54 protein-coding genes, 1 tRNA gene and 1 pseudogene (1 of these 56 running past the window's edge) are annotated in these 56360 nt (G+C 52.9%); 36 read left to right on the plus strand and 20 right to left on the minus strand.

Going from position 1 to position 56360, the window contains the following annotated elements; translation table 11 throughout:
- Positions 1-104: 104 nt before the first annotated feature.
- On the minus strand, positions 105-989 hold the full coding sequence (locus ACMGGR_RS08985) for a LysR substrate-binding domain-containing protein (RefSeq protein ID WP_414148679.1): 885 nt from the start codon (positions 987-989) through the stop codon (positions 105-107).
- Positions 990-1144: 155 nt separating this feature from the next.
- Here ACMGGR_RS08985 and ACMGGR_RS08990 point away from each other — a divergent pair, with 155 nt between their 5' ends.
- Positions 1145-1870, plus strand: coding sequence for an SDR family oxidoreductase (locus ACMGGR_RS08990; protein ID WP_414148680.1), 726 nt, complete (start codon positions 1145-1147; stop codon positions 1868-1870).
- 103 nt (positions 1871-1973) lie between these two features.
- Here ACMGGR_RS08990 and ACMGGR_RS08995 read toward each other — a convergent pair whose 3' ends face one another.
- Positions 1974-3908 (minus strand): exoribonuclease II, encoded by a 1935-nt coding sequence (locus ACMGGR_RS08995; protein WP_414148681.1) that lies wholly within the window; start codon positions 3906-3908, stop codon positions 1974-1976.
- 382 nt (positions 3909-4290) lie between these two features.
- Here ACMGGR_RS08995 and ACMGGR_RS09000 point away from each other — a divergent pair, with 382 nt between their 5' ends.
- Both ACMGGR_RS09000 and ACMGGR_RS09005 read left to right on the plus strand, forming a co-directional pair.
- Positions 4291-4506, plus strand: coding sequence for a hypothetical protein (locus ACMGGR_RS09000; RefSeq protein ID WP_246759653.1), 216 nt, complete (start codon positions 4291-4293; stop codon positions 4504-4506).
- Between the two features lie 3 nt (positions 4507-4509).
- Complete coding sequence (locus tag ACMGGR_RS09005) at positions 4510-5349, plus strand: hypothetical protein (RefSeq protein ID WP_414148682.1); 840 nt, start codon at positions 4510-4512, stop codon at positions 5347-5349.
- A 68-nt stretch (positions 5350-5417) separates the two neighbouring features.
- Here ACMGGR_RS09005 and ACMGGR_RS09010 read toward each other — a convergent pair whose 3' ends face one another.
- Complete coding sequence (locus ACMGGR_RS09010; RefSeq protein ID WP_414148683.1) at positions 5418-7724, minus strand: FdhF/YdeP family oxidoreductase; 2307 nt, start codon at positions 7722-7724, stop codon at positions 5418-5420.
- Positions 7725-7951: 227 nt separating this feature from the next.
- On the opposite strand from ACMGGR_RS09010, the gene ACMGGR_RS09015 reads away from it, so the two are divergent.
- The 6 genes from ACMGGR_RS09015 (at position 7952) to ACMGGR_RS09040 (ending at position 14228) form a co-directional block, all read left to right on the plus strand.
- Entirely contained in the window at positions 7952-9553 is a 1602-nt protein-coding gene (locus ACMGGR_RS09015; RefSeq protein ID WP_414148684.1) for a PTS transporter subunit EIIC, read from the plus strand.
- Between the two features lie 324 nt (positions 9554-9877).
- The gene (locus tag ACMGGR_RS09020) at positions 9878-10045 is read left to right on the plus strand and encodes a general stress protein (protein ID WP_246759649.1); all 168 of its coding nucleotides are present in this window, start codon (positions 9878-9880) and stop codon (positions 10043-10045) included.
- A gap of 140 nt (positions 10046-10185) precedes the next feature.
- Complete coding sequence (locus ACMGGR_RS09025; protein ID WP_414148685.1) at positions 10186-10431, plus strand: hypothetical protein; 246 nt, start codon at positions 10186-10188, stop codon at positions 10429-10431.
- Positions 10432-10447: 16 nt separating this feature from the next.
- Positions 10448-11134, plus strand: coding sequence for a DJ-1/PfpI family protein (locus ACMGGR_RS09030; RefSeq protein ID WP_414148686.1), 687 nt, complete (start codon positions 10448-10450; stop codon positions 11132-11134).
- 238 nt (positions 11135-11372) lie between these two features.
- The gene (locus ACMGGR_RS09035; RefSeq protein ID WP_414148687.1) at positions 11373-13016 is read left to right on the plus strand and encodes a methyl-accepting chemotaxis protein; all 1644 of its coding nucleotides are present in this window, start codon (positions 11373-11375) and stop codon (positions 13014-13016) included.
- Between the two features lie 312 nt (positions 13017-13328).
- Complete coding sequence (locus tag ACMGGR_RS09040; RefSeq protein WP_246759645.1) at positions 13329-14228, plus strand: LysR family transcriptional regulator; 900 nt, start codon at positions 13329-13331, stop codon at positions 14226-14228.
- A gap of 73 nt (positions 14229-14301) precedes the next feature.
- Here ACMGGR_RS09040 and ACMGGR_RS09045 read toward each other — a convergent pair whose 3' ends face one another.
- The 4 genes from ACMGGR_RS09045 to sapC form a co-directional block, all read right to left on the minus strand.
- A complete protein-coding gene (locus ACMGGR_RS09045; RefSeq protein WP_414148688.1) occupies positions 14302-15441 on the minus strand; it encodes a CMD domain-containing protein in 1140 nt (379 codons plus the stop codon).
- Positions 15442-15609: 168 nt separating this feature from the next.
- Positions 15610-16413 carry a putrescine export ABC transporter ATP-binding protein SapF gene (gene sapF / locus ACMGGR_RS09050; protein WP_414148936.1) on the minus strand — a complete coding sequence of 268 codons (804 nt, stop codon included), beginning with the start codon at positions 16411-16413 and terminating at the stop codon, positions 15610-15612.
- Between the two features lie 2 nt (positions 16414-16415).
- On the minus strand, positions 16416-17408 hold the full coding sequence (sapD, locus tag ACMGGR_RS09055; RefSeq protein ID WP_246759643.1) for a putrescine export ABC transporter ATP-binding protein SapD: 993 nt from the start codon (positions 17406-17408) through the stop codon (positions 16416-16418).
- Entirely contained in the window at positions 17409-18299 is an 891-nt protein-coding gene (gene sapC, locus ACMGGR_RS09060; protein WP_246759642.1) for a putrescine export ABC transporter permease SapC, read from the minus strand.
- Between the two features lie 602 nt (positions 18300-18901).
- Between sapC and ACMGGR_RS09065 the strand changes: the two genes are divergently transcribed.
- Both ACMGGR_RS09065 and ACMGGR_RS09070 read left to right on the plus strand, forming a co-directional pair.
- Complete coding sequence (locus ACMGGR_RS09065) at positions 18902-19582, plus strand: type 1 glutamine amidotransferase domain-containing protein (RefSeq protein WP_246759641.1); 681 nt, start codon at positions 18902-18904, stop codon at positions 19580-19582.
- 221 nt (positions 19583-19803) lie between these two features.
- Complete coding sequence (locus tag ACMGGR_RS09070) at positions 19804-20409, plus strand: TetR/AcrR family transcriptional regulator (RefSeq protein WP_246759640.1); 606 nt, start codon at positions 19804-19806, stop codon at positions 20407-20409.
- A 204-nt stretch (positions 20410-20613) separates the two neighbouring features.
- Here ACMGGR_RS09070 and sapB read toward each other — a convergent pair whose 3' ends face one another.
- The gene (gene sapB, locus ACMGGR_RS09075; RefSeq protein ID WP_246759634.1) at positions 20614-21579 is read right to left on the minus strand and encodes a putrescine export ABC transporter permease SapB; all 966 of its coding nucleotides are present in this window, start codon (positions 21577-21579) and stop codon (positions 20614-20616) included.
- 2 nt (positions 21580-21581) lie between these two features.
- Entirely contained in the window at positions 21582-23201 is a 1620-nt protein-coding gene (sapA, locus tag ACMGGR_RS09080; RefSeq protein WP_246759632.1) for an ABC transporter substrate-binding protein SapA, read from the minus strand.
- 455 nt (positions 23202-23656) lie between these two features.
- Between sapA and ACMGGR_RS09085 the strand changes: the two genes are divergently transcribed.
- Positions 23657-24175 (plus strand): O-acetyl-ADP-ribose deacetylase, encoded by a 519-nt coding sequence (locus ACMGGR_RS09085; RefSeq protein ID WP_414148689.1) that lies wholly within the window; start codon positions 23657-23659, stop codon positions 24173-24175.
- Positions 24176-24226: 51 nt separating this feature from the next.
- Here ACMGGR_RS09085 and pspF read toward each other — a convergent pair whose 3' ends face one another.
- Entirely contained in the window at positions 24227-25210 is a 984-nt protein-coding gene (gene pspF / locus ACMGGR_RS09090) for a phage shock protein operon transcriptional activator (RefSeq protein WP_414148690.1), read from the minus strand.
- Positions 25211-25368: 158 nt separating this feature from the next.
- Between pspF and pspA the strand changes: the two genes are divergently transcribed.
- From pspA to ACMGGR_RS09130, 8 genes are all read left to right on the plus strand, one after another.
- Positions 25369-26034, plus strand: a complete 666-nt coding sequence (gene pspA, locus ACMGGR_RS09095) for a phage shock protein PspA (protein ID WP_414148691.1) — start codon at positions 25369-25371, stop codon at positions 26032-26034.
- Positions 26035-26090: 56 nt separating this feature from the next.
- Positions 26091-26318: an envelope stress response membrane protein PspB gene (pspB, locus tag ACMGGR_RS09100; RefSeq protein ID WP_246759626.1), complete on the plus strand. Its 228-nt coding sequence runs from the start codon at positions 26091-26093 to the stop codon at positions 26316-26318.
- Positions 26315-26671: an envelope stress response membrane protein PspC gene (gene pspC / locus ACMGGR_RS09105; RefSeq protein ID WP_414148692.1), complete on the plus strand. Its 357-nt coding sequence runs from the start codon at positions 26315-26317 to the stop codon at positions 26669-26671. The genes pspB and pspC overlap by 4 nt, the downstream gene beginning before the upstream one ends.
- 26 nt (positions 26672-26697) lie before the next feature.
- Entirely contained in the window at positions 26698-26922 is a 225-nt protein-coding gene (gene pspD, locus ACMGGR_RS09110) for a phage shock protein PspD (RefSeq protein WP_246759624.1), read from the plus strand.
- Positions 26923-26980: 58 nt separating this feature from the next.
- Complete coding sequence (locus ACMGGR_RS09115) at positions 26981-28378, plus strand: YcjX family protein (RefSeq protein ID WP_414148693.1); 1398 nt, start codon at positions 26981-26983, stop codon at positions 28376-28378.
- A complete protein-coding gene (locus ACMGGR_RS09120) occupies positions 28375-29412 on the plus strand; it encodes a TIGR01620 family protein (protein ID WP_414148694.1) in 1038 nt (345 codons plus the stop codon). Before ACMGGR_RS09115 ends, ACMGGR_RS09120 begins: the two co-directional genes overlap by 4 nt.
- Positions 29413-29503: 91 nt before the next feature.
- Complete coding sequence (gene tyrR / locus ACMGGR_RS09125; RefSeq protein WP_246759620.1) at positions 29504-31060, plus strand: transcriptional regulator TyrR; 1557 nt, start codon at positions 29504-29506, stop codon at positions 31058-31060.
- A 61-nt stretch (positions 31061-31121) separates the two neighbouring features.
- Positions 31122-31823: a LuxR family transcriptional regulator gene (locus ACMGGR_RS09130; RefSeq protein ID WP_246759618.1), complete on the plus strand. Its 702-nt coding sequence runs from the start codon at positions 31122-31124 to the stop codon at positions 31821-31823.
- A gap of 39 nt (positions 31824-31862) precedes the next feature.
- Here ACMGGR_RS09130 and tpx read toward each other — a convergent pair whose 3' ends face one another.
- Positions 31863-32366: a thiol peroxidase gene (tpx, locus tag ACMGGR_RS09135; protein WP_246759617.1), complete on the minus strand. Its 504-nt coding sequence runs from the start codon at positions 32364-32366 to the stop codon at positions 31863-31865.
- 157 nt (positions 32367-32523) lie between these two features.
- Between tpx and ycjG the strand changes: the two genes are divergently transcribed.
- Positions 32524-33504: an L-Ala-D/L-Glu epimerase gene (gene ycjG, locus ACMGGR_RS09140; protein WP_414148695.1), complete on the plus strand. Its 981-nt coding sequence runs from the start codon at positions 32524-32526 to the stop codon at positions 33502-33504.
- Here the strand turns inward: ycjG and mpaA are convergent.
- The gene (gene mpaA / locus ACMGGR_RS09145; RefSeq protein WP_414148696.1) at positions 33487-34194 is read right to left on the minus strand and encodes a murein tripeptide amidase MpaA; all 708 of its coding nucleotides are present in this window, start codon (positions 34192-34194) and stop codon (positions 33487-33489) included. The two genes, ycjG and mpaA, sit on opposite strands and share 18 nt — an antisense overlap.
- Positions 34195-34361: 167 nt before the next feature.
- Here mpaA and ACMGGR_RS09150 point away from each other — a divergent pair, with 167 nt between their 5' ends.
- From ACMGGR_RS09150 to licT, 3 genes are all read left to right on the plus strand, one after another.
- Positions 34362-35981 (plus strand): peptide ABC transporter substrate-binding protein, encoded by a 1620-nt coding sequence (locus ACMGGR_RS09150; protein WP_414148697.1) that lies wholly within the window; start codon positions 34362-34364, stop codon positions 35979-35981.
- 145 nt (positions 35982-36126) lie between these two features.
- The gene (locus ACMGGR_RS09155) at positions 36127-36456 is read left to right on the plus strand and encodes a hypothetical protein (RefSeq protein WP_246759613.1); all 330 of its coding nucleotides are present in this window, start codon (positions 36127-36129) and stop codon (positions 36454-36456) included.
- A gap of 162 nt (positions 36457-36618) precedes the next feature.
- On the plus strand, positions 36619-37482 hold the full coding sequence (gene licT, locus ACMGGR_RS09160) for a BglG family transcription antiterminator LicT (protein WP_414148698.1): 864 nt from the start codon (positions 36619-36621) through the stop codon (positions 37480-37482).
- 360 nt (positions 37483-37842) lie between these two features.
- Here licT and ACMGGR_RS09165 read toward each other — a convergent pair.
- Positions 37843-39246 (minus strand): annotated as a pseudogene (locus tag ACMGGR_RS09165) (glycoside hydrolase family 1 protein).
- Positions 39247-39265: 19 nt separating this feature from the next.
- On the minus strand, positions 39266-41143 hold the full coding sequence (bglF, locus tag ACMGGR_RS09170) for a PTS beta-glucoside transporter subunit IIABC (protein ID WP_414148699.1): 1878 nt from the start codon (positions 41141-41143) through the stop codon (positions 39266-39268).
- Between the two features lie 314 nt (positions 41144-41457).
- On the opposite strand from bglF, the gene zntB reads away from it, so the two are divergent.
- The 4 genes from zntB (at position 41458) to dbpA (ending at position 45431) form a co-directional block, all read left to right on the plus strand.
- Positions 41458-42441 carry a zinc transporter ZntB gene (gene zntB / locus ACMGGR_RS09175; RefSeq protein WP_246759608.1) on the plus strand — a complete coding sequence of 328 codons (984 nt, stop codon included), beginning with the start codon at positions 41458-41460 and terminating at the stop codon, positions 42439-42441.
- A 236-nt stretch (positions 42442-42677) separates the two neighbouring features.
- Complete coding sequence (locus ACMGGR_RS09180) at positions 42678-42890, plus strand: hypothetical protein (protein WP_246759606.1); 213 nt, start codon at positions 42678-42680, stop codon at positions 42888-42890.
- Between the two features lie 143 nt (positions 42891-43033).
- On the plus strand, positions 43034-43927 hold the full coding sequence (gene ttcA, locus ACMGGR_RS09185; RefSeq protein WP_246759605.1) for a tRNA 2-thiocytidine(32) synthetase TtcA: 894 nt from the start codon (positions 43034-43036) through the stop codon (positions 43925-43927).
- A 124-nt stretch (positions 43928-44051) separates the two neighbouring features.
- The gene (gene dbpA, locus ACMGGR_RS09190) at positions 44052-45431 is read left to right on the plus strand and encodes an ATP-dependent RNA helicase DbpA (protein WP_414148700.1); all 1380 of its coding nucleotides are present in this window, start codon (positions 44052-44054) and stop codon (positions 45429-45431) included.
- Between the two features lie 51 nt (positions 45432-45482).
- Here the strand turns inward: dbpA and ACMGGR_RS09195 are convergent, their stop codons facing one another.
- Entirely contained in the window at positions 45483-45767 is a 285-nt protein-coding gene (locus ACMGGR_RS09195) for a putative quinol monooxygenase (RefSeq protein WP_414148701.1), read from the minus strand.
- 316 nt (positions 45768-46083) lie between these two features.
- Here ACMGGR_RS09195 and ACMGGR_RS09200 point away from each other — a divergent pair, with 316 nt between their 5' ends.
- Positions 46084-46353, plus strand: coding sequence for a DUF333 domain-containing protein (locus ACMGGR_RS09200; RefSeq protein ID WP_246759602.1), 270 nt, complete (start codon positions 46084-46086; stop codon positions 46351-46353).
- Positions 46354-46505: 152 nt separating this feature from the next.
- Here ACMGGR_RS09200 and ACMGGR_RS09205 read toward each other — a convergent pair whose 3' ends face one another.
- Positions 46506-47498 (minus strand): 2-hydroxyacid dehydrogenase, encoded by a 993-nt coding sequence (locus ACMGGR_RS09205; RefSeq protein ID WP_414148702.1) that lies wholly within the window; start codon positions 47496-47498, stop codon positions 46506-46508.
- A gap of 181 nt (positions 47499-47679) precedes the next feature.
- Between ACMGGR_RS09205 and ACMGGR_RS09210 the strand changes: the two genes are divergently transcribed.
- Together ACMGGR_RS09210 and ACMGGR_RS09215 are read left to right on the plus strand one after the other, a co-directional pair.
- Positions 47680-50295, plus strand: a complete 2616-nt coding sequence (locus tag ACMGGR_RS09210; protein ID WP_414148703.1) for a YdbH family protein — start codon at positions 47680-47682, stop codon at positions 50293-50295.
- On the plus strand, positions 50292-50483 hold the full coding sequence (locus ACMGGR_RS09215; protein WP_246759599.1) for a YnbE family lipoprotein: 192 nt from the start codon (positions 50292-50294) through the stop codon (positions 50481-50483). Before ACMGGR_RS09210 ends, ACMGGR_RS09215 begins: the two co-directional genes overlap by 4 nt.
- Positions 50484-50568: 85 nt before the next feature.
- Here the strand turns inward: ACMGGR_RS09215 and ACMGGR_RS09220 are convergent, their stop codons facing one another.
- The gene (locus ACMGGR_RS09220) at positions 50569-51174 is read right to left on the minus strand and encodes an FMN-dependent NADH-azoreductase (protein WP_414148704.1); all 606 of its coding nucleotides are present in this window, start codon (positions 51172-51174) and stop codon (positions 50569-50571) included.
- Positions 51175-51470: 296 nt separating this feature from the next.
- Between ACMGGR_RS09220 and ACMGGR_RS09225 the strand changes: the two genes are divergently transcribed.
- From ACMGGR_RS09225 to ACMGGR_RS09245, 5 genes are all read left to right on the plus strand, one after another.
- On the plus strand, positions 51471-51650 hold the full coding sequence (locus ACMGGR_RS09225) for a DUF1133 family protein (RefSeq protein ID WP_414148937.1): 180 nt from the start codon (positions 51471-51473) through the stop codon (positions 51648-51650).
- Positions 51640-51972: a DUF1133 family protein gene (locus ACMGGR_RS09230; RefSeq protein ID WP_414148705.1), complete on the plus strand. Its 333-nt coding sequence runs from the start codon at positions 51640-51642 to the stop codon at positions 51970-51972. Before ACMGGR_RS09225 ends, ACMGGR_RS09230 begins: the two co-directional genes overlap by 11 nt.
- A 71-nt stretch (positions 51973-52043) precedes the next feature.
- On the plus strand, positions 52044-52709 hold the full coding sequence (locus ACMGGR_RS09235; protein WP_414148706.1) for a hypothetical protein: 666 nt from the start codon (positions 52044-52046) through the stop codon (positions 52707-52709).
- Positions 52696-53817: a helix-turn-helix domain-containing protein gene (locus tag ACMGGR_RS09240; RefSeq protein WP_414148707.1), complete on the plus strand. Its 1122-nt coding sequence runs from the start codon at positions 52696-52698 to the stop codon at positions 53815-53817. The genes ACMGGR_RS09235 and ACMGGR_RS09240 overlap by 14 nt, the downstream gene beginning before the upstream one ends.
- Positions 53818-54490: 673 nt before the next feature.
- Positions 54491-54566: transfer RNA gene (locus tag ACMGGR_RS09245), tRNA-Thr, on the plus strand.
- A gap of 131 nt (positions 54567-54697) precedes the next feature.
- Here ACMGGR_RS09245 and ACMGGR_RS09250 read toward each other — a convergent pair.
- The 3 genes from ACMGGR_RS09250 to ACMGGR_RS09260 all read right to left on the minus strand — a co-directional run.
- The gene (locus ACMGGR_RS09250; RefSeq protein WP_414148708.1) at positions 54698-55126 is read right to left on the minus strand and encodes a DUF6367 family protein; all 429 of its coding nucleotides are present in this window, start codon (positions 55124-55126) and stop codon (positions 54698-54700) included.
- Positions 55127-55607: 481 nt separating this feature from the next.
- On the minus strand, positions 55608-55949 hold the full coding sequence (locus ACMGGR_RS09255; protein ID WP_414148709.1) for a hypothetical protein: 342 nt from the start codon (positions 55947-55949) through the stop codon (positions 55608-55610).
- Positions 55946-56360 carry the 3' portion of a glycoside hydrolase family 19 protein gene (locus tag ACMGGR_RS09260; RefSeq protein ID WP_414148710.1) on the minus strand. The gene runs 170 nt beyond the window's last position, so only the last 415 of its 585 coding nucleotides appear in the window; its start codon lies off the right edge, out of view; the stop codon is at positions 55946-55948. The genes ACMGGR_RS09255 and ACMGGR_RS09260 overlap by 4 nt, the downstream gene beginning before the upstream one ends.

The raw sequence follows: 56360 nt of genomic DNA on the forward strand, positions 1-56360 counted from the left end.
AGTAATGTTGATAGTTTGTTAGTGAAAGCGGGGCGAGAGAGAAGTGTGAGGCAGACGGTTTTTTCGCGGTTGCGCGGCCTCAGCCAGAGAGGTTGTGCCGAAAATCATCGACGTGTTTCAGCAAGAAAATCTACGAAAGCGCGCAGCGGTGCAGACATAAAGCGACTGGAAAAATAGAGCCACGGGCCTTCAAATTCGGTCCACCATTCGGGCAGCACCGCTATCAGATCGCCGCTTTGCAAGTGCGGCTGCAACCAGTTTTCAAAGGTGGCGATTACGCCATTGCCGCTGCGCGCCAGGTCAATAGCGGCGGCGGCCCCGTTGACCCCAATCGTTAAGCGGGCAGAAGGATTGATGCTGACCGTTTTACCGTTTCGCTTAAAATCCCAGGCGACCAGCGCGCCGCTGGAAAACCTCAGGCGTATACAGTCGTGCTCAAGCAGATCCGTAGGATGCAAAGGCAAGCCGCGTACGGTCAGATAAGCGGGGGAAGCGGCCAGCGCCAGGAGCTGCGTTCTGGGGCCGACGGGAACGGCGATAGTATCCTTGGCCAGATGTTCGCCATAGCGAATGCCCGCGTCACAGCCTGCGGAAGTCACATCAACCAGCCGGTCATCGACCATAATTTCTACCTGTAGCTGCGGATGGCTTGCAAGAAAGCGTTCCAGCAGCGGCGGCAGAATGTCAACCATCACCGCGCCCGTCACGTTTAGCTTCAGCACGCCACGCACGCTCTGCTGTGAACTGGCTACATCCTGTAGCGCCACGCGCATTTCGGACAGTAGGGGAGAAACGCGATCTGCCAGCGCGCGTCCTGCGTCCGTTGGCATTACGCTACGGGTAGTACGGATCAGCAACGGCACGCCAAGACTCTTTTCCAGTGCGGTAATCCTTTCGCTAACGGTCGACGGAGAAAGGTTCAGCTGTCTGGCCGCCGCCCGAAAACTCTTCTGTTCGAAAACCGCGAGAAATACCGTTAAATCCTGCATGCCAGCTCAATCCTTATTGTTCGCCACAGCGATCAGGCTATTCGCTTTTGCCCCCGTTATCAAACAGTGCCGCGCAGGCTATAACGTTAAGACCAGGGGACAGCACAGCGGGCAGAGGGTGCAAAGCGCCTCATAACATCATCGTGGAGACTGAAATGAGCAAAAAAAATGTTGTCATCACCGGCGCAAACAAAAGCATCGGCTTTGAAACGGCCCGGCAGCTGGGGCAGCTGGGCTACCATATCTGGCTGGGAAGCCGCGATGAAGGCCGTGGCCGCGCTGCGGTAGCCAGCCTGACGGCGGAAAATATCGATGCCCGGCTGGTGGTGGTGGATGTTACGCAGGATAACAGCGTGAGGGCAGCGGCTGAGCGTATCCTGAACGAAGATGGCCGGCTGGACGTTTTGATTAACAACGCCGGTATTTCGGGCGCACAGCCCGTATTGCCCAGCAGGCAAAGCATTGCGGATATTCAAAGCGTTTACGAGACGAACGTCTTCGGCGCAATACGCATGACCCAAACCTTTTTGCCGCTGCTTAAAGCGGCTGGCGATGCCCATGTCGTCATGGTCAGCAGCGGCTTAGGTTCGCTAAGCTGGGTTACCGATCTGACGCATCCTTATGCCAAAGTTGAGGCAATGGGCTACACCAGTTCGAAAACGGCCCTGAACGCGGTTACCGTCGCCTTTGCTAAAGAGCTGGCACCGTTTGGCATCAGCGTTAACGCTGTCGATCCCGGCTATACCGCAACCGATTTTAACGGGCACACAGGCTACAGAACCGTTGCCCAGGCCGCTGCGGGTATCGTCTGGCTGCTGGATCCTGAACATGCTGCGGGCACTGCCGGGTTTTATTTTGACGGCGAGCGTGCGCCCTGGTGACAATTTACTGTCGGGACGAAGGTAAAAGGGGAAAGCGAAGGGGGATTAAGAACGTGACGAGGGAAGAGAACAGGCGGGAAAGTGCTCCCGCCTGTTTAAGCTATCAGGCTACCGGACGCGCCACGATGCTGCGGGTTTCCATACGAACTTCCGCAATAGTGACTTCGATCTGGTCGGTGACGCGGTACACCACTTCACCTTTGATCTGCACGGTGCCGTTTTCCTGACTACACACCAGCTCATCACGCACCGCGTGAATGAATGGCGCAGGGATAAAGGCGACGGCGCCATTATCGGTCAGGCGAACACGCATACCGCCGCGAGAGACGTCAATGACTTCTGCCGCAAAACGCTGGTCGGTGCCGGCCGCTTTCTCCAGAAAACGGGAGTAGAGCCAGTCGCCCACGTCACGCTCTGCCATACGGTTCAGACGACGACGCTCGCTCATCTTCACGGTAATCTCGTCATGCGGACGCGTGGCCGCTTCGCCTTTGATCATCGCTTTCAGCAGGCGATGGTTAATCATATCGCCATACTTACGGATCGGTGAGGTCCAGGTCGCATAGGCTTCCAGTCCCAGACCAAAGTGCGGGCCTGGCTCAATGCCGATTTCGGCAAAGGACTGGAAACGACGAATGCGGCTGTCGAGGAACTGGGTCGGCTGCGCGTCCAGCTCGCGACGCAGCACGCGGAAGCCTTCCAGCGTTGCGATGGCCTGCGGGTCGACCTTCACGCCGTGGTTTTCCAGCACGCTGGCGGCCTGTTCAGCATTCACCAGGTCAAAACCGTGATGAATGTTGTAGATACCAAAGCCCAGCTTGTCACGCAGCACGGTGGCGGCGCAGATATTGGCGGTGATCATCGCTTCTTCAACGATGCGGTTAGCGATGCGGCGATGCTCGGCAATAATATCCAGCACTTCGCCTTTCTCGCCCAGCAGGAAGCGGAAGTCCGGACGATCCTTAAAGACCAGCGCATGGGTTTTACGCCATTCGCTGCGCGCCAGGCACAGCTGGTGCAGCAGGCGGATCTGCTCAGCAATCGCTTCGCTTTCCGGCTGCCACTCGCCGCTGTTTTCCAGCCAGTCAGAAACGTTGTCGTAGGCCAGTTTGGCTTTAGACTCGATCCAGGCCGCAAAAAACTGGGTATCTTCGCCCAGCGTGCCGTCGGCTGCCACGGTTACGCGGCAGGCCAGCACCGGACGACGCTCGTTTGGTCGCAGCGAGCAAACATTGTCAGACAGCTCGCGGGGCAGCATCGGGATATTAAAGCCCGGCAGATAATTGGTAAACGAACGCTCGGCGGCGATAGCATCCAGCTCGCTGTCGGCAGCGACAAAGGCGGTAGGATCGGCGATAGCAATGGTCAAACGCAGCTGGCCTTCCGGCAGCGCTTCAACGTAGAGCGCATCGTCCATATCTTCAGTGCTGGCGCTGTCGATAGTGACAAAATCCAGCCCGGTCAGATCTTCCCGTTCCAGCTGCTCATCCAGCATTTCGCCGGTAGCCGCCTGCGGCGCTTCACGTTCCAGGTTATGACGAGAAAGCGTGACCCACCACGGCGCCAGATGGTCGTCAGCGTTGGTGATAAACGTGGTCAGCTCGGCATAGAAAGTGCGGTCGCCTTTCAGCGGATGGCGTTTCATCTCCGCTACGGCCCAGTCGCCAGCCTGAAAATCATGCTTGCAGTTACGATCGGGACGGCACTGGATAGCGTCTTTCAGCAGCGGATGATCGGGAACGATGGAAAGACGGTCGTCTTTCTTGTGCACGCGGCCCACAAAACGCGTCAGAAAAGGCTCAACGAGTTTTTCCGGATCGGCGACTTCACGATCCTTATCGGTTTGCAGCACCGCAATAATACGGTCGCCGTGCATGACTTTTTTCATAAACGGCGGCGGAATAAAATAGCTTTTCTGTGCATCGACTTCCAGAAAGCCGAAGCCTTTTTCGGTGCCTTTTACCACACCTTCAACACGCGGCGTCTGGGAGTGGAGTTTCTCTTTGAGCTGCGCGAGCAGCGGGTTATCCTGGAACATAATCTCAACGTTTTCGTGGCCTAAGAGCGGCAGACAGTTTTACGCGATTAACCGTCTCGCGGCAAGTAAAAAGCCGGATTGGGAAATCGGGATAAACAGCGTCAAAAGCTTTTGGCGCTCTGTGATAAGGGTTACAATTTATCAGGATAAAAAGCCGGAAGCGTGAAGGCAGCAAAAGCAAAACGTGCCTCCGGCAGGGCGGCTTTGGCAAAAAGGGTTGCCTGAGCTGCTGCTTTATTATACACAATGGGGCAGCAGGCCAGCCTGTAGCCGGTTGTGATGTTCTATACTTTAGAAAAAACGGTCCGGCTCTCTTTTTCCGGGACTGATTTAAAAGGATTTTTTAAATCTTGTACTACGTTATAAAAGCAGGGAGGTTTTTATGTCCGTGGCGCATAAATTATATGGTACAACAGCAATGTTTAGCTCAAAAGAAAGATTAACCAAGGCTTTGAAAGATAACCGTAACAACTACACCATCAGCCGGGATGGTTACGTTTCTCTTAATATGAATAACGCCGACGTTGTCAAAGCGCTTGAAGAGCAGATCAAAAAAATGGCTAACATACAGGAAGAGCCGCAGCGACAACGGAACTAGCTGATGAACACTATCATCGTGGCGATTGTGCTGATTAGCGGCTACCTGTTTGTGACGCAGTCCGTTCCCTCCAGATATATCTTTAAGCGTTCCGCAGGCTGGGACGCTTATTTTTATGTGGCGGCCTGGGGCGTGCTTTTTACTATTTCCGCCTGGCTGATTTGCTCGGCGCTGAGCATTGTGGGTGCCTTCCGCTGGAGCTATAGCTTTCTTCTGTCCCACGGTATTATTGATAAAACGATACTGAACCGCGTTTTTCCTCTCTCTCCGGCGCTGGAATTTAAGTTTGCTGATTTAAAGTTCGCCTTCTTTGGTATTATCTCGATGCTGCTGGCGTGGTGTGTGGGTAGGCTGAAGCAGTGGTGGGTATACAGAAAAGAAGATCGCTGGATTGATGCGCTAGTAAAAGCCGTCCATCACGATCCGCTTGAAAGCCTGCTGATTGAAGCCGCCGTACGAAACTTTCCCGTTATTATCACTCTTAAATCCCGTAAATTTTATGTCGGCATCGTTGAATGTCCCCGCTTTGAACACGGCAAGGCCGATTTTTTGCAGTTGCTGCCTCTGTTAAGCGGCTATCGCAAAGAAGATACGCTGACTATTCACGTCACGACTAACTATAAGCGGCACTATATTGATAACGGCATTATCGGTGGCGTTAGCGGTTCTGCCGTTACGCTGGATGATTTCAGAACGCTTATTCCTAAAGAGGAAGTAGAAGGGATATCGTTATTTGATACGGATACCTATACAAAATTCAAAGAAAAAGAAAAGGAAGATAGCGCCCGCAGCGATACGTTAACTCCTTCTCCCACCGACGCGGAACCCGCCGATAAAAATTGAAGATGAGTTTGTTAAAAGCGAAAAGCCGGGATTGCTCCCGGCTTAGTTTACTCTGACCGCGTTGTTAATCAGGCAATGCGCAGGCCTGCTTTCGCCTCGGACAAGGTGATTTTTACCGGTACGGATTTTGACGTTGGCGTACCGCTGCCGTCACCAAAGCTGGAAAGGGGAACCAGCGGGTTCGTTTCCGGATAGTAAGCCGCCAGGTTGCCTTGTGGAATGTTGTAAGGCACCAGCTTAAAGTCGGTAACTTTACGTGTGATCCCATCGTTCCACAGCGTTTCAATATCCACGTTGTCGCCCGCAGAAAGGCCCAGCTTCGCCATGTCATCCGGATGGATAAACAGCACTTCGCGCTGGCCGTACACGCCACGGTAACGGTCATCGAGGCCGTAAATCGTGGTGTTGTACTGGTCGTGTGAACGCAGCGTTTGCAGCGTAAACGGCACTTCCACATCCAGCTGCGGGAACAGCGAATCCGGCAGGCTGGCGGCGCTGAACTGCGCTTTGTTGTTTAACGTATTGAAACGGAACTCCGCCGCCGCGTTGCCCAGATAGAAACCACCTTTGATTTCACACTTCGCATTAAAATCGGCAAAGCCCGGAATGGTTGCGGCGATATGGTCACGGATCAGATTGTAATCCGCAGCCAGGCCCAGCCAGTCCACTTTCTCTGAACCCAGTACGGCGTGCGCGATACCGGCAACGATAGCCGTTTCAGAACGCTGAGTATCAGCAATAGGTTTACCCACGCCTTCAGAGGCGTGAACCATGCTGAACGAGTCTTCTACGGTAATAAACTGCGGACCGCTGGCCTGAATATCCTGTTCGGTACGACCCAGCGTTGGCAGGATCAGCGCATCTTTCGCGCCGGGGCACAGGTGGCTACGGTTCAGCTTGGTGCTGATCTGCACGGTCAGGCCACAGCGCCTTAACGCTTCTTCGGTACGTGGGCTATCAGGCGCAGCAGCGGCAAGGTTACCACCCAGCGCAATCAGCACCTTGATTTCATCGCGCAGCATCGCTTCCAGCGCTTCTACGGTGTTATGACCGATTTCGCGCGGCGGCTCAAAGCCAAAGTGGCTGCCCAGGCTGTCGAGAAAAGCTTTAGATGGCTTTTCATCGATACCCATGGTGCGGTTACCCTGAACGTTACTGTGTCCGCGCACCGGGCAAAGGCCTGCGCCTTTTTTACCCAGCTGGCCAAACAGCAGCTGCAGGTTAACGATTTCACGCACGGTATCCACAGAGTGTTTATGCTGCGTAACGCCCATTGCCCAGGTACAGATTACGCGTTCTGCGCTCTGGTAGATGGCGGCGGCTTCGCGGATCTGCTGCTCGGTCAGGCCAGACTGCTGCACAATGTGCGACCATTCCGTAGCGGCAACGGCGGCAAGGTATGCCTCCATCCCCTCGGTTTTTGCATTAATAAAGACTTCGTCAAACAGGCCCGGCTCACCGGCGGCAATGCGCGCAAAGTGGGTTTCCGCCAGCGCTTTTACCATACCGCGCACCGCTGCCATATCACCGCCTAAATTTGGCTGATAATAGGTAGAGCTGATGGTGCCCGCTTTGCTGGTCACCACTTCCAGCGGTTTTTGAGGATCGGCAAAGCGTTCCAGACCGCGTTCGCGCAGGGTATTAAAGGTAACAATTTTTGCGCCGTGATCGGCAGCATGACGCAGGCTGTGCAGCATGCGTGGGTGGTTAGTACCCGGGTTCTGTCCGAAAACGAAAATGGCATCTGCATGATCAAAGTCATCCAGACGGATGGTGCCTTTACCTACGCCAATGCTGCGCTTCAAGCCGGTACCGCTGGCTTCGTGGCACATATTAGAGCAGTCAGGGAAGTTGTTGCTGCCGTTCATGCGGCCAAACAGCTGGTAAAGCCAGGAGGCTTCGTTACTGGCGCGACCAGAAGTGTAAAGCTCCATCTGGTCAGGGTTGTCCATCGCTTTGATATGGCTGGCGATCAGGGCAAACGCATCGTCCCAGCTAATCGGCTCATAATGGTCGGTTTCGCGGTTGTAGCGCAGCGGCTCGGTCAGGCGACCCTGGTATTCCAGGAAGTAATCGCTCTGCTTATAAAGTGCAGAAACGCTATGTTGTGCAAAAAAGCCGGCATCAATAAAACGGCGCGTCGCTTCCCAGGTCACGGCCTTGGCGCCGTTCTCACAGAAGCTAAACGTACTTTTATTATCATCGCCCCAGGCGCAGCCGGGACAGTCAAAGCCTTTTGCCTTGTTCATACGCATCAGGTTGCGCATATTTTTCAGAACTTGCTTGCTGTCAAAAACGAAGCGGGTCGTTGCTTCCAGGGATCCCCAGCCGCCCGCCGCCGCCTGGTAGGGTTTGATTGCAGTTTTAAATTTCATATTGCTTCGCAGGTGATGTGAATGTTTTTGTCTTGTTAAGAAGTTATTGCTTCTTTTATCGGCACAGTCTGTGACTTCTTAAAAAAATTGTCTAATTGATTACTTTAATCATGCGATAGCTCTGGTTTATCGCTAAAGCGTGAGCTAAATCAAAGAACAGAATGGAACAGGGCAGTCATGCCTCACGGGCCTGCCGTGATGGCTAATAATGAGGTTTTCCGTCCACGATGGAGCCGCCCGTGAAAGAGTTCGTCAGCCTTATCCACGCCTTCGGCAAAGCTCTGATGATGCCCATCTCCGTCATTGCCGCTGCCGGTATTTTTCTTGGCGTGGCGGCGGCCATGCAAAACCCGGCTATCACCGGCGAAGCTTTTGCCAGCCTTCACGTACCACAGCTGATTATCGGTTTTATTCGCAAGGTCGCTGGCGCGCTGTTTGCCAACCTGCCGCTCTTTTTTGCCGTTGCCAGCGCAACGGGACTGGCGAAAGCAGAGAAGCCGACCGCCGCCTTTGCCGCCGTGATTGGTTTTATCGCTATGCACGTTGGCGTCAGCGCCACGCTTGCGGCTCAGGGATTGACGGCGATGACCACCACCCCAGAAGCCTTGCAGGCCAAAGGCATGGCGCAAACGGCCGCCATGATGACTTCGGCGGAATATATCCAGATGCTGGGCATTTTTACCTATAACATGAGCGTGCTGGGGGGCGTCATTGCAGGTCTGGTTACCGTGGCAATCCATAATCGCTGCTATACCACCCAGTTGCCCACGGCTATCAGCTTCTTTGGTGGACGACGTTTTGTACCCATAGTCACCGTACTAGTGTTGCCGCTGGTGGGTGTACTCCTGGCGGCAATCTGGCCAACCGTGGGAGCAGGTATCGCCTGGGTTGGCGAGTTGATCGGCAAAAGCGGTCAGTATGGCGCTTTTCTATATGGTGCCAGCGAAAGACTGCTTATCCCCACGGGCTTGCATCATATCCTCAACGAAACGGTGCGCTTTACGCCGATCGGCGGGATCGCCACGGTCGATAACCAGACCATTGTTGGCGCACTCAATATTTTTAATACCGCGCTCACGCATCCTGGTTCAGTACCGGATGCCATTATTCGCAACGCCACGCAGTTTCTGGCTCAGGGCAAGATTCCGGTAATGATGTTTGGCCTGCCTGCCGCAGCGCTGGCGATCTACCACTGTGCCAGGCCAGAGCATAAGCAGCGCGTGAAAGCGTTGATGATGGCCGGTGCGCTCACCTCGTTTACTACCGGTATCACGGAGCCGCTGGAGTTCTGCTTTATCTTCGTTTCGCCCGTACTTTATTTACTGCACGCTTTTCTCAGCGGCCTCTCGTTTATGTTGATGTCCATGCTGCATCTGATGATTGGCAATATTCAGGGCGGCGCTATCGATCTGGTGGTCTTTGGAATTCTGGGCGGCAGCAGGACGCAGTGGTGGTGGACGCTGGTGCTGGGCGCAATCTATGTACCAGTTTACTATTATGGCTTTCGCTTTGTGATTTTACGCATGCGCGTAGAAACCCCGGGCAGGGAAGCAGAAGAGGTGGAAACGGAAAAAGCGGTTGCGGCTGATGAACGTGTCCGCGTCATTATCAGCGGGCTGGGTGGAAAAGAAAATATTGAGGATGTTGACTGCTGCTTCACCCGTTTACGCGTGCGGGTAAAAGAGATGAAAGAAGTTGTCGACCAGACGTTAATGACCACCGGTGCTAATGGCATCAACCACGTCAGCGATCGCGATATCCAGGTTATTTACGGCCCGCAGGTCGAGAAGATTGCCATTGAGGTTAAAGCCGCTCTAGGGATGGGGTAAACGGCAAACCCTGTTATTTTACAGGGTATATTGCTTTGTCGGGATAATAAAATTCATCACGATAAACATCATTATATAAGCGGAAAATAAATTTTACATTTTACGGCTTCGCTTATTTTTCTGTGTGGCGCGCTAACGCCTTGATATTTCTTTCAGTAAAGATGAGGGTGGATTTTTATTAAAAAAACGAGGCCGGTTTCTTGAAAATAAGCTGAGCCTGGCTATAGTTATTCATGCACGACGTTCACCGGCGTTCGGTAAAAAAGCGTTAACCGAGCTACAGATTATCCGGTGAGAAATTTGATACACGAAGAGGAAGCTATTATGACTCAGCATCGTGGAAATTCCGGCAACTTTGCCGAAGATCGTGAAAAAGCATCAGAAGCAGGTAAAAAAGGCGGACAGAGTAGCGGCAGCGGCAGTTTTAAAAATGACCGCGAAAAGGCCTCTGAAGCTGGCAAAAAGGGCGGGCAGTCAAGCCGCCGCAGCTAGCGCGCTTTATACGGGAACAGAGTGATCTCATCTGTCCGGTAAAGCAAATTACCATTGCTGAACATAACGGGTAATTGTTTTTCGTAATTATGCCGTTACTAAACCCGCTTTCCTCTGTGTCAGGAACGGCGGGTTTTTTTATGTGGCTGATTAAATGTATTGTTGGGCATTTTATAACGGCAACAGACCAGTACTATCATTGGGCGGCAGGGCGCTATTTAATAGTAACAGAGGCAATAAAACTCATATCGCGATTGATAGTTTCTGATGGTGATTTATTTTTGGCTATTCCTGCCGCTTTTTCCCTTTCATTACCCTCGCTCTCGCAATTAACCTACTTTAAAGCTTGTTTCTGCCTGAAAAGTCTGACAAAAGTAATGTTTTAAACTTGCGGATTAAACAATGAGCGTTTCCTCAGTTTCAATTGGCCTGTTACTTTTCCCCGGTCTTACCCAGCTCGATTTAACGGGTCCCTTCGAAGTTTTCGCGCGCGCGCCAGCTGCCGAGGTGCATCTTATCTGGAAAACACTTGATCCAGTGGTTTCGGATCGGGGAATGGCCATCTTGCCTACGGCAACTTTTGCTACCTGCCCGGCGCTGGACGTCATCTGCGTTCCGGGAGGGCCGGGACAAATTGCATTAATGGAGGATGCAGAAACGCTGACGTTTATTCGTCAGAAAAGCGAGCAGGCCAGCCTGATTACCTCTGTTTGTACCGGTTCGCTGATATTGGGGGCCGCAGGGTTATTGCAGGGGTATCGGGCTACCAGCCACTGGGCTTCACTCGATCAGCTTGCTCTGTTAGGGGCGCAGCCGGTTAGTGAACGAGTGGTACAGGATCGCAATCGTATAACGGGCGCAGGGGTAACGTCCGGTATCGATTTTGCCCTGAGCGTGGTCGCTGCGCTCTATGGCAATGAAACTGCACAAAATATCCAGCTGCATATGGAGTACGATCCCGCTCCGCCTTTTTCCTGCGGTTCGCCCCGGCAGGCGTCGCCAGAACAGCTGCAACAGGCGAAAGCACAGGCCGCGCCTTTTATTGCCAGAAGGTTAGAGGCAACCCTGAAAGCAGCGCAAAAATTGTAAAAGGTGTAACCGTACTGTGCAAAAGTAGCTGGAACGAATAAACAAAAGTCTCATCAGCTATCGATAAAAGCGGTACGCAAAAAATAATAAACCAGCATAAATAAGCAGTTGCATCACCCGATCGAAAAACGCAGAAAAGCAGGGCTTAAAGCTAAATTTTTATACGCGCAGGCCGATAACCTTAGGCGAAGAACAGGGGTACCATTTTTTCATAAAAATTGTCGGGTCTGAGGTATACATGACTATCACGCAGCGTTTATTTTCAACATTTACCTTATTAGTTATGGCGTTATGTACGCTGTCTGTTGTCTCTTTAACGATCATATCCGGTTTTCAATCCCGCTTTGAATATGTGCAAAACAACTCTATTCCCAGCATCAAGGATCTGAATAAATCACTAAGCGCAGCAAATAACTTAGGATTGTCTCTTTACAAGTATCAGTCAGTGACGGATGACACCCAGCACCCGGCCATCGAATTAAAAATCAATGCCGTTCTGGATGATTTAAAAAAATCAGCCGACAATTATATGGCAAACGATATTTCTAATGATGAAGATCGTGGCATGACAGAGCAGATATATCACGATATTGATGCAATCCGTGCCTCGCTACCTGATTTTCTCAGTGCCGCACGTGCCCATAATAATAGTTTGTCGAACTCCCTGCTGCAGGGTGATGCGGGGATTGGTAAGAATGGCCGTAAATTAACGGACGACTTAAATAAGCAGATTGAATTTAATGTTAATATTGGCGATAACCTGAAGCTGATTAATGAAAGTATCTATAAGAAAACCATCTGGACCATGTCGATAGCTATCGCCTTCATTATTATTATTTTGAGCTTCTTTACCATTAAAACGATATTGAATATCAGAAAAAGCTTGTCCAGCATGGAAAGAACGATGATCGGTGCCAGCGAAACGCTGGATCTTACCTGTCTGGCAGATGAAAGCCGTGCCGACGAGGTGGGTAAAACCGCCGCAGCTTTTAATAAGCTGTTAGCTAAATTCTCCGAAACCTTGTCTGCGGTACACAGTTCTTCACTGTCGGTCAGCGCGGGTTCGTCGCAGATTGCAGCAGGGAACGAAGACCTGTCTTCACGTACGGAAGAGCAGGCAGCATCCCTTGAACAAACTTCAGCCAGCATGGCCACTTTAAGTGACGCGGTTAAAACCAACTCCTCCAGCGCCAGCCGGGCAAGTGATTTAGCTGACAATGCCAATAAGCTGTCTGCTGAAAACGGCAGATCGGTGAAAGAGATGCTGTTAACGATGGAAGATATCCGCACCAGTTCCGGAAAAATTTCTGAAATAACGGGCTTGATTGAAGGTATTTCATTCCAGACAAATATTTTGGCACTCAATGCCGCAGTAGAAGCTGCCAGAGCCGGTGAGCACGGACGTGGTTTTGCCGTTGTGGCAAGCGAAGTGCGTAATCTTGCCCAGCGATCTTCGTCAGCCGCGAAAGAAATTAAAGAACTGATCGTTGCCTCTGTGCAACACGTTGAAAGCGGTACGCTGCAGGCGGCAAACGTGGGTGAAAATACAGAGAAAGTGACAAGCTCAATTAATCAGGTCGCGACCATCGTTAATGAAATTGCCACTTCTGCCGCCGAGCAAAGCCGCGGGATTGAGCAGGTGCATCTGGCTATGGGGCAAATGGATGAAGTGACCCAGCAGAACGCCGCGCTGGTCGAGGAAGCTTCATCGGCATCCCGATCTTTACAAGGGCAGGCGGAGACGCTCAGCGCGCTGGTATCCGCGTTTAAGCTAAGTTCAGAATCAGGCAGTAAAAAGAGCGATCGCTTTGTTAAGCAGCCCGTCACGCGTCTCCAGCCGCAGGAAGCAGTCAGCGCGGCAGGAAACTGGGAAAGTTTTTAATCTCTGACGACTATTGCCTCCGGAATCGGGGGCAATAAGTAGCAAAAAGTTCTATAGTAGCTGAGTAAAAAAGCCTGCGGAAAACCCTGAACAGTACGGCAACTCGGCTCTTCAGCCCACCTTGTCCTGCCTTTTGTATAGTCATAACGCATTCATTACTAAGTATAATGTGTGAAATCTGGCACGATATCACTCTTCATCCGCAAAGCGGCAGCGCGCCTGGCAGGTAGATTTTTATTTAGTACATCATTAAGTACACACCATCCGGTTTGGCCGCGATCCACAAAGTCAATACATTGAAAAATAAGAAAAATGGATATAAAACAGCTTATCTACCTGTGCAATCTTGAACGCGAACGCCATTTTGGTCGTGCGGCGGAGGCCAGCTTTGTCAGCCAGCCGACGCTCTCTATGCGCCTGAAAAATCTGGAGCGCGAGCTGGGATTATCGTTAATTAATCGCAGCAATAATTTTGACGGTTTTACCCCTGAAGGCGAACGCGTATTGACGTGGGCGCGAGAAATCGTTTCGGTATATCAAGGGCTCAAGCTGGAGGTCGAATCGCTTAAGCATGGCGTCTCCGGCACGCTGCGTATTGGCGTGGTGCCGCAATGTAGCATCTCTTTGACGGTAGTACTGAAGGGCATTCAGGAACGCTATCCGCAGCTTGACTATCGCGTCTCTGTACTGAGCGCCGATCAGCTACTGGATGCGCTTAATAGCTATACGGTGGACGTCGGCATCGGTTTCTTTGAGCTGGCCACGCTACGCGAACTGCATTTTCAGGCCGAGCTACTGCAGGATGGCGGGGTTGAAGTGGTCTTTCATCCCGATCATTTTCCTCAGCTGGCGGGGGATGAACCGCTTGAGCTGAATGCACTCACTGAGATCCCTTTTTGCCTGGCAGAGCAAACGCGTTACTTCCGGCGCTATCTGGACAGCCATTTCCGCGAAGCCGGTATCCATTTACGGGTAATTCTGGAAACAACTTCTGTTTTCCTGCTGACCCAGGGCGCACAGGTCGGTTTAGGCTGCCTGATTTCGCCGCGAGGGCATTTGCTCCCTTCCATGACGCCGGAACTGCAGGCACGTCCGCTGGCGATTGCACCAATGACGCGTCAGGCCGCTGTGGTTATTGCTGAACCGGGGCGGGCCACGCCGCTGGCGCAGCACTTTTTTGACGAGGTGCGCCGCTGGTTAAGTCAGCGGTGAACTGGCTCTGTTATCTTCAGGCCTGAGGGGAAACGGGCTAGGCAGTTTCTCCGCAAGCCTGCGCGACGTGCGTTTAACCTGTGCCGAGCGACTGCATCAGCCGGTTGTTCCAGGCCGCCAGGGCCGTACTGAAAATAACGTTGAAAATTTGCGGCTGCGAAAAGCCTGCTTCCGTCAGCGGCTGTAAATGGGCTGCGCTAAAACGCTCCGGCGAACGGGTGAGCTGCGCCGCTGCCTGAATAATAGCTTTATCCTTTGCAGAAGCCGACGCGGCCGCTTCTTCAATCCCCGCCTGCAACAAATCGCGCAGCTTCTCTGGCGCATAGCGATAAAAGCAAACCGGGCTGCCGTTAATGCGGGCGGCGACAGCGGCGGCAAGCTGGCCTTCCGGCGAGGTAATTTTCCCTTCAAGTTCGTTAATCAGCTTGCTCCAGCCATACAGCGCATCGCCATCGTGTGCCAACAGCCAGGCGCTTTCGCTCACCGCTCGCTGCGGCTGGCAAAAGGTTAAGGCTTCCAGCTGGCTGTCAGAGGCATAGCGCAGTTCAACCGCCGACAGTCTGGGGCGCCAGGCCGGCCGCCGTGCAAAGCAAAGCGCTTCTGCATCCGGCGGGATAGTTACGCCGGGTATCCAGCGTACCGGCAGGCCGAGCAGCGCATGGATGCCAGCCGCCACGCGCGCCTGGTAACAGACAAAGCCGATGACCTGGCTAAAGGTAATAATATCGGGGGCGGTCAGGCCTGCTTCATCCAGTCTTTGCAGCGCCGCTTCGTCAATCAGCGTCGGCTGGGTAGCCAGCTGGCGAGCATACTCGGTAATTTGCGTGAGGCGACGATTGCTTTCCCGCGACGAGTCCGGGCCGCTTAAAGGATTCAGGCGAGCGGCATAATGGTTGCACAGCCGCTGCACGCCGGTCACCTGCGCTACGGTCAGCGCGGTGCTGAGCCGGTCGTACAGCGTTAGCGTATGCGTTAAAGAGGTAACAAGATCCTGAGGAAAAAGCAGCTGGTAAAGATCTCTGGAGGCCAGCAACGCAGGCTGGGCGGCCTGTAGCGTTTCCTGCAGATCATTTTTGCACAGCGCTGCCAGGCCCAGTAAAAAGCGATCTTCAATTTCGGCGGCCTCGGGAACCAGCGGCTGTGCCTGAGTGGCACGGGTAGACTGTGTTTCGTGATACCAGTGGCTGTGGCTTTCTGGCCGACGCTGTTCCATAGTCATTCCTTCTAGTATTAGCTGTGCTTATCCTCGCGCAAGCTAAAAGGCAGACAAAAGACCAATAGGTGCTAATAAATAGCATAAAAGCATAAAGAGAGGGAGTTCAGCGTATTATGTGGAATAACCGCTTATTCATGGCAGAATAAACGGTCTGGGGAGAAGGATTTACCGGTCTTTGCGCCATGCGTCGGCGGTCAGCGCTTCGCCAAAGTGGCTGTTAATCAGCCGTTTGGTTAAATCGTGCAGCGGAGAAGCCAGCACGTCGGCGGTACTGCCGCGCTCAACCACCTCGCCCTGGTGCATCACGATAACCTGATCGCTGATGTGTTTCATCATGCCCAGATGCTGCGTCACGTAGATATAAGCAATACCGTGCTTATCCTGTAGCTCCAGCATCAGATTGATCAGCTGCGAGCGCATTGACATATCCAGCGAGGCCAGCGCTTCGTCGGCGACGATCACTTTTGGCTGTAAAATCAGCGCGCGCGCCAGGCCTACACGCTGTTTCTGTCCCGGTGCCAGCATATGCTGATAATAAGCGGCGTGGTCGCGCAGCAATCCAACCTGGCGCAGGGTGGCGATAATGCGTTTTTCCCGCTCTTTAGCGGAAAGATCTGTATTCAGCCGCAGCGGGAAATCCAGAATTTGCCCAATACGCTGGCGCGGATTAAGCGAGGTAGAAGGGTCCTGAAAGATCATGCGAATGCGCTGGCTGCGGTAGCCGTAATCGCCATATTCCAGCGGATGGTCGTCGATTAAAATATTGCCCGCGCTCGGCGCAACCATGCCGCTAAGCATTTTGGCCAGCGTTGATTTCCCGGAACCGTTTTCACCAATAATCGCCAGCGTTTGCTTTTCCCGCAGCGTAAAGCTGACTTCCTTTACCGCTTCCACATGCTGTCGCCGGAAAAGGCCGGTGCGGTAGCGGTAGGTTTTACTGAGGTTACGCACTTCCAGCAGCGTTTCTATCATCACTGGCTCTCCATATTGAGCGGGAAATGACAGGCAAACAGATGTGATTTGCTACCGGTCAGACGGGGCGTTTCAATACACTTTTTCTGTGCATAGGGACAGCGCGGCCCCAGCCGACAGCCTATAGGCAAATGCTCCAGCGAAGGGATAGCGCCGGGCAGCGTGTTCAGGCGGCTTTTATGCGGCAGCGAACGGCCAAAATCGGGCATGGCCCTGATGAGCGCCTGGGTATAAGGATGATGCGGCGTACTAATCAGATCTTCACTAAGCGCCGTTTCAACAGTTTGTCCGCAATACATTACGTTGATGCGGTTTGCCCAGTGGCTTAGCATCTGCAGGTCGTGGCTAATCAGCAAAATAGTCGTATTGTTGTTCTGGTTAAGGCGTGAAAGCAGGCGGAATATTTGCGCCTGGGTAGTCGGCTCCATCGCATTGGTCGGCTCATCGGCAATTAACAGCCGCGGCTGGTTGGCCAGCGCAATCGCGATCATCACTTTCTGGCATTCGCCTTCAGTCAGCTCGTAAGGAAAGCTGCGCATAATATCTTTATGATCTTTAATCCCGACGCGGTGTAACAGCTCGATAGCGCGGCGATGCCGCCAGCGAAAGCGCTGATACCAGCGGCCTTTCCAGGTCCAGCGGGGGATAGCCTGCCGGAGCTGTTTGCCAATGCTTTCGGAAGGATCCAGACAAGACTGCGGTTCCTGAAAAATCATTGAGACATTATGACCGACCAGCTTGCGTCTTTCGCGCGGTGAAAGCTTTAGCAGGTCGATATCGTCAAAGCGCATACGATCGGCCGTCACGCGCCAGTTTTCTTTGGTGACGCCACAAATGGCTTTGGCAATCAGGCTCTTGCCGGAACCAGACTCGCCAACCAGCCCGCGGACCTCGCCTTCGCTCAGCGTAATACTGACGCGATCGACTGCTTTTACCGGCCCGTCGGCAGTCATAAATTCAATGGTCAGGTTACGTATATCGAGCAGCGGCATTTATTCAACTCCCGCAACAATGGCCCGGCGAATGCCGTCACCTAACAAATTAACAATCAGGACGCTAAGCATGATGGCCGCGCCGGGCAGCATGACAGTCCAGGGCGCGACGTAAATCAGTTCCAGCGCATCGCCAAGCATGGCTCCCCATTCAGGAGAAGGCAACTGCGCGCCAAGATCCAGAAAGCCCAGCGCGGCGATATCCAGAATGGCCATTGACAGCGCGCGGGTGAACTCCGATACCAGCAGCGCCAGGATATTGGGGAAAATGGCGTAGCGCAGAATATTCATGCTGCTGGCCCCATCCAGTCGGGCGGCGGTTACATACTCTTTTTCCAGTTCATCGTGCACGGCGGTATAAACAGAACGCACCAGGCGAGGAATAATGGCCAGGAAAACCGCAAGCCAGGCGTGGCTGAGTCCCGGCCCAAAAAACGCCACCACGATAATCGCCAGCAGCAGCGAGGGGATGGAAAGAAACGTATCCAGAATATGATTCATGACGGCAGAACGCAGCCCGCGAGTCAGACCGGCAAATACACCCAATATCATGGCGCACAACGAGGCCAGCAGGGTAATAACCAGAGCCGAACCTACCGTAGGCGCCGCGCCACTCAGCAGCCTGCTCAGCAAATCGCGGCCTAAATCGTCCGTGCCGAGGAAAAAGGAAACGTCACCGTATCGGGACCAGGAGGGCGGCAACAGCTGGTAGCCTAAAAACTGCTGGTCAAGATTATAGGGAGCCAGCAGTCGACCAAAAAGACACAGCAAAATCAGCGCGATAAAAGTGTAAAAGCCGATCATGGCGGACGTGTCGCGATAGAACAGCCGCCAGGCATTGCGAAACGTGCTGGGTAGCCGTTTTTCGGCGTAGATATTATCGGAGGGCATACGATATCGCTTTGTGTTGTTTTAGTGTGTTTAGAGTCACTTCACAATTTACCATATTATCAGTGATTTAATCTCTTTTTGTGTGCCGGAAAGGTACAACCTTACCACTTAGCATAGGCGATTATCCTTCGATAACGCGGTCTCAGGCAAGGAAACGCGGGCAGCAATTTCGAGCCTGGGTTAATGAAGGTTACGATTTGACCTAAGAAGTCATTCAGGACAGATAAAAAGCAGGGAAGATTATGCAGGAATACCCTTGTGATGACACTATGTCCGCGTTTAAGCAGCGTGGGACGGGAACAGGGCAGCAGCGCGAGGAAAAGTCAGGTGCACAAAATTTTATTGCCTTGCTTGTAGACGACCGGTCTATTAGGTGCTAACTTAAATACTGAGTTAGCGCATAGCTGATAGCAAAGCAGATAACCTGACACGAATCTGGAATGCTGGTAAAAGTAATTTTACATCAACAGGCTCTTTATCAGCCGCACAGGGCACGGGAAAACAGAAAGGCGTTATATAAACCGACAGTAGGTCGACTTTTTTTATAAGATTTATAGTCGACCGGTCTAATATAAATCAATGATACAGGCAGGAGTAAAACGATGAAGATCCTTATGGTACTGACCTCACACGATCGACTGGGTGACACCGGCCGTAAAACAGGTTTCTGGCTTGAAGAACTGGCCGCGCCTTATTATGTCTTTAAAGATGCGGGCGCAGAGATCGTGCTGGCCTCGCCGCAGGGTGGAAATCCGCCGCTTGACCCGAAAAGTAACGAACCCGATTTCCAGACCGCACTCACACATCGCTTTGAGGCAGATACGGCGGCAGTAGCACAACTGGCTGCCACCGTTCGACTCGACACTGTTTCACAGGCTGATTTTGACGCCGTTTTCTATCCTGGCGGCCACGGCCCGCTATGGGATCTGGCGGAAGATAAGCACTCTGTCGCTCTGATTGAAGCTTTTATCGCTGCCGAAAAACCCGTTGCGTTTGTTTGTCATGCGCCAGGCGTTTTGCGCCATGTAAAAACACAGGAAGGCAAAGCACTGGTAGAAGGCCGTAAGGTCACCGGATTTACTAACTCGGAAGAGGAAGCAGTAGGGCTGACTCAGGTGGTGCCGTTTCTGGTAGAAGATGAGCTGATTGCAAAAGGCGGTCTTTATTCAAAAGGCCCTGACTGGAGTTCATACGTGGTCACCGATGGTCAGCTTATTACAGGCCAAAACCCGACCTCTTCTGCGGCTACGGCCGAGCAGTTACTGCATAAACTGGCTCAATAAATCATGCCTGAACCTCTGAGGTGGCGATAAATTCGCTGCCTCAGCTTTGATAATCCGCACCATTAGAGCGCTGCCTTGACAGAGGCAGAATGAGAATATTTAAAGCTCACAATCTTAATAAGCTTTTTTTCTTTCTGTAAGCTGCATCTGACGCTCTTCCTGAGGGCATTGCCACACGCCATTTCGTAGACGACTGGTCTGTTTGTTGATAGAGTAAGCGAATGAAAACAGTGACGCAGCAGCACAACCAGCAAACTCGCGAACATCTTCTTGCCACGGGCCAGCGCATCATGGCGGGCAAAGGGTTTTCGGCGGTCGGTCTGAAAGAAATTCTGGATGAGTCCGACGTGCCTAAAGGGTCATTTTATTACTATTTCACTTCAAAAGAAGCTTTTGGCGTTGCGATGCTGGAAAGCTATTTCGATGCCTATCTTGCTGAACTTGATGAAACGCTCAACCAGTCAGGGATTAGCTATGCCCAAAGGCTAATAAACTACTGGCGTAACTGGCAGGAGTCGCAATCCTTCTATGATTGCCAGGGCAAGTGTCTTGCCGTCAAGCTGGGCGCTGAGGTAGCCGACCTGTCCGACAAGATGCGCGTGACGCTGATGCGCGGCACCGCAGGTATTATTTCTCGTCTGGCTGCTGCGCTTAAAGCTGGTGCTGCAGAAGGGTCCTTAACGCTTGAAAATGAAGCGGAAGAGGTGGCTGAAAGCCTTTACCAGCTCTGGATGGGGGCAAGCGTAATGGTAAAAATCGTTCGGACGACCGCGCCATTTGATTCTGCACTGAAAACGACACGGCAAATTCTGCACCTTTCCCGGTAAGCATCCCTCTGGCCCGGATTTCCAGAGCTTCTGCACGGGTCGGTCATAGATTAACCCTGAAGACCGGCAGCCATTTCAGGAGAGTTTTGCTGTTTGAAGCAGATAATAGCCAGAAATACGTTTTAATAAAGAGTGTTTCTGGCATTCTTTGGCCGCTTCTACGAGACCTTCAAGTTATTCACTCCCATACTTAGCATGGCCGCGCTAGCGCAGCGCATACCATTCCTTATGCTTAAGCGGTGTTGTCAGCGCGCCCAGAATATCGGCCAGCACGTTTACGGTAATCACCAGGCCGCCGACCATCATCACGCCAGCGGAGATGGCCGCGTAATCCTGTTGCCGAATAGCATCGACCAGCCAGCGGCCCAGCCCAGGCCAGCTAAAAACCACTTCCGTAATCATGGCTAGCGTGAGCATGGTAGAAAACTGTAATCCCAGGCGTGGGATAACAGGTGGTAACGCATTATGCAGCACATGGCGGCGAATAACCGCCAGCCTTGAAAGGCCACGCGTTGCCGCTGCCTTAATATAGTTTTGCTCCATAACTTCACGCGTGCTGATACGCAGCAGGCGCACCACCTCTGTAGTGGGCGCAACCGCCAGCGCCGTCACGGGCAAAATCAAATGCAACAGGGCACTTTTCATCATTTCGTTGCGCCAGGGGGAATGGCTAAGCCACGCATCAATCAGGCCGAATCCGGTAACCTGCTTAACCGGATAAAGTAAATCGAAACGGCCGGAAACCGGCAGCCAGCCTAAATCCAGCGAGAAAAAGAGCGTCAGCAGCAGCGCCAGCCAGAAAACCGGCATAGAGAAACCCAACAGCGCCAGCACGCTGATGGTTTTATCCTGCCATTTATTGCGCATCACGCCCGCCGCAATGCCCAGCGGAATCCCTGTTGCCATCGCCAGGCCAAAGGCCAGGATGCAGAGTTCCAGCGTGGCCGGGAAAACCTCCAGCAGCTCTTTTGCAATAGGCTCGCCGTTAATGCTCGAGACGCCAAAATCGAACTGTAGTAATCCCTGATACCAGAATATCAGCGCGTCAGTAAAGGACGCGCCCTGCAGCGGCGCATGCGGCGTAAAATAGCTCAGGCTAAAGCCCACCAGCGTCAGCAGGGCAAGCGTTACCAGCCACAGCACCAGTCTTCTTAAGGTATAAATAATCACGGTTATTTACTCTCCCGATCGCGGTACACACCAGCAAAAGAGGCGTTGCCGAACGGGCTAAGCACCAGCCCGTGAATATCATAACGATAAGCCTGAAGTCGAAGCGAATAGGCCAGTGGCAATACCGGTAAAGCCTGCGCCAGCATGCTTTGCGCTCTGGAATAATACTCAATCCGCGATGCCAGCTGTTGTGACAGCAGCGCTTTATGCAGCGTGTCGTCAAACTCCGTATCGCACCAGTGCGCGTAGTTGGTTTGTGAACCAATTGCGGCACAGCTCAGTAACGGACGGAAAAAGCTGTCAGGATCGTTACTGTCAGTGGCCCAGCCGGTGAGCGTCAGGTCGTGATGCATCTCCATCAGGCGCGCTTCCTGAAAACGTCCTTCTACCGGCACAATTTTCACCGTGACGCCGACCTGCGCCAGATCTGCCTGAATCAGTTCGGCGGCCTTAAGCGGGCTGGGGTTCCACGCCTGTGAGGCGGCAGGCACCCATAGCGACAGCTGCAAATCTTCCACCCCCAGCGCTTTAAGCTGCTCGCGCGCTTTCGCAGGATTGTATTCCGTTACGCGGGCCTCATTGTTATAGGCCCAGGAAGCACGCGGCAGTATTGAGGCCGCCGTTTCCGCCGTACCATAATAAACCGACTCCATTAGCCGCTCGTTGTTAATCGCCAGCGCCAGCGCCTGGCGAACCTCCGGGCGATCCAGAGGCGGCTTACGCGTATTAAAAGCAAGGTAGGCGATGTTCATACCGGGTCGCAGCGTCAGCCTTAAGCGCGGGTCGTCACGCAGCACGGAAATCTGGCTGGCGGCCGGATAGGCCAGCACGTCGCACTCTCCCGTCAGCAGTTTGGAAAGTCGTCCGGTGCCGCCTGCGCCCATATCAATAACTACCTGCGACATACGCGGCAGGCCTTTCCAGTAGTCAGGGTTACGTGCAAGGCGAACAAACTGACCGGCGCGATATTCACTGAGAAGAAAAGGGCCGGTGCCTACAGGCTGACGGTCCAACTGCTCCTGACGATCCTTTTTGGTCAGGTTTGCAGCGTATTCGGCAGAAAGAACCGGCGCGTAGTGCGTCGCCAGATGCCAGAGAAAGGAAGCATCCGGGCCATTCAGGCGGATCTCTACCGTATCGCTGTTAATTTTTTTCACGCTGGTGACGCTGTCGGCAAACTGCAGGCTGTCGAAATAGGGATAGCTGCCGCCGTTCACGTTATGCCAGGCAGATTTACGGTCAAAAACGCGTTGAAAGCTGAACACCACGTCATCAGCATTCATTGAGCGCGTGGGCGTGAACCATGCCGTTTTCTGAAAGGCAACGTTGTGGCGCAGGTGAAAACGATAGGTTGCGCCGTTATCCAGCACTTCCCAGCTTTCAGCGAGTTCAGGAATTAATCGATAAGTATAAGGGTCGACATCCAGCAGGCGGTCGTAAAGCTGCGCGGCCAGCGTATCCACCACCAGGCCGCCGCTCGCCATCTGCGGATTAAAGGTTGTCACCGAGCCATTAACGCAATAAACGAATCCGCTCTGGCGAATATCGTCTGGCGCTTTGGCCGCCACCGAAGCGCTAAACAGGCTAAGTGCCACAAGAAAAGTACGGAATAATGTGCGCATAAGTCATCTGAAATATCAGGCAATAGGGTGAGTGTACCGCACTCTGCGGTCACCCCCAAAGTTTGCCGGGACAACTGGCGCTTTTTCATGCTGACGCATCGTCTCGATGACCGCTGTCAGCCTTATGGTTTATGTTAATGGCGCTATCAGGGCCTGATAAGGCTGTTTGCGGAAGAAATCGGCTATCGCGTTGCCCGAACAGGCCTGATCTTATTGTGGTAATGAGAATTATTATCAACAAAAAGCTTTACAAGCGAGAGTGCGAATGATTATTATTCTCCTGCGCTTCAACGGTGGCTCTACCGAAGAAGAGCACGACATTGCTCACATTGCTTCCAGTATTTTTAGCCCGCCTTGCGCGGGCTTTTTTTTGCGTCAGAAACGCCGCGTTTACCGATTCTCCCGTACGGCAAAACCAGGTCAGCCAGCTATACTGACAGACACAGGAGGCGCTTATGTCAGATAAAATCAAGCTGTTACAAGGTGATATTACGAAAATAGCGGCCGAGGCGATCGTTAACGCGGCCAATTCTTCCCTGCTGGGCGGCGGAGGCGTAGATGGCGCGATCCATCGGGCCGGCGGGAAAACGATTCTGGCGGAATGTCAGACTATCCGCGATCGTCAGGGTGGCTGCAATGAAGGCGATGCTGTTATCACCGGCGCTGGCAATCTTCCTGCCCGGTACGTAATTCATACCGTTGGACCAGTCTGGCACGGCGGGCAAAACGGTGAGCCTGCCGTCTTGCGCAGCGCTTATCATCGCTGCTTTGATCTAACAGACCAGTACGCCATCAAGACACTCTCTTTCCCAAACATCAGTACCGGGATCTATCGTTTTCCTAAAAAGCTGGCGGCGCAGATTGCCGTAGAAGTTATTCTGGAGAGAACCAGTGCCGATATTGAGGCCGTAAACATCGTCTGCTTTGAGCCGGAAAACTACGCTATTTACCGTGATTTATTGGATAAGCTCTAGAAGCCTTCCGGACAGAGTCTCGACGCGTTAAGCAGGGCATAAAGTCGTAAATTAATCATCCGTCTTTATCTCAACGTTATGCTTCTTCATCATGGCCCGTAGCTGGTGGTAGGTGACGCCAAGCAGATCTGCCGCCCGCCGCTGGTTAAAGCGCGCCTGATGCAGACTCTTGTGCAGCAAATCTTTTTCCTGCTGATGCTGCCAGCGGCGTAAATCCAGCGGCAGCGTCGGCTGCTCACTGACGGCTTCAGTGGGACCCGGGGCATAAGCGCGCTGGAACGGATCGATAACAATGGCATCAAGTTCCTGTTCCGTGTCGCTATGGCGATAGACAGAGCGCTCTACCACGTTTTTTAGCTCGCGCACGTTGCCTGGCCAGTGATGAGCCAGCAGCGTTTGCCGCGCACGGGGGGAGAAACCAGGAAAAAAAGGCAGGCCCAGCTCGCGGCACATCTGAATAGCAAAATGTTCCGCCATTACCAGAATGTCGCTACGGCGCTCGCGCAGCGGCGGTAGCTGGACGACATCAAAGGCGAGCCTGTCTAACAGGTCGGCGCGAAATTTTCCCTCTTCAGCCAGGCGCGGCAAATCCGCATTAGTGGCGCAAACCAGCCGGACGCTAACCTGCAACGGCTGACTGCCGCCAACGCGTTCCAGCTGACCATATTCAATTACCCGCAGCAGTTTTTCCTGCACCAGCATCGGTGCCGTAGCCAGCTCGTCCAGAAACAGCGTCCCGCCGTCGGCGCGCTCAAAGCGGCCAAGATGGCGTTTTTGTGCGCCGGTAAAAGCCCCGGCCTCATGGCCGAAAAGCTCGGAGTCCAGCAGGTTTTCGTTTAATGCCGCGCAGTTTAGCGAAACGAAAGGGCCTTGCCAGCGCTCGGAAAGATAGTGCAGACGGCTGGCGATCAGCTCTTTACCCGTCCCACGCTCGCCGATAACCAACACCGGCTTATTTAGCGGCGCCAGACGAGAAACCTGCTCCAGCACTTCCAGAAAATTGTTCGACTCGCCCAGCAGTGTCTCTTTTTCCATTAATTTCACCAGGTGTTAGTTATTTACACCACCTTAGACAAGAAGCTGCGAGATGTAAATCAGTTAATTTACACAAAATCAACAAGATAAAAGTTGGCACGCCGTTTGAATAGTAGTTAGCAGGTCACCAATAATAGTGAATGAAGAGGATTGTGATTATGGGTATTTTTTCTCGTTTTGCCGACATCGTGAACGCCAATATCAACTCGCTGCTGGAAAAAGCGGAAGACCCGCAAAAGCTGGTGCGCCTGATGATTCAGGAAATGGAAGATACGCTGGTGGAAGTTCGCTCTACGTCGGCGCGGGCGCTGGCAGAAAAGAAACAGCTGTTGCGTCGTATTGAGCAGACAGAAGTTCAGCAGGCTGAATGGCAGGAAAAGGCGGAGCTGGCGCTGCGCAGAGATAAAGACGATCTGGCTCGCGCTGCCCTGATCGAAAAACAGAAGCTGAGCGATCTGACCACGTCGTTAACGCGTGAAGTTGAACAGGTAGAAGAGACGTTAAGCCGCATGAAGGGTGAAATCGGCGAGCTGGAGAAAAAGCTAAGCGAAACCCGCGCCCGCCAGCAGGCTCTGACGCTGCGCCACCAGGCCGCTTCGTCCTCTCGCGATGTGCGTCGCCAGCTGGACAGCGGCAAGATTGATGAAGCGATGGCTCGCTTTGAATCTTTTGAACGCCGCATCGACAGTATGGAAGCCGAAGCGGAAAGCCACGGTTTTGGTAAACCAAAAACGCTGGATCAGCAGTTTGCGGAACTGCAGGCCGATGATGCTATTTCTGAACAGCTGGCCGCGCTGAAAGCAAAAATGAACCGTAGTGAGTAACTGTTACCCGGTGGCATTCTGTGGAATGCCCGGTTTTATGCAAGCAAGGAGAGTGAATGAGCGCGTTATTTCTGGCGATACCGCTGACGATATTTATGCTGTTTGTGGCGCCGGTCTGGCTATGGCTGCACTACAGTAACCGTCAGAACAGTGATGCCACACTGTCGCAAAGCGAACTGCAACGGCTACAGCAGATGACTCAGGATGCTCGCCGCATGCGGGAACGTATTCAGGCGCTGGAAGAGATTCTGGATGCTGAACATCCCAACTGGAGGCAGCCATGATAGCGAACGGCAGTAAAAAACTTTACCGCATTCCCGCTCGCGGTAAGGTCAAAGGCGTTTGCGCCGGTATTGCCGACTATCTGGATATCCCGGTGCGGCTGGTGCGGGTAATTGTGGTGCTGTCGATGATTTTTGGCCTGTTTATGGTCACGCTGGTGGCCTACTTTATTCTGGCGTTTGTGCTGGATGAAATGCCGGAAAGTGAAGAAAAAAGCGAAAAAGCGCCGACGGCACACCAGCTGCTGGACAAGCTCGAAGCGGAGCTGCAGGGCGGAGAAGCGCATCTGCGCGATATTGAGCGCTATGTAACCTCAGAGACTTTCAGCGTGCGGAGCCGATTTCGCCAGCTGTAAGGACGTTAATTTACCGGAGAACTGTTATGCGCAACTGGCAATCTGCTTTACAACGTAACGCCGCGCCCACGCTAAAAAAGGCCGGTAAATTTGTCCTGCTGGGCGTGCTGAGCTACGGCCCGGCTGGCTTAACGGGTTGGGCGGTGAAATCCGTGGCCCGCCGCCCGCTGAAAATCGTGCTGGCCTGGGCGCTGGAACCTTTAATTCGTCGCGTGCTGCGCGGCGCCACGGCACGCTGGCAAAAACCCTGATCGTCGCGGCTATGCTATTCTGAGCCGCAAAACGGAGCGGTCTTAAGGATACTGACCAATGAAACGACTTCAGACAGAATTGCTGTCGCTGATGAACAGGGGCGCAGATCGGCATCTGCGCCTGGCCGTTACCGGCCTGAGCCGCAGCGGCAAAACCGCCTTTATTACCTCGCTGGTCAACCAACTACTTAACGTCAACGCCGGTGCGCGCCTGCCGATGTTTTCCGCCGCGCGCGAAGGCCGTCTGCTGGGCGTAAAACGCGTGCCCCAGCGCGATATGGGCATCCAGCGCTTTACCTATGACGAAGGGCTGGCGCAGCTCTATAGCGATACACCTGCCTGGCCCACGCCCACCCGTGGCGTAAGCGAAATGCGTCTTGCACTGCGCTACCGCTCGCGCGAGTCGCTGCTACGCCATTTTAAAGAAACCTCCACGCTCTACCTGGAAATTGTCGATTATCCCGGCGAATGGCTGCTGGATCTGCCGATGCTGGCGCAGGATTACCTGAGCTGGTCGCGCCAGATGACCAGCCTGCTCCAGGGCGATCGTGCGGACTGGTCGATGACGTGGCGCAAGCTTTGCGAAGGGTTAGACCCGCTGGCGGCGGCTGATGAAAACCGGCTTGCTGAGATCGCCGCAGCCTGGACCGATTATCTGCTCAAGTGTAAAAAAGAAGGGCTGCATTTTATCCAGCCGGGCCGTTTTGTTTTGCCTGGCGATATGGCTGGCGCACCGGCCTTACAGTTTTTCCCGTGGCCGCAGGTCGAGGAAATGGGCGAGTCCAGGCTGGCGCAGGCCGACGCCAGCAGCAATATCGGCATGCTGCGCGCGCGTTACAACTATTACTGTCAGCATGTAGTTAAAGGTTTTTATAAAAATCACTTTCTGCGCTTCGACCGGCAAATTGTGCTGGTCGACTGTCTGCAACCGCTAAACAGCGGCCCGCAGGCTTTTAACGATATGCGGCTGGCGCTGACGCAGCTGATGCAAAGCTTCTCTTACGGTCAGCGGACGTTGTTCAGGCGTCTGTTTTCACCCGTGATCGACAAGCTGCTGTTTGCCGCCACCAAATCCGATCACGTTACCGGCGATCAGCATGTCAACCTGGTTTCGCTACTGCAACAGCTGGTACAGGATGCCTGGCAAAATGCCGCTTTCGAAGGCATTACCATGGACTGTCTGGGACTGGCGTCGGTACAGGCAACGCAAAGCGGGCTGGTCGACCATCAGGGTGAAAAAATCCCGGCGCTGCGTGGCCATCGTCTGGCCGACAACGAACCGCTGACCGTCTATCCGGGAGAAGTGCCGCCGCGCCTGCCGGATAACGCGTTCTGGCAGCAGCAGGGATTTCATTTTGAACAGTTCAGGCCGCAAAAGGCGGAAACCGATCGGCCATTACCGCATATTCGTCTGGACGCGGCGCTGGAATTTTTATTGGGAGATAAACTGCGATGAACGCACCGCTTAAACCACGTATAGATTTCGCACAGCCGCTGACGGAAGAAAAAACCGAGACCATTAAAGCCGCGCGCTTTTTTGCCCAACAGGATGAACGTTTTATCGCTGTCGATCCGGAGCAACAGCCGGAAGAAGAAGATGCGGGCGAAAAAGCGGTGGAGGCAGCGCTCAGGCCGAAACGCAGCCTGTGGCGCACGCTGGTAAAAACCGGGCTGGCGCTGTTTGGCGCAAGCGTAGTGGCGCAAGGCGTGCAGTGGACTTATCACGCCTGGCAGGCTCAGGACTGGATTGGACTGGGCAGCTGCGCGGCCGGAGGCTTAATAGTGGTCGCCGGAGCAGGTTCGTTAATCGGCGAATGGCGACGGCTTTATCGCCTGCGCGAGCGCGCCGAAGAACGTGATATTGGCCGCGAGCTGTTAGCCAGCCAGAGCATGGGCAAAGGCCGCGAGTTTTGCGAAAAGCTGGCGCGGCAGGCGGGACTGGATCGTAGCCATCCTGCTCTACAAAGCTGGCATGCGGCGCTGCACGAAACCCATAACGATCGCGAAATCGTGGCGCTCTATGCGCAAATAGTGCAGCCGGTGCTGGATAATCAGGCCCGTCGTGAAATCGGCCGTAGCGCTGCAGAATCGACGTTGATGATTGCGGTCAGCCCGCTGGCGCTGGTTGATATGGCTTTTATCGCCTGGCGCAATCTGCGTCTGGTCAACCGTATTGCCGCACTTTACGGTATTGAGCTGGGCTATTTCAGCCGTATCCGCCTGTTTCGTCTGGTGCTGTTGAATATTGCTTTCGCGGGCGCTTCGGAACTGATCAGAGAGGTCGGCATGGACTGGATGTCGCAGGACCTGGCCGCGCGCTTTTCTGCCCGCGCGGCTCAAGGGATCGGGGCTGGCTTGCTGACCGCGCGTCTGGGGATTAAAACGATGGAGCTTTGCCGTCCGCTGCCCTGGCTTGAGGGTGACAAGCCGAAGTTAGGCGATTTCCGCCGCGATCTGGTGGTTAAACTTAAAGAAACGTTGCAGAAATAGCCGACTGTCAACTTTTGCTTCCGCAACGCTTCTGACCCCTGCGTCAATGGGGTATTATCAACGTTCGCCCGGAATTGATAAAGGTTTACACATGCGTCTGGAAGTTTTTTGCCAGGACCGACTTGGTCTGACTCGCGAACTGCTCGATCTGCTGGTTGAAAGAAACATTGACCTGCGCGGCATCGAAATTGCCCCTATCGGGCGCATTTACCTGAATTTTTCCGCCGTGGCTTTCGAGCAGTTCAGCCAGCTGATGGCGGAAATCCGCCGTATCCCCAGCGTGACGGATGTCCGCACTATCGCCTTTTTGCCTTCCGAGCGCGAGCACAGGGCGCTAAGCGCGCTGCTGGTAGCGCTGCCGGAGCCGGTTTTCTCTATCGATTTAAAAAGTAAGGTTGAACTGGCCAATCCGGCGGCGCAGGCACTGTTTTCACTTAATGAAGAAAAGATGCGCAACTACGGCGCGGGCGCGCTAATCAGCGGCTTTAACTTTCTTCGCTGGCTGGAAAGCGAGCACAGGGAACCGCAGGCGCATCACGTTGTTATTCAGGGCCGCGACTTTTTGATGGAGGTGACGCCCATTTTTGCCGCCAGCGAAAACGAGCTGGCGGGCGCGGTAGTGATGCTGAAATCTACGGCACGAATGGGCCAGCAGCTGCAAAACCTGGTGGTTAACGACGACAGTGACTTCCAGCACATCGTCGCGGTAACGCCGAAAATGCGGCAGGTTGTCGATCAGGCGCGCAAGCTGGCGATGCTGGATGCGCCGCTGCTGATTGTTGGTGATACCGGCACCGGTAAAGATATGCTGGCTCGCGCCTGTCATTTACGTAGCGCGCGCGGCAAGAAACCGTTCCTGGCGCTGAACTGCGCTTCGTTGCCGGACGACGTGGCCGAAAGCGAGCTTTTTGGTCACGCGGCAGGGGCTTATCCCAACGCGCTGGAAGGTAAAAAGGGCTTTTTCGAGCAGGCCAACGGCGGCTCGGTGCTGCTGGATGAGATTGGCGAAATGTCGCCGCGCATGCAAACCAAGCTGCTACGTTTTCTTAATGACGGCACGTTTCGTCGCGTTGGCGAAGAGCATGAAGTGCACGTCAACGTGCGGGTTATCTGCGCGACGCAGAAAAACCTGACGGAAATGGTGCAGCGCGGCGAGTTTCGTGAGGACCTCTTCTATCGGCTTAACGTGCTGACGTTAAACCTGCCGCCGCTGCGCGACCGTCCGCAGGATATTTTGCCGCTGGCAGAGATGTTCGTTGCGCGTTTTGCTGACGAGCAGGGCGTGCCAAGGCCGAAGCTTTCTCCGCAGCTTAACGCCTTTCTCAGCCGCTATACCTGGCCTGGCAACGTGCGCCAGTTGAAAAACGCGCTTTATCGGGCGCTCACGCAGCTGGAGGGCTACGAGCTGCGGCCGCAGGATATCATTTTGCCCGAATCTACCATGGCGATTCAGCTGGGCGAAGAGGCGATGGAAGGTTCGCTGGACGACATTACCAGCCGCTTTGAGCGTTCGGTATTAACCAAACTCTATCTTTCCTATCCCAGTACCCGCAAGCTGGCGAAGCGCCTTGGCGTTTCGCATACCGCTATCGCCAATAAGCTGCGCGAGTATGGCTTGAGTAAAAAAGCGGACAGTGACGAAAAATAGCGTGCAGCCAGGGTACGCATGCTACCGGTAGCGTACCCATCAATAAAAAGAGAAGCGGTTAATGAAAAAAGACGCTCACGTCATCCAGAAATACATTGAAACGGAGCTGGCCCGTTTTGGTAACTTTAGCTGGGCCTATGTCGTTTTAGAAAAGAAAAGCATGGTGTTAAATTTCTACGCCACTAACTATCCGCAAGAATGGGTACAGCACTATTTTGATAATAACCTGCAGTGTACCGATCCGGTCGTCAGTACCGCGCTAAAAAGTGTGACGCCCTTTGCCTGGAATGAAAACATGAAGTCGGGCAACTATCATCATGGCGATGACGTGTTCGAAAAGGCGGCAGGCTACAATATTCGTCAGGGTTATACGTTTGTACTGCATGACTACAATAATAATCTGGTTACGCTGACGCTAATTAATGACGGCAACGTAGCGGAAGAAATGGCGCATATCATTAAGTTTCATAAGGGCCGACTGAATCTGTTTCTGGCGAGCCTGCATGAAAAATATCTGTCGCTGGCTTCGTCAGTTGAAGAAAATAAAAGCTCCCCGCTGGCGCTGTTTACTAAACGAGAAAATGCCGTCCTGTACTGGGTTAGCCTGGGGAAAACCTATGACGAAACCGGAACGATTTTAGGTATTAAAACCACCACAATAAAATTTCATATTGCCAATATCGTTAAAAAGCTCGGCGTTACCAATGCCAGACAGGCGATATGTCTGGGCGTAGAGTTACAGCTGGTAAAGCCTGCGGATTAAACATGCGACAAGGGCCGATACCCGATCGGCCCTTAAAAATTACTTCAGCGCGGCTAATGCACTGTCATAGTCTGGCTCGGTAGCAATCTCATCCACCAGCTGGCTGTAGAGAACCTTATCGTGCTCGTCCAGCACGACCACCGCGCGGGCAGTCAGGCCTTTTAACGCGCCTTCGCTAATGCCCACACCGTAATCCTCTTTAAATTCATCGCCGCGCAGCGTGGACAGCGTGATCACATTGCTTAGCCCGTCTGAACCGCAAAAGCGTGACTGGGCAAAAGGCAGATCGGAAGAGATACAGAGTACCACCGCGTTATCAATTTCACCCGCCAGCTGGTTGAACTTGCGCACCGATGCGGCGCAGACGCCGGTATCCACACTCGGGAAAATATTCAGCACCTTGCGCTTGCCCGCAAAGTGAGAGAGCGCAACATCAGAAAAATCTTTGGCAACCAGTGAAAACGGCTTTGCCGTCTCGCCTGGCGTCGGCAGCTGGCCCGTTACGGCAACAGGGTTGCCCTGGAAATGTACGGTCTGAGTCATAATCTTTCCTTATAAGCGCAGTAAACATTGTCTTGAGTGTAAGACATGGCGCTAAACTCCAACAGATAAAAGCGCAACATTTCGCGCTTTATTGTGTGTCCCACATGGAATGACTATGGTGTTGGGTAAAGATGTTCTCTGCCAAAAGGAACCGCTAATGAGAAGAGTTAAGGTCTGGCCGGAAAGCTGGCCGTTACGCACCTCTTTTATTATCGCTCGCGGTGAGCGAAATGAGGCGGGCGTGGTGGTGGTTGAGGTGGAAGAAGAGGGCATTAAAGGCGTGGGCGAATGTACCCCTTATCCGCGCTATGGCGAAACGGCTGCATCGGTGCAGGCGCAAATTGCCGGACTGATTAGCGAACTGGAGCAGGGAATGACGCGGGAACAGCTACAGCAGGCCCTGCCGGCAGGCGCTGCGCGTAACGCTATCGACTCGGCATTATGGGATCTTCAGGCTCGCAGGCAGCAAAGCGATTTATGGCAGCTTACCGCAATGGCTCAGCCGGATACGATTGAAATGGCGCAGACGATAAGCCTGGAAGCGCCAGAAGTGATGGCAAGCAGCGCGCTGGCGCTGTGGCAGAATGGTGCAAGATTGCTCAAAATCAAGATGGACAACTCGCTGATTACCGAGCGGCTGGTGGCGATACGTGCTGCCGTGCCGCAAGCGGTGCTGGTGGTAGATGCCAACGAATCCTGGCATAGCGAGGGGCTTGCGGCACGCTGTCAGCTGCTGGCGGATTTAGGCGTCGTGATGCTGGAGCAGCCGCTGCCTGCTGACGATGACGCCATGCTGGAAAACTTTATCCATCCGTTACCGATCTGCGCGGACGAAAGCTGCCATACGCGAGCAACGCTGCCCGCGCTGGCGGGACGCTACGAGATGATCAACATCAAGCTGGATAAGACAGGCGGCCTGACCGAGGCGCTGGCGCTGGCGGCGGCGGCAAAAGAGGCCGGGCTGGAAGTGATGCTGGGCTGCATGCTTTGCACCTCCAGGGCTATCCGCGCCGCGTTGCCGTTGGTTAACCTGTCGCGCTTTGTCGATCTGGATGGTCCAACCTGGCTGGCTGGCGACGCGGAGCCAGCACTGCCTTTTTGCTGCGGCGGGATCAGGCTGTCAAATGCCGTGGCTTAGCAAGGCCACCAGCGCATCCAGATATTTTTCGCTGGCCTCGTCGGCTGAAACGGGCGGTAGTTCTGTGGTAATCACCGGCAAATTCAGGTCAGCGCACCAGCTGCCAAAAGAGCCGGGCGTAGCGTAACCAACCGAGGTGACCAGCGGCAAAGCCATTCTGGCCGCCAGCCAGTGGCCCAGCGGGCTGGCATGCGGATCTTCAATACAGGCCAGCGGTTCATGGAAACTGATAACCCAGGCGGGCTTGAGCTGGTGAACCAGCGCGCACAGCGCCTGCGTTTCCGGCTCGGAACCGGCGCTTTCTCCCGCCGACAGCGCCACGTCCCGCTCCTCCGCCACGCTGTTCCAGCGGTAGACCGTTTCGCCTGCGCGCCAGTTCGCGGCTGGAAAGTTACGGTTTAGATCGACGCCCCGCGCATTTGAACGCAAGCCAAGCTGGCAGCCATCCGGGTTAACGGCCAGCACTACATGGTGACGGCGATGCATATCCTGCAATGTTCGCATCGCACATGAAAGCGTAATAACGGCGGCCGTTTCGTCACCGTGCGTGCCTGCCAGAATCAGTCCGCTTTCCTCGTCTGCCTGTGGCGCGGGAAACCACAACAGGGGCGCGCCCAATACACTACTGCCATAACGCTGAAAGGGCGCATTCAGTTTGCCGCGCTGCGGGCGTGGATGATTTTGAGGCATGGTGACTCCGTTCTGTTTCGCCAAAACCTTTTTATAGCAGAGGAAAGCGCAGGAAAGAGAATTAATGCTCAATCTTGATCGCATAAGAGCCGGAAAATGCTGTAGTAATGGCAATAATTTGCGTTAGAGTTCACAGATATTTTCACTGCTCCGATCGAGGTATCCTGATGAGGACTGCTTTTCGTTGTACGCTGACGCTGCTGGCACTGGCCGTTAGCGCTTCTCTGTATGCTGCTGACGTACCGCCCGGCACCGCGCTGGCCGACCGTCAGGAAATTGTCCGGCATATTAAAGATGAACCCGCCTCGCTCGATCCGGCAAAAGCCGTCGGCCTGCCGGAGATACAGGTAATCCGCGATCTTTTCGAAGGGCTAACCAATCAGGATGCTCAGGGCCGTATCGTGCCGGGCGTCGCGACGCAGTGGCAGACAACGGATAATAAAACCTGGATTTTTACGCTGCGTAAGGATGCTCGCTGGTCTAACGGTGATGCCGTCACGGCCCGCGATTTTGTGTATAGCTGGCGACGTCTGGTCGATCCGCATACCGCTTCTACCTTCGCCTGGTTTGCCGAGCTTGCGGGTATCAGTAATGCGGCGGCCATCACTAAGGGAGAGATGCCGGCCGATAAGCTTGGCGTAACCGCGCTGGATGACTATCGCTTAAAAGTCACGCTGGACAAACCCGTGCCCTATTTTGTTAGCCTGACGGCAAATTTCAGCCTCTATCCCGTGTCCGGGAAAGCTATTGCTAAATGGGGTAGTGCCTGGACGCAGCCGGGAAATCTGGTGGGCAACGGTGCCTATAAATTGCAGGATCGCGTTGTTAACGAAAAGCTGGTGCTGGTGCGTAATGAAAGCTACTGGGACAATGCGCACAGCGTCATTAATAAAGTTACCTTCTTACCGATTAATGAAGAGTCGAGCGCCACCAAGCGCTATCGCGCTGGTGATATTGATATCACCGAATCCTTTCCCAAAAACATGTACGGCCTGCTGAAAAAGCAAATCCCGAATGAGGTCTATACGCCGGATCAGCTGGGCACTTATTACTATGCTTTCAACACGCAAAAAGGCCCGACGGCAGATGTCCGCGTACGTCAGGCGCTGTCGTGGAGCATCGATCGGCGAATCATCGCTGAAAAGGTGCTGGGCACGGGTGAAAAACCTGCCTGGCATTTCACTGCCGATGTGACCGCTGGCTTTAAGCCGACGCCTGGCCTTTTGCAGCAGCACAGCCAGGCCGAACTGAACGAGCAGGCCAAAGCGCTGCTGGCGGCCGCGGGCTATGGGCCCACGCATCCGCTTAATTTGACGCTGCTGTATAACAGCTCGGAAAACAACCAGAAGATCGCCATTGCCGTGGCCTCTATGTGGAAAAAGAATCTGGGCGTTAGCGTAAAATTGCAAAATCAGGAATGGAAAACCTACATCGACAGCCGCAACAGCGGCAACTTTGACGTTATCCGTGCCTCATGGGTGGGTGACTATAACGAACCGTCCACCTTTTTAAGCCTGCTGACTTCCAGCCACAGCGGCAATATCCCGCGCTTCAAGGATGCGGCCTATGATGACCTGCTGCAGCAGGCCAGCCGCGAAACAAACAGCGAAGCCCGCAATCAGGACTACAATCGCGCCGAGCAAATTCTTGCCGATAAAGCGCCAATCGCGCCCATCTATCAGCTTTCCAATGGGCGACTGATTAAGCCGTGGGTAAAAGGCTATCCGATTACTAATCCGGAAGATGTCGCCTATAGCCGAACGTTGTATATCGTCAGGCATAACTGAAAGAGGGCGGGAAGAGAAAGTTGCAGCCTTCCAGGGAGGACGGCTAACGTGCAATAAACCAGCAATTAGTGCCGATGCTTTGCGCATCGTTATTTATCTGGTGGCGGATAATGACCACCAGAGACTTCTCGTTATCAGGTGCGTTATGGTTAAAATCGGAGTAGTGCTGTCTGTTTTACTGCTTTTATCCGGCTGTGCGTTAAAGCAGTATCCTTCCTCGCCACCGGTCAGCGAGGTGCAGAAAACCACGCTGGACTGTCCGGCCATTGAGAAAGAGATTGCCAGCCAGCAGCAGGTACAGAGCCAGATAGACAAAACCGGGCAGTTTGACGGGCTGACCGTATTGGGCTTTATCGGCGATTTCGGTATCGGTAACGGCGTGGCAAAAAGCCTTGCGCAGAAGCATGCCGACAAACGCATGAATGAGCTAAAAGCGCTGGAAAAAACGAAGTGTCCAACGCTGCTGCATAGCTGATTTCATTACAAATTTCGAGACATCTCACACTTCTTTGCGTAGAGCCTTGAGCTGTCCCCGCAATAGATTAAGGTAGCGTCTGGATTGCTACTGCTTCTTTGCAGGCAAAACCCGATCGCCGGAGCTTTCCGCGATCGGGTTTTTTTATTTGCGGGCCATAAGATGAAAATCAGCAAAATAGTCAATAATAACGTGGCGATCGTGCATGACGATCGAGGAAAAGAACAGGTAGTTATGGGGCGTGGTCTGGCGTTCCATAAACGCGTCGGTGATGTGCTTGATGCCGCTCAGGTTGAAAAAGTCTTTGCCTTGCAGGACAACACCCTGACGGGCAGGCTGGGCGAGTTGCTGCAGGAAATCCCCGTGGAGGTTATCGCGGTCAGCGAAGCCATTATCGCACTGGCCCGAACCTCGCTGACCAATCAGCTACATGAAAGCCTGGTGATTGGCCTGACCGATCATATTAATTTTGCGCTACAGCGCCAGCGGGAACAGATGCCCTTGCGTAACGTACTGCGCTGGGAGATCCGCTCGCTCTATCCTCAGGAATATGCCATCGGGCTGAAGGCGCTGGAGATCGTCGCACAACAGCTTAGCGTGCGTCTGGAAGAAGATGAGGCCGGGTTTATTGCCCTGCACCTGGTTAACGCGCAGCTGCACAGCGATATGCCAGAAGTTCTGTATATTACCCGCTTTATGCAGCAGATCCTGGATATCGTAAAATATCAGCTGAAAATCGAGTATCAGCCTGATTCGCTGAGCTATAACCGTTTTGTCACCCACCTGAAGTTCTTCGCCCAGCGCATGCTGGGAAAAAAGGGCGTTGCCAGCGATGACCGCTCACTGCATGACCTGGTGCGCAGCCGCTATCCACAGGCCTATCGCTGCGTAGAAAAGATCGACCGGCACGTCGTCAAGCATTACGCCTATACGTTGGGGACGGAGGAGCGCATGTTTTTGACTATCCATATAGAGCGCGTCAGAAAAGAGGCGCTGGCGCTGGAGGAGCAGGAAGACGAAGCCTGAGAGGCGCTGACACTGGAGGAGCGGGAAGATGAAGCCTGAGAAGGGCTGACGCTGGGGGAGCAGGAAGATAAAGCCTGAGAGGCGCTGGCGGACCAGAAAGATAAAGCCTGGGAGAGGCTGTAGGAGCAGGAAGACGAAGCTTGAGATGCACTGGCGGAGCGGGAAGATAAAGCCTGATGGCTGGCAGCCTGCGCTGAAAACCAGCAATATAGGGAGCCCGCGCTGAGAACCTGAGAACCATCAAGCTCCCGATCGTCAGTAAACGCTTTTTTACCCATGCTGTGTTGCCCTGCCAGGTTCTGAAGGCGAGCCGCATGCACTCGCCATTCCAGTACCAGTAACGCTTGCCTTAACGAATGTTTAGCCAGATTTTGCCTGTTTCAAACTGGCCCCCTGGGTTTTTATCACTTCCTGATACCACCAGAAGCTTTTTTTACGGCTGCGGGCAAGTGTACCCTGGCCTCGATCGTCGCGGTCGACGTAAATAAAGCCGTAGCGTTTGGAAAACTCCGCTTTAGAGGCGCTGACCAGATCGATCGGGCCCCAGCTGGTGTAGCCCCAGACCTCTACGCCATCTTCTATTGCCTCCCTGACCTGAACCAGATGGTCGTTGAGATAGGCGATACGATAGTCATCATTGATGGCACCATCCGCTTCTGGTTTATCTCTGGCACCCAGCCCGTTTTCGACAATAAACAGCGGCTTCTGGTAACGGTCATACAGCTCGTTCATCAATAGACGCAGACCTTGTGGATCGATCTGCCAGCCCCATTCAGACGCGGGAAGATGCGGGTTAGGCACCATATCCAGGATATTGGCGCGGGCCCGATCCGACGTTTTATCCGCCGTCGCGCAGCCGGTCATGTAATAACTGAATGAGATAAAGTCTACGGGCTGGCGCAGCTCGGCACGATCCTGTTCAGTGATGGCCAGCGTAATCCCTTGTTGCTTAAAGAAACGCGCCATATAGGCCGGATAAGCGCCGCGCACCTGAACATCGCCAAAGAACAGCCATTCGCGGTTCTTTTGCAGCGTCTCCAGCATATCTTCCGGCCGACAGGTCAGCGGATAAAGCAGGCCGCCTAACAGCATATTGCCAATTTTACCTTCGGGCACAATCTCGTGACAGGCCTTAACCGCGCGGGCGCTGGCGACCAGCTGATGGTGAATTGCCTAGTAGACGGCCTGCTTATTGCTCTCTTCCGGCAGGCCAACGCCGGTAAAAGGCGCATGCAGCGACATATTGATTTCATTAAACGTTAGCCAGTATTTCACCTTGTGCTGATAGCGCTGAAATACCGTGCGCGCATAGCGTTCAAAAAAGTCGATGGTCTGGCGATTGCCCCAGCCGCCATAATTTTTAACCAGCCCATAAGGCATTTCATAATGGGAAAGGGTGACCATTGGCGCAATATGGTATTTGGCCATTTCATCAAATAAGCGATCGTAAAAAGCCAGTCCCGCTTCGCAGGGCTGCGTTTCGTCGCCCTGAGGAAATATACGCGTCCAGGCGATAGAGATGCGCAAGACGGTAAAACCCATCTCCGCAAACAGCTTAATATCTTCCGGATAGCGATGATAAAAGTCGATAGCGACATCTTTAATATTGAAATCACCGGGCTGCCGCTCCACGCGTGCGCCAAAAATACCCTGTGGCTGAAGGTCGGAGGTAGAAACGCCTTTGCCATCCTCTTGCCAGGCACCTTCAACCTGGTTAGCGGCAACGGCGCCGCCCCAAAGGAAAGTCTGTGGGAATCTGTTCATAGCGGGTTCCTTGTAGAAGTTAAACAATCAGACTTATTAACGCCTTATTTTCTGAAACATATTCCTGCTCGCTGGCGGGCAGAACATCCAGATAATCATCGCTGTTGGTCACGATGACCGGCGTCGTCAGGTCATAACCGGCCTCGCGCAGGGCAGGAATATCAAACTCAATCAGCACATCGCCACAGCGTATCGCCTGCTCCTGTGTCACATGCGCGGTGAAATGTTTGCCGTTAAGCTGCACGGTATCCATCCCTACGTGGATCATGATTTCAATGCCGTTATCAGCAATAAGCCCAACCGCATGGCCGGTACGAAATATGGAGGCAACGGTGCCGTCCACGGGTGAGATCACGCGGCCTGATTCCGGAATAATAGCGATGCCTTTACCCAGCAGGCCGCTGGCAAACGTTTCATCCGCCACCTTTTCCAGCGGAATAACTTTGCCGCTCAGCGGGCTGTTTAACGTCAGCGTTTTTATTAGCGGGGCCTGCTCCGGCGTAGCGGCTTCTGCGCTTTTTGTTACCGGCGGCGTAGCCTGGTTCAAACCAAAAAAGTAAGAAGCGAGAGCGGCAAAAACCAGCGAAAACAGTGAGCCGCCCAGTACAGCAAAAACGGTCACGTCGATCCCGGTTTTAGGCACGCTTTGAAAAAGGGTGAAGATGCTGGCAAGGCCAAAGGAATAGGTGCTGGCGTGATAAAAACCGATAAGCGCGGCACCCAGCGCGCCACCGATACAGCCAAAGATAAAGGGGCGACGATGGGGCAGCGTCACGCCATAGACCGCCGGTTCCGTAATGCCAAAAATGCTGGCGCTGAAGGCGGAAGCCGCAATGCCTTTTAATCTGGCGTCCCGCGTGCGCAGCATAACGCCCAGCGTTGCGCCGCCCTGGCCCATTACCGCCGCAAGCAGCAGCGGCAGAATAGAATCCTGACCGTAAATACTGAGGTTATTAATCATCAGCGGCACCAGGCCCCAGTGCAGGCCAAAGATGACAAACACCTGCCAGAACCCGCCTAAAAACAAGCCTGCCACCAGCGGACTCAGGCCGAAAATCCACAGGTAGCCGTTTGCCAGCAGTTGGCTGAGCCAGGTGGCGACCGGGCCGATAACCAGAAAACTTAGCGGTACCACCACGGCCAGGCAAACCAGCGGCGTAATGAAATTACGGATGGCGCCAGGCATGCGTGGATTCATCCAGCGTTCAAGCAGGCTGGCAAGCCAGGCGGCAAGGATAATGGGAATGACTGACGAAGCGTAATTAATCAGAATGACCGGGACGCCGAAAAAATGCATTGAAGCCTGGCCAGCCTGCTCCTGGGTAAAAGCCTGTAACATGACCGGATGCACCAGCGCAGCGCCAATCGCCATTGAGACAAAAGGATTGCCGCCAAATTTTTTGCCCGCACAGTAGCCCAGCACTATCGGGAAGAAGTAAAACAGGGCATCGCTGGCGACAAACAAAATCTGATAGCTGCCGCTTTGCTCTTTTAAAAGGCCTGCAGCCAGCGACAGCGCCAGCAAACCTTTTAGTATGCCCGATGCGGCCATTACGCCGAGAAATGGCGTAAAAATACCGGAAACGATATCGATAAACCGGTTAAACAGCGGCTGCTTTGCTGCCGTCGCCGTCGATTGCTCGCCTTCGCTCAGGCCTCCTTCTGCCAGCAGTGCCTGGTAAACCTCCCCTACGTGGTTGCCAATCACAACCTGGTACTGGCCGCCGCTTTCCACGACAGTGATAACACCCGGGTTTTGCTTCAGTGCTTCGGTATCGGGCTTTGCCAGTGAGTTAAGCTTAAAGCGCAGACGGGTGGCGCAGTGCACCAGCGACTGAATATTTTCCTTGCCCCCAACGCCCTTGAGGATCTGTTGGGCCAATGGCTGATAGTTCATAAATTAGCTCCCTTAATGCCATCGTTGGCGAAAAGCCAAAAAAAACCTGAACCGCCTGCACCCGTAAAGGGATAAGCGGTTCAGGTTTTGCCTGTTTGAACAGTAACAATCCTGAATAGACAGACAGAAAATGACCTGATAGCGGCCAGATAACAAGAGAGGCTGCGCAGCAATTACGCGATTCGTGAACCTCATCGCAATTTTATTTGCAGAATGACATGCTTTTTAACGCGGCGGGACAGGATCGCTGTTTTGCAGCAGCAGCGGCTCAGGCTACACTGCATCGTATTGATTATGCTAATTGTGGAGCAGCTGTGGACGTTATAGCAGGCAAAGCCTTACAGGTATCGGATGCCATTATTTCCTGTCAGCTGGATGGAAAGGGCGGATTAATTCCGATTGATGACAAAGATGTGATCCATTGCGACAAGCCCTGCTGGCTGCATCTTAACTATACGCATCGCGAAAGCGCGGAGTGGCTGATCTCAACGCCACTGCTTCCGGATGCGGTACGTGATGCGTTGGGCGGCGACAGCATGCGCCCCAGAGTCAATCGGCTGGGCGACGGTACGATGATTACCTTGCGCAGCGTAAATCTGAACAGCGAATCGCGGCCGGATCAGCTGGTTGTTGTGCGCGTATTTATTAACGAAAAGCTGATTGTTTCAACGCGTCAGCGCAAGGTTTTCGCCATTGACGAGGTGTTAACCGACTTGCAAAACGGTAACGGGCCAACCAACGGCGGAAGCTGGCTGGTGGACGTGTGCGACGCGCTGACCGACCACACCAGCGAATTTATCGAAGAGCTGCATGATAAAATCATTGAGCTGGAAGATGCCGTCGTCGATCAGCAGGTGCCGCCAAGAGGCGAGCTGGCGTTAATCCGCAAACAGTTAATTATCATGCGGCGCTACATGGCACCGCAGCGCGACGTATTTTCACGTATCGCCAGCGAACGTCTGCCCTGGATGAGCGACGATGACCGCCGCCGCATGCAGGACATTTCAGACCGGCTGGGAAGAGGGCTGGACGATCTGGATGCCAGCGTAGCGCGAACGGCCGTGCTGGCGGACGAAATCAGTACGGTGATGGCGGAAGCGATGAACCGTCGCACCTATACCATGTCGCTGCTGGCGATGGTTTTCTTGCCAACCACCTTCCTGACCGGCCTGTTTGGCGTTAACCTGGGTGGCATTCCGGGCGGTAACTGGCATTACGGTTTTTCTACCTTCTGCTTTTTGTTAGTGGTACTGGTGCTGGGTGTTGCCTGGTGGTTGCGTCGACGTAAATGGCTGTAACTTATCACGACTCTGCGGCGATAAAGCGCGAAAAGGGCGCGCAAAGCTGATCGATATCAATAAAAATTGTCGATGGCTGGGGCAAACTCTCTTTCGCAGGTGAATGCAACGTCAAGCGATGGGCGTTGCGCTCCATATTGTCTTACTTCCTTTTTTGAATTACTGCATAGCATTTATAATTCATACAGGCCGGCGCAAGCCGGCTTTTTTTTATGCGTTTGCCAGCGCGGTGGGTGGTGCCTATGCTTAAAGTTCACCTTAAGTCTGAGGAGGAAGATATGTTGTTCAACAACGTAATGGATACACCTCTGGCGTCAGACCCGATGCCGACCGATCCGATTCCGACCGATCCCGTTCCCATTCCGGACCCGATTCCAACACCGCAGCCGATGCCCGATCCGCCGCCGGATGTGCCAGACCCGATTACCGATCCGCCACCGCACATGTAAAAAGTTGGCCGGTTGATGAAACCGGCCATTCCGTCCGCTTGCCGAATATTTCCACCTCTGTGAAAAACCCGTATAATCCGCGCCAGACCAATGCCCAACCAGGAATTCGCCTGAAGGTTCACCTTTTGGCTTAATAAGTATTTATGAATCAGACTGATACAAGAAAAGAGACGCTGGAGTTCAACAAGCTGCAAAAGCGGCTCAGAAGAAACGTCGGCAACGCCATCAGCGACTACAACATGATCGAAGAAAACGACGTGGTGATGGCCTGCATGAGCGGCGGCAAAGACTCCTTTGCCATGTTAGATATTCTGCTCGGTTTGCAGAAGGTCGCGCCGGTAAAATTTGAGGTGGTTGCCGTTAACCTCGACCAGAAGCAGCCTGGTTTCCCTGAACACATTCTGCCGGACTACTTTGAAAGCCTGAATATTCCTTATTACATCGTTGATAAGGACACCTATTCCGTAGTGAAGGAAAAAATTCCGGAAGGAAAAACTACCTGTGGGCTTTGTTCGCGGCTCCGTCGCGGCACGCTTTATTCCTTTGCGGAACGTATCGGCGCGACAAAAATCGCGCTGGGCCATCATCTGGACGATATCGTTGAGACGCTGTTTCTGAATATTTTCCACGGCGCGCGCATGAAGGCGATGCCGCCAAAACTGCGCTCTGACGATGGTCGCAACGTGGTTATCCGCCCGCTGGCTTACTGCCGCGAAAAGGATCTGATTGCTTACGCGGAACAGAAAGATTTCCCGATAATCCCGTGTAACCTGTGTGGATCCCAGGAGAATCTACAGCGTCAGTCAATCAAAGCGATGCTGTCAGAGTGGGATAAAAAAGAGCCGGGCCGCGTCGAAAGCGTCTTTAAATCGCTGCAAAACGTCAGCCCAAGCCAGCTTGCGGATCGTAACCTGTTCGATTTTGTTAATCTGCCGCTGGATCGTGAAGGGGAAAGAGAAGAGTACGCCTTTACCGAAGCCACCGTTTCTTCTACCAATATTGATAAGTCGATGTTTATCGACGTCACCAATATTTGAAGCAAAAGGGGAGTTGCGCTCCCCTTTGTTTACGATACAAACGCGCGGTTGACAGTAACGACCGTCCGCGCTTTTCTGTTACACTCAGCGTCAATCCTCCCTCCGGTTTTTCAGAGAGTAATTTGTGAGCGCTTTTTCAACCCTGACTTCCCTGCCAGCCAGCCAGATCGCTAATCTTAACGAGCTGGGCTACTACACTATGACTCCCATTCAGGCGGCGGCACTGCCCGCAATCCTGGAAGGGCGCGACGTTCGTGCGCAGGCAAAAACGGGCAGCGGCAAAACGGCTGCGTTCGGCCTTGGCGTAATGCACCGCATCGATGCCGCGCAGTTTGTCACCCAGTCGCTGGTGCTGTGTCCGACACGCGAGCTGGCCGATCAGGTGGCCAAAGAGCTGCGCCGCCTGGCGCGTTTTACGGCCAATATTAAAATTTTAACGCTGTGTGGCGGCCAGCCAATGGGTGCCCAGCGCGATTCGCTGGTACACGCCCCGCACATCGTTGTCGGTACGCCGGGCCGTATTCTTGACCATCTGAAGCGTGAGACGCTTAAGCTGGACGGTATTGCCACGCTGGTGCTGGATGAAGCCGACCGCATGCTGGAGATGGGCTTTCGCGATGATATCAATGCCATCATCAGCCACTGCCCGACAGCCCGGCAAACGCTGCTGTTTTCCGCCACCTGGCCACAGGATATCGCGCAGATCAGCCAGCGCATCCAGCGCGATCCGCTGAGCGTGGAAACGGACGTAGTCAGCGATCTGCCTTCAGTCGAACAAAAGTTTTATGAGGCCGGCGGGCGTCAAAAATTACCGGCGTTAATTGGCTTACTTAGTGAAAAGCAGCCCGCTTCCTGCGTGGTGTTCTGCAATACCAAACGTGAATGTGACGATATTGCGGGTGAGCTGAGCCATAAAAATATCAGCGCGCTGGCGCTGCATGGCGATCTGGAACAGCGCGATCGCGACCAGGTGCTGATTCGTTTTGCCAACGGCAGCTGTCGCGTGCTGGTGGCGACGGACGTTGCTGCTCGCGGGCTGGATATTAAAGCGCTGGAAATGGTGGTGAACTACCAGCTCTCTTACGATCCGGAAGTGCACGTACACCGTATTGGCCGCACGGCGCGTGCGGGCGCGGAAGGGACGGCCATCAGTCTGGTTGCGCCGGACGAGATGATCCGCGCACACGCGCTGGAAGATTTTTTGCAGCAAAAGCTGAGCTATCATAACGTAGCGGAGCTGACCGGCATCGCTGCGCGTCCGCTGCCGGCAGAAATGGTCACGCTGAGTCTCGACGGCGGCCGCAAGGCAAAAATCCGGCCCGGAGATATTTTAGGCGCATTGACGGGCGAAGCAGGGCTAAGCGGTGACGCTATCGGTAAAATTGATATTGGCCCGACCCAGGCCTATGTAGCTATCCGTCAGGAGAGCGCCCGACAGGTAATGAAACAGCTTCAGCAAGTGAAAATTAAAGGCAAAACCTGCCGTGTCAGATTGCTGAAGTAAGCCCACAGGCCGCGGGTAAACCTGAAACGCTTTGTCCGCGGCCTCGGTTTTTTAGAATTTATGCACTTCCGGCGGCTGCGCCAGCAACGGCTCGGCTTCTGCCATCAGCGTTTTAAAATGCGGTTGCTCGCCGTGAATCGCGACGGCGGCTGCATCTTTCCAGGTTTCATGGAATAAAAACACGTTGCCGTCCTCTACGCTGCGGTACAGATCGTAATGCACACAGCCTTCTTCCGCGCGAGCTGGCTTTACGCCTGCGTTTAGCACTTTTTTCAGATCGTCTGCTTTGCCTGCTCTGGCGGTAAATTTTGCCACGATGCGAATATTGTCGCTCATTCCTTTCTCCTTCGATTTATGTTGCCATTAATGATAAGACTTTATCGCCTGCGCCGATAAAAAGCAGGGGAAATATGTGCTGTTTAAAATCAGTGACGCCGTCACATTCAGGCAGGTTATTCTCAGTCAAGTCAGAGCATTACTGAAGTGACGCCGTAATAGTATCAGGCAGGAAAGTGAAGAAGTAACAAAATAAGACCAGCGGCTATTGCTATTTATCGTTTTAATTTTGGTAAATATTCGTGACGGCACTCGACCCTGGCCTGAACGTAGCTTATGCTGACCCACGCCCTATTACCTGTCCCGGAGTTTCCTGATGAGAGCAGCGACCTTTCTGTTTGTGGGTTGTACACTGCTGGCTGGCTGCAGCAGCAATACCGACAACGAACCGCCGCAACAGGCCACCAGCGCCCACGTTCAACCTAAAGTAGAGATGTCTGATTTGGCGGCCAGCGCCTGTTCAGGGGCCGGAGGGACGCTGGCGTTTTCACGCCAGCTGGATGGCAGTTCTGTCGGCATGTGCCAGTTGGCCAACGGCCGTCGCTGTGGCGAAAGCGCGCTGGCCAGCGGCAGCTGTATCCGCTAGCCGGTTAGGGCGTCGGCCGTCGGCAGCTGTATCCGCTAGCCGGTTAGGGCGTCGGGCGTCGACAGCTGTATCCGCTAGCCGGTTAGCTCATTGGCCGTTGGCAGCTGTATCCGCTAGCCGGTAAGCGCGTCGGCCGTCGGCAGCCGTATCTGCTAACCAGTAAGCTCGTTGGCGCAGGGCTCACCCTTTGCAAGCTGACTGAGGTTTTGTAACGTTGTCTCGGCGATGCTGGTTAACGCCTCCGCCGTCAGAAAAGCCTGATGACCGGTAAACAACACGTTGTGGCAGGCGGAAAGGCGGCGGAAAATATCGTCCTGAATAACGTCGTTAGATTTATCTTCAAAAAACAGGTCGCGTTCGTTTTCATAAACGTCCATGCCCAGCGAGCCAATTTTCTGCATTTTTAACGCATCGATGGCCGCCTGTGAATCAATCAGTCCGCCACGGCTGGTATTAATAATCATCACGCCATCTTTCATCTGCTGGAAGGCGGCCATGTTAAGCAAGTGGTGATTTTCAGGCGTTAACGGGCAATGCAGCGAAATAACGTCAGATTCTCTGAACAAGGTTTTAATATCAACATAGCTGGCGCCCAGCTCCAGAACCTGCGGGTTAGGGTAAGGATCGAAGGCGAGCAGCCGCATGCCAAAGCCTTTGAGGATCCGCAGCGTGGCAAGACCAATTTTACCGGTGCCGATAATCCCGGCTGTACGGCCATGCATATTAAAGCCGATTAGCCCTTCCAGCGAAAAATTGGCGTCGCGGGTTCGCTGATAAGCGCGATGGATGCGGCGATTCAGCGTCATCATCAGGCCAACGGCGTGTTCGGCTACGGCTTCGGGAGAATAGGCCGGTACGCGAACCACTTTGATCCCCAGCTCTTTCGCCGTCTCCAGGTCGACGTTATTAAAGCCTGCACAGCGCAGCACGATAAATTTAATGCCCAGCTCCGCCAGCTCTTTTAGCACTTCGCGACTGCCGTCATCATTAACGAAAATGCAAACGCCGTCGCAACCGGCCGCCGTCTTCGCCGTGCGTTCCGTCAGCAAAAAGTCGAAAAATTCCAGCTCATAGCCATAGCCTTCATTAACCTGTTCAAGGTACTTTCGGTCGTACTGTTTTGTACTGTATACCGCAAGCTTCATACCGTCTCTCCCGTGACTTTCAGATAACCTAAGCATAACAAGGATTAGTCCCGGAAGGTGAGCTAACAGTTTATCCCCGTGATATTTCCTTCGTGACAGAAGTTTTAAGGCTAAAATCTTTTCGCGGTGCGTTTTGCGTGCCATCATTCACGCTTATTTATCGAAGGAACGCACCGAGGATATGACCCGAGGCTGGAAGCTTTTCCTTATTGTGACGGCTGCCGCTGTGGTTTTGCTCGGCTCCACGCTGTTGACGCTGAGCTGGTGGCTGCCGCGCCTTGCCGGATTCTGGCTACCCGCCGCCACGACCATCAGGCTGGATGGCAATCCTCGCTGGCAGGCGGGTTCGCTCTATCTGCCCGGTATTCGCTACCGGCTGGGTGACTGCGAGCTGGCCACGGTGAAAGAGCTAAGCCTGGGACGTCAGGCCGGACGCTGGGCACTGGCGGCAAAGCGGGTACAGATAGACAGCGCCTGCTTTAGCCAGTTTCCCGCCAGCAGCAAGCAGCCCGCCGCGCCGCGCTCGCTGGCAGAATGGCAGGCCATGTTGCCGAAAGCGCGGGTCAGCATTGCGCAGCTTATCGTCACGCCCTGGCAGCAATGGTCCGGTTCTCTGCGGTTGGATCTCGATTCCCGGCAGCAGACGATAGCGTATCAGGGCGAAAGCATCGCTCTGCAAGGTACGCTTCGTGGGCAACAGCTGGCTATTCAGTCCCTCACTTTTAACGCGGCAAGCTTTACGCAGCCGGTCACCGTCACGGGCCAGCTGGTGCTGCCGAAAATTCCCGACGGTCTACCGGATAGCGGGACATTGAGCGCAGGCTTACGGTTACAAACTATCCCGGAGCCGCTTCAGGCCAGCCTGAGCTGGCAACAAAACGGCGGTACATTGACTATTAAACCGCAGGATGCAGAACCCTTAGTGAGTTTGCCCTGGCAGGTTACGCCGCAGCGCATCACTTTCAGTAATGGCCGCTGGCGCTGGCCTTATGCTGCACAACCCTTAGCGGGCGGGGTTACGCTAACCCTTGATAACTGGCAGCAGGGTATGGCGGCAACAACCGTCACGGGCCGCCTGAACGTGCTGACCCAGGGGCGCGGCGGCAAAGGTAACGTCGTGCTGTCGGTTGGGCCAGGTCATCTGGATGCCGCCAACAGCCGGCTGCCGTTTCGCCTGACGGGTGAAAGCAAGCTACAGCAGCTGCTCTTTTTCGCGGCTATTCCGGGTGAGCTACAGGGAGCGGTACTGGATCCTGTTTTGCGGCTGGAACCGGGCGCACTGCTGCGTATGCGTGGACGCCTGCTTTCCACGCTGGAAGTGGACGAGGCGCGCTGGCCGCTTTCCGGGCTGACCTTATCTTCAGAAGGTATCAACGGGCGGCTACAGGCCATCTTATCCGCCCACAATCCACAGATGGGGCAGTTTCGTCTGCATCTTGACGGCCGCGCCACCCGGTTCTGGCCGGATAAGGGGGAATGGCGGTGGCGCTACTGGGGCAACGGCGTGATGAAGCCGCTGGCGGCAAAGTGGGATGCTAAAGGCCAGGGATGCTGGCGCGACAGGCTGCTGGAGCTGACTTCATTATCGACCGGCTTTAACCAGATTAATTACGGCAACATTAACGTCCATACGCCGAGGCTGCTGCTTACCGCGCCGGTTCGCTGGCAGCGTGATAAAGGCCATCCTTCTTTTAGCGGCGAATTTAACCTTAATACCCAACGCACCGATTTCAGAAGCGGTGGTTATCTGCCGCCCGCCGCCTTAGCGCTCGCCATCACGGGCAGCGATCCCGCCGCTTTTCAGTTGAAAGGGAGCCTGGCGGCAAATCCTGTCGGACCGATAACGGTGCGCGGCCGCTGGGATGGGCAACGGTTGCGCGGACAGCTCTGGTGGCCTTCGCAGCCGCTGGATGTCTTTCAGTCACTGCTGAGCGATAAGCTGGAGATAAAAATTCGCGGCGGCACGCTGAGAGCGCAGGTGGCTTTTTCTGTTGCCAGCGGGCAAGGGCTTAGCGCCGGAGGCAACTGGGTGGTCAGCGACGGCAGCGTCCGGATGCCGGATAACGATATCAGCGGCATCGATTTTTCACTGCCGTTCCGGCTGCAAGAAAGCCAGTGGTATTTTGGAGCGAAAGGGCCGGTTTTACTGCGCGTTAAGCAGATAAAGAATCAGTTTTTACTGGAAGATCTTCGGGCTGATTTACAGGGCTACTACCCGTGGAGCCGGACGCAGCCATTGCGGTTAAGCAACGTCGGCGTAGCGGTTCTGGGCGGTGAAATAAGCCTGGTTAGCTTACAGATGCCGCAAACGGAAGCGGCTACGCTACGGCTGCGCAATATCAATATGAGCAAGCTGGTTACCGCGATCCAGCCTAAGAAAATTGCGCTGTCGGGCTCGGTTAACGGCGCACTGCCGCTGTGGCTGGAAAACTCGCCCTGGCTGGTCAAAGAGGGCTGGATAGCCAACAGCGGGCCGCTGACGCTGCGGCTGGATAAAGATTTTGCCGATGCGCTGGCAAAAGGCAACGTGGCCACGGGTGCGGCAATGTCCTGGTTACGCTATATGGAAATATCACGCAGCTGGGGAACGCTGAATATTGCCAGTAATGGCGAGATGGTTTTACAAGCTCAGGTCAACGGCCTCAGCCGCTTCAGCAACAGAAACCAGCGCGTATCGCTGAACTATACCCAGCAGGAAAATCTCTTTCAGCTCTGGCGCAGCTTGCGCTTTGGCGATAATTTGCAATCCTGGATTGAGCAAAACGACGCTCTGCCAACGCAAGGAAAAAAAGAATGAAAACAGGTCTGCCGATGCTGGCCGGCGTGCTGCTGCTCAGCGGCTGCGTACCGCGTATTGAAGTGGTTGCGCCAAAAGAGCCGATTACCATTGATATGAACGTTAAAATTGAGCACGAGATTAAGATTACGGCGGATAAGAATGTGCAGACGCTGCTGAAAGATAATCAGGATGCGGCGGGTCATTAACGCTGTTTCGATACTGGCGGGCTAAAAAAACGGCCCGCGTCAGTAAAGACGCGGGCCGAGAAATCATTATATGCTTGCGTGGCCGTTAAGCCGCAACCAGCTGCTTCAGCGCGGCTTTAGCATCGTCGGTTGCTTTGGTAGCGACTTCCGGACCGTAGGCGATGCCTTCAGCAAAGACAAACTGCACGTCGCTCATGCCCAGGAAGCCCAGGAACAGCTTCAGGTAAGGAGTCAGCAGGTCGCTTGGGGTATCTTTATGGATGCCGCCACGGCTGGAAATCACTACTACTTTCTTACCGGTGATCAAACCTTCCGGGCCTTTTTCGCTGTAGCGGAACGTGACGCCAGCGCGGGCAACCAGGTCGAAATAGTTTTTTAACTGGGTTGGGATATTGAAATTGTACATCGGCGCCGTAATAACAACGGTATCGACAGACTGAATTTCAGCAATCAGCTCGTCGGACAGCGCCAGCGCTTCCTGCTGACGTGGCGTAAGCGTAGCGTCTGAAGGACGCAGTGCGCCAACCAGCTCGCCGTCCAGCACTGGAACAGGATTTGCTGCCAGGTCGCGAACAATGATTTCGTCGCTGCCGTGCGCTGCTTTCCACTCTTCTACAAAGTGATCGGCCAGCTGGTTTGACTGCGAGTAACCGGCAAGGATACTGGATTTCAGTACTAGAACTTTGCTCATGATAATTTCCTGTATGTTATGCGGGGACGTTTCCGCTCAATGATTTACACTCTATGGGTAAACCCGCCGCAGAGATAGTGCAATATTCTGAAGCCCGTGTTCGAATTTACTGAACAAGCTTATCGTGATGTCATCAGAGCTAAGTGTTTGTCTGGGTTGGACAAGATTTTGTCCCGCATCTGAGTCATTCTCGCTGCAAACCTTTGGAAAGGCGAGAGGATTTTATGATTCACTCAATCGAAATCGGGAAAACTGGCAATCACGAGATACGCCTTCGCACACTGGAAAGTGTTTGAATCCAAAGCAAATTAAAAATGTGGGGACGCTGGGCTATGTACAGCGATATGCCTGAGGCAGTAAACATGTTTAAGCGTGTGCTGGCCAGCGGTAAGGTGACACAGGAAGATTTAAAAAGGGCATCGATAAGCTCCGCAAGTCTGGTTGTAACAACAAAGAACTTGAGGCTTGGATTTTGAACTATACCAAGAGAGTCGCCAAAACCGACTTGTATTCTGTACGGATCAAGAGGGAGCGCGTATGGATCGGGTGATCAGCGAGACTTTACGCAAGTCACCTGGTTTGCTTAATGTAGTTAAGCAGCGGTATCAGGGGCGTGGTACAAGCAAATCTGAACTGGCCCGTGAACTCAATGAGGTGCGGCCTGAATGGTCATTCAAAACCTGCCAGCGCAGAATCGATTTATGGCTCAGTACGGCTGAGTTCTCGTTATACCTTCCCATGAACGATGCATTTAAGCTCTTTCCCGACAGATTTTATCCGACAGATACGCTCAACTAAATAACTGGTTGACAAAAACAAAAAAAACCGAAAAGATATGGTTTACTAATTCACGATATGGCGAAAAGATTATGTCAGCGTCTTCGAAAAATTTAAAGCCTTGCTTTGCTATCAATTCAAATCTGGACCAAGCATCTGTTGATATCCTACTGTCTGGTATCGCTGATGTGCTGGGTCAGTTATGGGCTAACAAGCATAAGCTTGACTCTAATTGGATCACTGGATGCCGTGCGTATGGTTGGGTTAAGGAGTTCATCGAACAAAACTACCAAACTCTACCGGGTGTGGCAGTTGTGAGCACAGCGATGGATTTCGTCTTTTCGCTTAATAAAGTCCCATTACAATTTGTCACTGACAGGTTGGATCGCCCAAGAAAGCGCCACCGTCTTCTGCGTAATGAAAAAGAACAGCGTCAAATATCTATTTTCGATGAAGAAGATACTAGCAATAGTTTAATCTGGCGTATTTATGCTGAAAGATTTATCGATGATGTGACAGACCAAGAGGCGCCACCTACTTGGATAATCACGATGGTTGGTTTGGATGAAAGTGGACGCAAGGTTAGTCTGTACGAACACGTATCCAAAGTAATCACGCCTGTTTCTTCAGCACCTAATGATACTAACCTAAAAGAAAGTAAACCGCTTCCAGCGCCAAATGAGACACCACCGATGAAACTCAAGCGCAGAGGCAATAAAATCGATAAAGACCAAAGTGGTAAAAATGGAACTATTTGACTCTCTCACTCATTACCGTGGTGACCGCCTTAAATTGGCGCGGTTAGCTAAAGGTATGTCCGGAGAGGATGTGGCTAATGCACTTGGTGTTACCAAACAATTTATTTCGAAGCTCGAAAGAGGCTATCCGCCTGCGGATGCGATGGTATCACAATTAGCATCCGTACTTAATGTGTATGATTCATTTTTCTATACGCCTCGTCCTCATCCATTAGATGGTGAGCATTGTCATTTTCGCAGTAAGCGTTCAAGAACGCAGACGCTGGCAAATACTGTCATGGCAAGGGCAGAGATTCTGGATGAATTTATTCGCAGGATAGAACTTGATGTCGAGTTTCCTGTTCTAGATCTTCCAGATGTCTCTGCGTTGCCTTTACAGTCACCATCGGATATTGAGCGTATAGCTGAGGAATGTCGTCGTTACTGGGATCTTGGATTGGGCCCTGTTAACTCAATGTCCAATTTTGTCGAAAGCATAGGCATCGTAATTGCCCATGTTTCTGACGTGGATGACAGAATTGACGCTTTTACCGTTAACAATGTTCGCCCGATTATTATCCGCAATAACGCTAAGAAAAGTATCTGCCGTTACCGTTCAGATATTGGACATGAGTTAGGTCACCTTGTTCTGCATGAGGGGGTTATCACTGGCGATAAAGTCACAGAGAATCAAGCCGATCATTTCTCAAGTGCTTTCATGGTTCCTCGAGTTTCCTTCATCAATGAGTTCCCCAAGATGCGAGGATCTCACCTGGACTGGAATGCGTTAGAGGAATTTAAGGTCCGTTGGAAGATAAGCCTTCGCATGTCCTTATATCGCGCCTGTATTTTAGGGCTGATTACGCCAGAAAAAATGAGAACAGGGTTTATTCATTTAAACTCAAAAGGTTTTGTTTCTACTGAAAAAGGCGATGATCGTATAACAGATGACTCTCCGGGAATGATGCAGCAAGCAATTAGCATGCTGGATAATTACTCATGGGAATCTGTATTGCAGGATGCAATGATTAAGCCTGAATTTGTTCGCGATAACTTTAGTATAAATAGGCCGATAATCTCTGAGGGAGACAATTTGGTTTCAATTTATAAATATAAGAATTTTGAATAGAATACTGCCAGGCAGAAAAATTTGTTGTAATTTGTCCAAGAAACTGGTTTAGTAACGGTATGCTTCGCAGAGCTTTACCGCGAGGCGATACAACAGACACTAATAACCCGCCACTGTGCGGGTTTTTGCGTTTCTGGGCCAGAGAAAAGCGTACTTCCTTACGCCGGAGCCAGCGGGTTCGCCTGGAAGGCATGGGATATAAGGGAGTGCGCTTCTTTGTAGTGAATGCGCAGGCTGATATGCAGAAACACATGCCCCATAGGTACACGAGACGAAATCACCAGACGGGTAAAGCCGCTTGTCGCCGGGACCGATACGCCGGAGATCAGTGCTGGCCACCACGTCAAATGCAAAACGTTGAATTTATGCTCAGAAGCGGTGCGGGATAACAGCGCCGCTGCGGTGAATCCCTCTGTGCGGTAGGGCTAAGCCAGGTCGTTATCATTGAACGCGGGTGTGAAATGCGTAATTGCTCGGTAAGGCGGGTCAGGTTCTGGCTTTTCTGACCCACCGGCAGGCACCCGGCACCGCAGCCGTTTCATATTTCTTGTCGTAGCTGGCTCACGTGTTTGGCTGAGCATTTTGGTGTTCCTTCCTTTATATCCTTAGGCCCTGCTTGTCCTGCAGGGCTTTTTTTATGGTGCCCATCACTGATGAGGCTAACAAACCATACGCCGGTTTAGCTCAGATGGCAGAGCGCCTGACCTGTAATCAGGATATCGCGGGTTCGAAGCCTGCAACCGGCACCAAATAACACGCCAACGCTGCGGGTAACGCACGCACCATTCCAGGACTCGCTTCGGCGGGTTTTTTTGTTTTCTGGCTTTAAAAAATGTAAGCCTAAGGTTAATACTGGGAATGCTCTAATCGTTAAGATTTATTATTCGTAATTAATATAAATGATTCGCCCCATAACGTCTTTTCCTGAAATAGAAAAAAGTACCTTTGCGACCTTAATTACATTTCGATTAAATTTATTTTGTTCAGATAAATTAAAGAGTGTTCCTGAAGTTGGCTTGAGAATTCTAGCTGCTAACTCCTTCGCTTGTTCAAAGCCATCCAGTTTAGTATTGAAGGATTTTTTGTCGTGGCGTTTTCCGTCTATATTCCATGCAACGCCTTTAGCCTTTTTTTTGCCTTTCCAGATATGGATATGCCTTTTAGTTCTTGCTCCTTCGTTTTCTGGATCAACGCGATAACTAAAGCCTGATTGAGCATCATATTTAGTAAGCGCCTCCATTGCGTGAGGGTAGTCGACAGGAAGCGAAATAATAATTAAAATATCATCTTCTTTATTTTCATTTTTCACAAAGAACCATCCTTTCTGCAATTATTGAAATAACAGGTGCCGGAATTACAAAGAATTTATAGCAGCATTCTTTTAAGTTCATCGAGGCATGAAAGTCAAGATTAATTTTAGAAAGGTTTTCCTGTAAGAGATACTTCAAACGTTAGAGCTTTTGTCTGACACAAGCATATCGACTTTTTTATTAAGGATTTATATGGAAGAACCTTTAACACTAACGGCTGGTGCAACTACCGGTATAGTAGTTGGGTAGAGGGCAGTCACCTGAGCATTGATCGGGTTTGCAACCACTGTTGATTACTCAGTAGTATACGGCACGTTTGCTGTATCGATGTCTTTTATTTTAACGGAGCTCAGGTTTTCGCGCTGGCAGCAGAATGTAAAATTAAATAGAATTATGCTGGCGAGGTATTCAGAAAGCTAATCCGGTAATGTTCAACCACGAAAAAAGGGGGATATTACCCCCTCTGATTTTTGAGGGCGCTTACATATCAGCGTACTCCAGAATTTCTTCACCCATTAACGTGCAATCACCGTCCACGTAGTATGTAAAACGCATACGATATTTACCTTTATAGATACCTCCCCAGGTCTCCAGAACATCAAATTTTTGAGTTCCCCCTTGTGGGTTTTTTATTCTTGGTAAGGGGGTTACTTTGTCGTCAATCATGATTCTGTCGTCATTATCCCGATAGAATGACAATAGTTTTTTAGCATCTTTAAGCGCTGAATCCTTACACGTCAGGGATGATTTTTCCGCAGCACCCCATGAGTTGAATGCAGCCAATATCAAACTTAATGCAACAACATTTTTAATTTTTTTCATAGACTTATTCCCATTTCTTTTTTGATACGAGCAAGTGCCAGTTTTCTTTGAGGAAAGCCATTCAAACCACCATTAACAAGTTTAGTGACTGCCGTTAAATTGTCCTTATCTGCATGGGAGTTAACTGACCGTGCGAGCCAGAATTCGCATGCTGTTCTGACCGCAATGTCAGGATCCGCAGCCACGTATTCGGGATGATTAACCAGATCCTTATGAAGAATTTTGCCATAATGATCATAATTTTCTCTGCCAGTGAGATGCAGCATTCCGCGGCCAATATATTTGGGGCCATCTCCGGGGAATTTGTTGCCAACAAAATGGCCTGCTCTTGTATTTGGCTCGTACTCTTTACCGCCATATCTGGCTCTTTCAATAAGTGCAGAAAAACTGTCTGTTTCAACGCATGACTGG

The organism is Erwinia sp. BNK-24-b (genome assembly GCF_047456155.1).
GTDB classification, from domain to species: Bacteria; Pseudomonadota; Gammaproteobacteria; order Enterobacterales; family Enterobacteriaceae; genus Erwinia; species Erwinia phyllosphaerae.

Excerpts from the sequence above, each read along its gene's own strand:
- ACMGGR_RS09025 (WP_414148685.1), top strand. The coding sequence starts at position 10,186 with ATGTGGCTGATTAAATGTATTGTTGGGCATTTTATAACGGCAACAGAC.
- licT (WP_414148698.1), top strand. The coding sequence starts at position 36,619 with ATGAAAATCAGCAAAATAGTCAATAATAACGTGGCGATCGTGCATGAC.
- ACMGGR_RS09215 (WP_246759599.1), top strand. The coding sequence starts at position 50,292 with ATGAAAACAGGTCTGCCGATGCTGGCCGGCGTGCTGCTGCTCAGCGGC.
- sapC (WP_246759642.1), bottom strand. The coding sequence starts at position 18,299 with ATGCCCTCCGATAATATCTACGCCGAAAAACGGCTACCCAGCACGTTT.
- ACMGGR_RS09045 (WP_414148688.1), bottom strand. The coding sequence starts at position 15,441 with ATGGAACAGCGTCGGCCAGAAAGCCACAGCCACTGGTATCACGAAACA.
- ACMGGR_RS09150 (WP_414148697.1), top strand. The coding sequence starts at position 34,362 with ATGAGGACTGCTTTTCGTTGTACGCTGACGCTGCTGGCACTGGCCGTT.
- ACMGGR_RS09030 (WP_414148686.1), top strand. The coding sequence starts at position 10,448 with ATGAGCGTTTCCTCAGTTTCAATTGGCCTGTTACTTTTCCCCGGTCTT.
- ACMGGR_RS09205 (WP_414148702.1), bottom strand. The coding sequence starts at position 47,498 with ATGAAGCTTGCGGTATACAGTACAAAACAGTACGACCGAAAGTACCTT.
- pspA (WP_414148691.1), top strand. The coding sequence starts at position 25,369 with ATGGGTATTTTTTCTCGTTTTGCCGACATCGTGAACGCCAATATCAAC.
- ACMGGR_RS09035 (WP_414148687.1), top strand. The coding sequence starts at position 11,373 with ATGACTATCACGCAGCGTTTATTTTCAACATTTACCTTATTAGTTATG.
- ACMGGR_RS09220 (WP_414148704.1), bottom strand. The coding sequence starts at position 51,174 with ATGAGCAAAGTTCTAGTACTGAAATCCAGTATCCTTGCCGGTTACTCG.
- ACMGGR_RS09115 (WP_414148693.1), top strand. The coding sequence starts at position 26,981 with ATGAAACGACTTCAGACAGAATTGCTGTCGCTGATGAACAGGGGCGCA.
- ACMGGR_RS09040 (WP_246759645.1), top strand. The coding sequence starts at position 13,329 with ATGGATATAAAACAGCTTATCTACCTGTGCAATCTTGAACGCGAACGC.
- ACMGGR_RS09000 (WP_246759653.1), top strand. The coding sequence starts at position 4,291 with ATGTCCGTGGCGCATAAATTATATGGTACAACAGCAATGTTTAGCTCA.
- ACMGGR_RS09235 (WP_414148706.1), top strand. The coding sequence starts at position 52,044 with ATGTCAGCGTCTTCGAAAAATTTAAAGCCTTGCTTTGCTATCAATTCA.
- sapD (WP_246759643.1), bottom strand. The coding sequence starts at position 17,408 with ATGCCGCTGCTCGATATACGTAACCTGACCATTGAATTTATGACTGCC.
- pspD (WP_246759624.1), top strand. The coding sequence starts at position 26,698 with ATGCGCAACTGGCAATCTGCTTTACAACGTAACGCCGCGCCCACGCTA.
- ACMGGR_RS09155 (WP_246759613.1), top strand. The coding sequence starts at position 36,127 with ATGGTTAAAATCGGAGTAGTGCTGTCTGTTTTACTGCTTTTATCCGGC.
- bglF (WP_414148699.1), bottom strand. The coding sequence starts at position 41,143 with ATGAACTATCAGCCATTGGCCCAACAGATCCTCAAGGGCGTTGGGGGC.
- tyrR (WP_246759620.1), top strand. The coding sequence starts at position 29,504 with ATGCGTCTGGAAGTTTTTTGCCAGGACCGACTTGGTCTGACTCGCGAA.
- ACMGGR_RS09195 (WP_414148701.1), bottom strand. The coding sequence starts at position 45,767 with ATGAGCGACAATATTCGCATCGTGGCAAAATTTACCGCCAGAGCAGGC.
- mpaA (WP_414148696.1), bottom strand. The coding sequence starts at position 34,194 with ATGCCTCAAAATCATCCACGCCCGCAGCGCGGCAAACTGAATGCGCCC.
- pspC (WP_414148692.1), top strand. The coding sequence starts at position 26,315 with ATGATAGCGAACGGCAGTAAAAAACTTTACCGCATTCCCGCTCGCGGT.
- ACMGGR_RS09065 (WP_246759641.1), top strand. The coding sequence starts at position 18,902 with ATGAAGATCCTTATGGTACTGACCTCACACGATCGACTGGGTGACACC.
- ACMGGR_RS09200 (WP_246759602.1), top strand. The coding sequence starts at position 46,084 with ATGAGAGCAGCGACCTTTCTGTTTGTGGGTTGTACACTGCTGGCTGGC.
- pspF (WP_414148690.1), bottom strand. The coding sequence starts at position 25,210 with ATGGAAAAAGAGACACTGCTGGGCGAGTCGAACAATTTTCTGGAAGTG.
- ACMGGR_RS08995 (WP_414148681.1), bottom strand. The coding sequence starts at position 3,908 with ATGTTCCAGGATAACCCGCTGCTCGCGCAGCTCAAAGAGAAACTCCAC.
- ACMGGR_RS09085 (WP_414148689.1), top strand. The coding sequence starts at position 23,657 with ATGTCAGATAAAATCAAGCTGTTACAAGGTGATATTACGAAAATAGCG.
- ACMGGR_RS09240 (WP_414148707.1), top strand. The coding sequence starts at position 52,696 with ATGGAACTATTTGACTCTCTCACTCATTACCGTGGTGACCGCCTTAAA.
- ACMGGR_RS09070 (WP_246759640.1), top strand. The coding sequence starts at position 19,804 with ATGAAAACAGTGACGCAGCAGCACAACCAGCAAACTCGCGAACATCTT.
- ttcA (WP_246759605.1), top strand. The coding sequence starts at position 43,034 with ATGAATCAGACTGATACAAGAAAAGAGACGCTGGAGTTCAACAAGCTG.
- ACMGGR_RS09255 (WP_414148709.1), bottom strand. The coding sequence starts at position 55,949 with ATGAAAAAAATTAAAAATGTTGTTGCATTAAGTTTGATATTGGCTGCA.
- ycjG (WP_414148695.1), top strand. The coding sequence starts at position 32,524 with ATGAGAAGAGTTAAGGTCTGGCCGGAAAGCTGGCCGTTACGCACCTCT.
- ACMGGR_RS09120 (WP_414148694.1), top strand. The coding sequence starts at position 28,375 with ATGAACGCACCGCTTAAACCACGTATAGATTTCGCACAGCCGCTGACG.
- ACMGGR_RS08985 (WP_414148679.1), bottom strand. The coding sequence starts at position 989 with ATGCAGGATTTAACGGTATTTCTCGCGGTTTTCGAACAGAAGAGTTTT.
- ACMGGR_RS09005 (WP_414148682.1), top strand. The coding sequence starts at position 4,510 with ATGAACACTATCATCGTGGCGATTGTGCTGATTAGCGGCTACCTGTTT.
- ACMGGR_RS09020 (WP_246759649.1), top strand. The coding sequence starts at position 9,878 with ATGACTCAGCATCGTGGAAATTCCGGCAACTTTGCCGAAGATCGTGAA.
- ACMGGR_RS09210 (WP_414148703.1), top strand. The coding sequence starts at position 47,680 with ATGACCCGAGGCTGGAAGCTTTTCCTTATTGTGACGGCTGCCGCTGTG.
- pspB (WP_246759626.1), top strand. The coding sequence starts at position 26,091 with ATGAGCGCGTTATTTCTGGCGATACCGCTGACGATATTTATGCTGTTT.
- ACMGGR_RS08990 (WP_414148680.1), top strand. The coding sequence starts at position 1,145 with ATGAGCAAAAAAAATGTTGTCATCACCGGCGCAAACAAAAGCATCGGC.
- ACMGGR_RS09010 (WP_414148683.1), bottom strand. The coding sequence starts at position 7,724 with ATGAAATTTAAAACTGCAATCAAACCCTACCAGGCGGCGGCGGGCGGC.
- tpx (WP_246759617.1), bottom strand. The coding sequence starts at position 32,366 with ATGACTCAGACCGTACATTTCCAGGGCAACCCTGTTGCCGTAACGGGC.
- ACMGGR_RS09130 (WP_246759618.1), top strand. The coding sequence starts at position 31,122 with ATGAAAAAAGACGCTCACGTCATCCAGAAATACATTGAAACGGAGCTG.
- ACMGGR_RS09015 (WP_414148684.1), top strand. The coding sequence starts at position 7,952 with ATGGAGCCGCCCGTGAAAGAGTTCGTCAGCCTTATCCACGCCTTCGGC.
- sapA (WP_246759632.1), bottom strand. The coding sequence starts at position 23,201 with ATGCGCACATTATTCCGTACTTTTCTTGTGGCACTTAGCCTGTTTAGC.